At 61.8% G+C, this 57,671-nt stretch carries 46 protein-coding genes (1 of these 46 running past the window's edge); 9 read left to right on the top strand and 37 right to left on the bottom strand.

Annotated elements, in window-relative coordinates; all coding sequences use genetic code 11:
• Both AC57B6_RS08920 and AC57B6_RS08915 read right to left on the bottom strand, forming a co-directional pair.
• On the bottom strand, window positions 1-48 hold the 5' portion of the coding sequence (locus AC57B6_RS08920) for an MFS transporter (RefSeq protein WP_496421014.1). 1,233 nt of this gene lie to the left of the window's left edge; 48 of the gene's 1,281 nt are visible here — the first part of the coding sequence; it begins with the start codon at window positions 46-48; the stop codon falls past the left edge of the window.
• A 17-nt stretch (window positions 49-65) separates the two neighbouring features.
• Window positions 66-1,277, bottom strand: coding sequence for a serine hydrolase domain-containing protein (locus AC57B6_RS08915; RefSeq protein WP_496421002.1), 1,212 nt, complete (start codon window positions 1,275-1,277; stop codon window positions 66-68).
• A 110-nt stretch (window positions 1,278-1,387) separates the two neighbouring features.
• Between AC57B6_RS08915 and AC57B6_RS08910 the strand changes: the two genes are divergently transcribed.
• A complete protein-coding gene (locus AC57B6_RS08910; RefSeq protein ID WP_030102085.1) occupies window positions 1,388-2,284 on the top strand; it encodes a LysR family transcriptional regulator in 897 nt (298 codons plus the stop codon).
• 45 nt (window positions 2,285-2,329) lie between these two features.
• Here AC57B6_RS08910 and AC57B6_RS08905 read toward each other — a convergent pair whose 3' ends face one another.
• A complete protein-coding gene (locus AC57B6_RS08905; protein ID WP_106355331.1) occupies window positions 2,330-5,440 on the bottom strand; it encodes a sensor domain-containing protein in 3,111 nt (1,036 codons plus the stop codon).
• A 221-nt stretch (window positions 5,441-5,661) separates the two neighbouring features.
• Window positions 5,662-6,138, bottom strand: a complete 477-nt coding sequence (locus tag AC57B6_RS08900) for a nitrate reductase associated protein (protein WP_496421001.1) — start codon at window positions 6,136-6,138, stop codon at window positions 5,662-5,664.
• 158 nt (window positions 6,139-6,296) lie between these two features.
• Here AC57B6_RS08900 and fdhD point away from each other — a divergent pair, with 158 nt between their 5' ends.
• Window positions 6,297-7,136: a formate dehydrogenase accessory sulfurtransferase FdhD gene (gene fdhD, locus AC57B6_RS08895; RefSeq protein ID WP_106355330.1), complete on the top strand. Its 840-nt coding sequence runs from the start codon at window positions 6,297-6,299 to the stop codon at window positions 7,134-7,136.
• A gap of 48 nt (window positions 7,137-7,184) precedes the next feature.
• Here fdhD and AC57B6_RS08890 read toward each other — a convergent pair whose 3' ends face one another.
• The 19 genes from AC57B6_RS08890 to AC57B6_RS08800 all read right to left on the bottom strand — a co-directional run bounded on the left by AC57B6_RS08890 (window position 7,185) and on the right by AC57B6_RS08800 (window position 30,184).
• Window positions 7,185-7,955, bottom strand: coding sequence for an enoyl-CoA hydratase (locus AC57B6_RS08890; RefSeq protein WP_046566829.1), 771 nt, complete (start codon window positions 7,953-7,955; stop codon window positions 7,185-7,187).
• Between the two features lie 150 nt (window positions 7,956-8,105).
• Entirely contained in the window at window positions 8,106-9,305 is a 1,200-nt protein-coding gene (locus tag AC57B6_RS08885) for an acetyl-CoA C-acyltransferase (protein ID WP_496421000.1), read from the bottom strand.
• 184 nt (window positions 9,306-9,489) lie between these two features.
• Window positions 9,490-11,925, bottom strand: coding sequence for a 3-hydroxyacyl-CoA dehydrogenase/enoyl-CoA hydratase family protein (locus tag AC57B6_RS08880; protein ID WP_030102089.1), 2,436 nt, complete (start codon window positions 11,923-11,925; stop codon window positions 9,490-9,492).
• Window positions 11,926-12,048: 123 nt separating this feature from the next.
• On the bottom strand, window positions 12,049-13,836 hold the full coding sequence (locus AC57B6_RS08875; RefSeq protein WP_028198908.1) for an acyl-CoA dehydrogenase C-terminal domain-containing protein: 1,788 nt from the start codon (window positions 13,834-13,836) through the stop codon (window positions 12,049-12,051).
• Window positions 13,837-13,932: 96 nt separating this feature from the next.
• Window positions 13,933-14,532, bottom strand: a complete 600-nt coding sequence (locus AC57B6_RS08870; RefSeq protein WP_028198909.1) for a TetR/AcrR family transcriptional regulator — start codon at window positions 14,530-14,532, stop codon at window positions 13,933-13,935.
• 323 nt (window positions 14,533-14,855) lie between these two features.
• Entirely contained in the window at window positions 14,856-14,987 is a 132-nt protein-coding gene (locus tag AC57B6_RS08865) for a hypothetical protein (RefSeq protein WP_255246809.1), read from the bottom strand.
• 133 nt (window positions 14,988-15,120) lie between these two features.
• Window positions 15,121-16,380 (bottom strand): cardiolipin synthase ClsB, encoded by a 1,260-nt coding sequence (gene clsB, locus AC57B6_RS08860; RefSeq protein ID WP_028198910.1) that lies wholly within the window; start codon window positions 16,378-16,380, stop codon window positions 15,121-15,123.
• Window positions 16,377-16,877, bottom strand: coding sequence for a dihydroneopterin triphosphate diphosphatase (nudB, locus tag AC57B6_RS08855; protein WP_496421013.1), 501 nt, complete (start codon window positions 16,875-16,877; stop codon window positions 16,377-16,379). Before nudB ends, clsB begins: the two co-directional genes overlap by 4 nt.
• A gap of 192 nt (window positions 16,878-17,069) precedes the next feature.
• Window positions 17,070-18,869, bottom strand: coding sequence for an aspartate--tRNA ligase (aspS, locus tag AC57B6_RS08850; protein WP_028198912.1), 1,800 nt, complete (start codon window positions 18,867-18,869; stop codon window positions 17,070-17,072).
• Window positions 18,870-18,946: 77 nt separating this feature from the next.
• Window positions 18,947-19,600 carry a DUF502 domain-containing protein gene (locus tag AC57B6_RS08845; protein WP_028198913.1) on the bottom strand — a complete coding sequence of 218 codons (654 nt, stop codon included), beginning with the start codon at window positions 19,598-19,600 and terminating at the stop codon, window positions 18,947-18,949.
• A gap of 75 nt (window positions 19,601-19,675) precedes the next feature.
• The gene (locus AC57B6_RS08840) at window positions 19,676-20,080 is read right to left on the bottom strand and encodes an FmdB family zinc ribbon protein (protein ID WP_028198914.1); all 405 of its coding nucleotides are present in this window, start codon (window positions 20,078-20,080) and stop codon (window positions 19,676-19,678) included.
• 170 nt (window positions 20,081-20,250) lie between these two features.
• On the bottom strand, window positions 20,251-20,874 hold the full coding sequence (locus AC57B6_RS08835) for a methyltransferase domain-containing protein (protein WP_030102095.1): 624 nt from the start codon (window positions 20,872-20,874) through the stop codon (window positions 20,251-20,253).
• Window positions 20,875-20,903: 29 nt separating this feature from the next.
• Window positions 20,904-22,481 (bottom strand): ubiquinone biosynthesis regulatory protein kinase UbiB, encoded by a 1,578-nt coding sequence (ubiB, locus tag AC57B6_RS08830; RefSeq protein WP_028198916.1) that lies wholly within the window; start codon window positions 22,479-22,481, stop codon window positions 20,904-20,906.
• A gap of 15 nt (window positions 22,482-22,496) precedes the next feature.
• Window positions 22,497-23,141 carry a ubiquinone biosynthesis accessory factor UbiJ gene (locus AC57B6_RS08825; RefSeq protein ID WP_028198917.1) on the bottom strand — a complete coding sequence of 215 codons (645 nt, stop codon included), beginning with the start codon at window positions 23,139-23,141 and terminating at the stop codon, window positions 22,497-22,499.
• 153 nt (window positions 23,142-23,294) lie between these two features.
• On the bottom strand, window positions 23,295-24,287 hold the full coding sequence (locus AC57B6_RS08820) for a Tim44 domain-containing protein (RefSeq protein WP_046566847.1): 993 nt from the start codon (window positions 24,285-24,287) through the stop codon (window positions 23,295-23,297).
• A 38-nt stretch (window positions 24,288-24,325) separates the two neighbouring features.
• Window positions 24,326-25,057 (bottom strand): bifunctional demethylmenaquinone methyltransferase/2-methoxy-6-polyprenyl-1,4-benzoquinol methylase UbiE, encoded by a 732-nt coding sequence (gene ubiE, locus AC57B6_RS08815; protein ID WP_028198919.1) that lies wholly within the window; start codon window positions 25,055-25,057, stop codon window positions 24,326-24,328.
• A gap of 69 nt (window positions 25,058-25,126) precedes the next feature.
• Window positions 25,127-25,540, bottom strand: a complete 414-nt coding sequence (locus tag AC57B6_RS08810; protein WP_046566850.1) for a gamma-butyrobetaine hydroxylase family protein — start codon at window positions 25,538-25,540, stop codon at window positions 25,127-25,129.
• Window positions 25,541-25,626: 86 nt separating this feature from the next.
• Complete coding sequence (locus tag AC57B6_RS08805; RefSeq protein WP_028198921.1) at window positions 25,627-26,055, bottom strand: HIT family protein; 429 nt, start codon at window positions 26,053-26,055, stop codon at window positions 25,627-25,629.
• A 34-nt stretch (window positions 26,056-26,089) separates the two neighbouring features.
• Window positions 26,090-30,184 (bottom strand): DUF3683 domain-containing protein, encoded by a 4,095-nt coding sequence (locus tag AC57B6_RS08800; protein WP_496420999.1) that lies wholly within the window; start codon window positions 30,182-30,184, stop codon window positions 26,090-26,092.
• A gap of 513 nt (window positions 30,185-30,697) precedes the next feature.
• On the opposite strand from AC57B6_RS08800, the gene ilvA reads away from it, so the two are divergent.
• Genes ilvA through queF form a run of 3 tightly spaced genes read left to right on the top strand, consistent with a single transcriptional unit; the run spans window position 30,698 to window position 33,968 of the window.
• Window positions 30,698-32,221, top strand: coding sequence for a threonine ammonia-lyase, biosynthetic (gene ilvA, locus AC57B6_RS08795; protein WP_444515121.1), 1,524 nt, complete (start codon window positions 30,698-30,700; stop codon window positions 32,219-32,221).
• A gap of 23 nt (window positions 32,222-32,244) precedes the next feature.
• Complete coding sequence (locus tag AC57B6_RS08790) at window positions 32,245-33,147, top strand: 5'-nucleotidase (RefSeq protein ID WP_028198924.1); 903 nt, start codon at window positions 32,245-32,247, stop codon at window positions 33,145-33,147.
• Complete coding sequence (gene queF, locus AC57B6_RS08785) at window positions 33,144-33,968, top strand: NADPH-dependent 7-cyano-7-deazaguanine reductase QueF (RefSeq protein WP_144196311.1); 825 nt, start codon at window positions 33,144-33,146, stop codon at window positions 33,966-33,968. Before AC57B6_RS08790 ends, queF begins: the two co-directional genes overlap by 4 nt.
• 956 nt (window positions 33,969-34,924) lie before the next feature.
• Here the strand turns inward: queF and AC57B6_RS08780 are convergent.
• The 3 genes from AC57B6_RS08780 to AC57B6_RS08770 all read right to left on the bottom strand — a co-directional run bounded on the left by AC57B6_RS08780 (window position 34,925) and on the right by AC57B6_RS08770 (window position 37,762).
• On the bottom strand, window positions 34,925-35,311 hold the full coding sequence (locus AC57B6_RS08780; RefSeq protein ID WP_028200605.1) for a RidA family protein: 387 nt from the start codon (window positions 35,309-35,311) through the stop codon (window positions 34,925-34,927).
• 75 nt (window positions 35,312-35,386) lie between these two features.
• Entirely contained in the window at window positions 35,387-36,868 is a 1,482-nt protein-coding gene (locus AC57B6_RS08775; protein ID WP_028200604.1) for an N-acyl-D-amino-acid deacylase family protein, read from the bottom strand.
• A 3-nt stretch (window positions 36,869-36,871) separates the two neighbouring features.
• Window positions 36,872-37,762, bottom strand: a complete 891-nt coding sequence (locus AC57B6_RS08770) for a MurR/RpiR family transcriptional regulator (protein WP_028200603.1) — start codon at window positions 37,760-37,762, stop codon at window positions 36,872-36,874.
• A gap of 158 nt (window positions 37,763-37,920) precedes the next feature.
• On the opposite strand from AC57B6_RS08770, the gene AC57B6_RS08765 reads away from it, so the two are divergent.
• On the top strand, window positions 37,921-39,198 hold the full coding sequence (locus tag AC57B6_RS08765) for an amino acid deaminase (RefSeq protein WP_028200602.1): 1,278 nt from the start codon (window positions 37,921-37,923) through the stop codon (window positions 39,196-39,198).
• Between the two features lie 139 nt (window positions 39,199-39,337).
• Here the strand turns inward: AC57B6_RS08765 and AC57B6_RS08760 are convergent, their stop codons facing one another.
• Entirely contained in the window at window positions 39,338-39,844 is a 507-nt protein-coding gene (locus AC57B6_RS08760) for a MarR family winged helix-turn-helix transcriptional regulator (RefSeq protein ID WP_496420998.1), read from the bottom strand.
• 31 nt (window positions 39,845-39,875) lie between these two features.
• A complete protein-coding gene (locus AC57B6_RS08755) occupies window positions 39,876-41,471 on the bottom strand; it encodes an MDR family MFS transporter (RefSeq protein ID WP_496420997.1) in 1,596 nt (531 codons plus the stop codon).
• A 138-nt stretch (window positions 41,472-41,609) separates the two neighbouring features.
• Between AC57B6_RS08755 and AC57B6_RS08750 the strand changes: the two genes are divergently transcribed.
• The gene (locus tag AC57B6_RS08750) at window positions 41,610-42,452 is read left to right on the top strand and encodes an EcsC family protein (protein WP_496420996.1); all 843 of its coding nucleotides are present in this window, start codon (window positions 41,610-41,612) and stop codon (window positions 42,450-42,452) included.
• Here AC57B6_RS08750 and AC57B6_RS08745 read toward each other — a convergent pair.
• From AC57B6_RS08745 to AC57B6_RS08735, 3 genes are all read right to left on the bottom strand, one after another.
• Window positions 42,422-43,396, bottom strand: coding sequence for an alpha/beta hydrolase (locus AC57B6_RS08745; RefSeq protein WP_028200599.1), 975 nt, complete (start codon window positions 43,394-43,396; stop codon window positions 42,422-42,424). The two genes, AC57B6_RS08750 and AC57B6_RS08745, sit on opposite strands and share 31 nt — an antisense overlap.
• Before the next feature lie 121 nt (window positions 43,397-43,517).
• Window positions 43,518-43,952 carry a CHRD domain-containing protein gene (locus tag AC57B6_RS08740; RefSeq protein WP_406867902.1) on the bottom strand — a complete coding sequence of 145 codons (435 nt, stop codon included), beginning with the start codon at window positions 43,950-43,952 and terminating at the stop codon, window positions 43,518-43,520.
• Window positions 43,953-44,141: 189 nt separating this feature from the next.
• Window positions 44,142-45,269 (bottom strand): porin, encoded by a 1,128-nt coding sequence (locus AC57B6_RS08735; RefSeq protein WP_496420995.1) that lies wholly within the window; start codon window positions 45,267-45,269, stop codon window positions 44,142-44,144.
• A 317-nt stretch (window positions 45,270-45,586) separates the two neighbouring features.
• On the opposite strand from AC57B6_RS08735, the gene AC57B6_RS08730 reads away from it, so the two are divergent.
• On the top strand, window positions 45,587-46,708 hold the full coding sequence (locus AC57B6_RS08730) for a LysR family transcriptional regulator (protein WP_496420994.1): 1,122 nt from the start codon (window positions 45,587-45,589) through the stop codon (window positions 46,706-46,708).
• Window positions 46,709-46,929: 221 nt separating this feature from the next.
• On the opposite strand, the gene AC57B6_RS08725 is transcribed toward AC57B6_RS08730, so the two are convergent.
• From AC57B6_RS08725 to AC57B6_RS08700, 6 genes are all read right to left on the bottom strand, one after another.
• Window positions 46,930-50,778, bottom strand: a complete 3,849-nt coding sequence (locus AC57B6_RS08725; protein ID WP_496420993.1) for an ATP-binding protein — start codon at window positions 50,776-50,778, stop codon at window positions 46,930-46,932.
• A complete protein-coding gene (gene aqpZ / locus AC57B6_RS08720; protein ID WP_028200595.1) occupies window positions 50,775-51,521 on the bottom strand; it encodes an aquaporin Z in 747 nt (248 codons plus the stop codon). Before aqpZ ends, AC57B6_RS08725 begins: the two co-directional genes overlap by 4 nt.
• A gap of 243 nt (window positions 51,522-51,764) precedes the next feature.
• A complete protein-coding gene (locus AC57B6_RS08715) occupies window positions 51,765-52,409 on the bottom strand; it encodes a response regulator (RefSeq protein WP_025496142.1) in 645 nt (214 codons plus the stop codon).
• A gap of 111 nt (window positions 52,410-52,520) precedes the next feature.
• On the bottom strand, window positions 52,521-53,213 hold the full coding sequence (locus tag AC57B6_RS08710) for a response regulator (protein ID WP_028200594.1): 693 nt from the start codon (window positions 53,211-53,213) through the stop codon (window positions 52,521-52,523).
• Between the two features lie 156 nt (window positions 53,214-53,369).
• The gene (locus tag AC57B6_RS08705; RefSeq protein WP_496420992.1) at window positions 53,370-54,017 is read right to left on the bottom strand and encodes a response regulator; all 648 of its coding nucleotides are present in this window, start codon (window positions 54,015-54,017) and stop codon (window positions 53,370-53,372) included.
• Window positions 54,018-54,391: 374 nt separating this feature from the next.
• Window positions 54,392-55,708, bottom strand: a complete 1,317-nt coding sequence (locus AC57B6_RS08700; protein WP_496420991.1) for an MFS transporter — start codon at window positions 55,706-55,708, stop codon at window positions 54,392-54,394.
• Between the two features lie 98 nt (window positions 55,709-55,806).
• Between AC57B6_RS08700 and AC57B6_RS08695 the strand changes: the two genes are divergently transcribed.
• Window positions 55,807-56,700 carry a LysR family transcriptional regulator gene (locus tag AC57B6_RS08695; RefSeq protein WP_025496146.1) on the top strand — a complete coding sequence of 298 codons (894 nt, stop codon included), beginning with the start codon at window positions 55,807-55,809 and terminating at the stop codon, window positions 56,698-56,700.
• Window positions 56,701-57,671 lie beyond the last annotated feature (971 nt).

The raw sequence follows: 57,671 nt of genomic DNA, 5'->3' as shown, positions 1-57,671 counted from the left end.
ACGTGCCGATCGTGCTGATGGTCCCGGACGCGTCGCGGCGTCAGCCAGGTCCTGGTCGAATTCGCTCATGAGCGGCTCGCTCCCTGAACCTTGGCCGCGCTCACGCCGTACACCGCATCGCGCAGTTCGTTCACAAACGCCCCCGACATGCCTTCGTACAATGTGTTGGTCAACGCAACGACACTCAGACCGCGGCTACGGTCCACGAACCAGGAATGGCCATACGCGCCACCCCAGCGCCAGGTGCCGGGCGACTCCGGCGAATCGGCGGCGAGCGGATCGCGCAGCACCGAAAAACCCAGGCCGAAACCGTAGCCCGGCTGATCGGGCGGCCCCATCTCGCCCGTCTGATTGCGGCCCATTTCGTCGACGATCGCACGCGGCAGCAAAGCGCCGCCGCCGTCGCGCAGCGTGTCGAGCAAACGCAGCACGTCGTCGGCGCAACCCACCATGCCCGCGCCACCTGACGCAAACGCTTCGGGATCCAACGCGCGCGCCGGCTCGAAATCGATGCCGACCGCTCCTTCGAACGGTGTCGCGCGTTCCTTGTCGCGCATGCGGTGCGGTCGCGGCACATCGCTCACGTAGGGTGTCGCGAGACGCTGCGCGTCGAGCGTATAAAAGGCGGTGTCGTTCATCCCAAGCGGCGCGGTGACGAGATCACGCACCGCGTCGCCCAGCGGCAACTGCGTCACGCGTTCGATCAGCGCGCCCAGCACGTCGATCGACAGCGAATAGGCCCAAGCCGTCCCCGGCGCGAACAGCAACGGTACGCCGGCAATCCGGCGCAAGTTCTCAGCGAGCGTAATGCCGGCGCGATCCATCCCATCGGAAACACCTGCGCGGGCATACGGACCGTGCTCATCAGGTTCGAGAAAACGGTAGCCGAGGCCCGCCGTATGCGTCAGCAAATGCCGCACGGTGAGGTGCACGGCGCCGCCGTCCGCTCCACGCGGCGTGAACTCGGGCAGATAGCGCTCGACTGCGTCGTCGAGCCCCAGGCGCTGCTGACTGACCAGCACCATCGCGGCCGTCGAGACGATCGGCTTCGAAATCGACGCGAGCCGGAACAGCGTATCTTCGCGCATCGGCTGTTCATGCTCGCGGTCGGCGAGACCTGCGGCGCGGCGATACACCGGCTCGCCGCGCTCGGCGATCAGTACGACGCCGCCAACGAGGCGTTGCTCAGCCAGCGCTCTATCGATCACCGCATCGACCCGCAGCGAGAGTGGCGCGGCATCGCGAGCAGAGCGGGACAGCGCGGACAATTCAGTCATGACGGCTCCAATCAGAGGGATGCGGCCATCATACGAATCCGGCAAATGAAGAAAAACTGGGATAGAGTTCCTCAGTCTACGGACATTTATGTCCGGAATTGGAGGCAACGGTGGAAAGTCTGGGCGGGTTCCTGGTATTCGTGCAGGTGGCGGAGACACGCAGCTTCGTCGCAGCCGGGCGGCTACTCGGCGTGTCGGCGTCGGCAGTCGGCAAGCGCATCGCGCGCCTCGAAGAAAAGCTCGGCGTGCGGCTTTTTCATCGCAGCACGCGCAGCATCACGCTCACCACCGACGGCATGCAATTTCTCGAACGCAGCCGGCGCATCCTTGCCGAAATCGAAGCAGCGCAACTGGAAATATCGCAAAGCGCCGGCTCGCCGCGCGGCCGCTTGCGTGCGAGTCTGCCGCTGGTCGGTTCGCTGGTGTTGCCGATACTCGCCGATTTCATGCTGGCCTATCCGGAGATTGAACTGGATCTGGACTTCAGCGACCGCGTGGTCGATGTGATCGACGAAGGTTTCGACGTCGTGGTGCGTACCGGCGCGCTGGCGGATTCACGCCTCGCAGCGCGGCAAATCGGTTCATTCGGCGTCGTGCTGGTTGGCGCGCCGGCCTATTTTGCCCGGCACGGCACGCCGCAAAAACCCGCCGATCTCGCGAACCATATCTGTCTGCACTACCGCTACCCGAAGAACGGCAAGCTGGAGATCTGGCCGTTGCGACGCGAAGCCGGTGAGCGCGAGGTGACCTTGCCGATTTCGATGGTTTGCAACAACGTCGAAACGCGCGTGTGCTTCGCCATGCGCGGTTTGGGAATTGCGTGCATGCCGGATTTTTCGGTGCGGCAGGCGCTAAAAGACGGCCTGCTTTGCACGGTGCTCGACGACTACGTCGAGCGGGTGATCGATCTGAGTATCGTCTGGCCGGCCGGACGCAGCGTGCCGCCCCGCTTGCGGGTGTTCATCGATTTCATGGCCGCGCGGATTCTCGCGGACAACGTGCCCTAGCGCTACGCCGGCTACGCCGGAGCGCCGCGTAGCGTCGCCGCCCAGTTACACCGCCACCGGCTCTCGCGTGTCCCCACCCTGGAACAACGCGGAAATCGCATCTGTCGACAACGGCTTCGCAAAGTAAAAACCCTGCATCTCGTCGCACGCGCGCTCCCTCAGGAAATCGAGTTGCGCCGACGTCTCCACGCCTTCCGCGATCACCTGCAATTTCAGCGAATGGGCGAGCGCGATAATCGCCGAGGTGATCGTTTCGTCGTCGCCCGACACGCCGATATCCGACACGAACGAGCGGTCGATCTTCAAACGGTCCACCGGAAAGCGCTTCAGATAACTGAGACTCGAGTAGCCGGTGCCGAAGTCGTCGATCGCAAGGCCGATACCGAGCGCATGCAACTCGTTGAGCATCGACACCGCTTCCTCGGCATTGCGCATGATGGTGCTTTCGGTCAACTCGAGTTCGAGGTACTGCGGCTCGAGCCCCGTTTCGGCAAGCACCTGCATGACGAGCTTGGCGATATCGCGCTGCTGGAAAACGCGCGCCGACAGATTCACCGACACCCGCGCAGGCGGCAACCCTTCGTCCTGCCACGCCTTGTTCTGACGGCACGCCTCGCGCAACACCCACTCAGACAGCGGCCCGATCAAGCCGCTCTCCTCGGCGACCGGAATGAACAGCGACGGCAGCACCAAACCGACCTCCGGATCGTGCCAGCGCACCAGCGCCTCGGTGCCGACGATCTGCCCGCTTTCGATATCCACCTGCGGCTGGTAGTGCAGCAGGAATTCATTGTCGCGCAACGCACGGCGCAAACGCCGTTCGAGATTCAGGCGCGCGCCGGCGCTCGCATTCATCTCCGGCTGGTAAAACTGGAATGTGTTACGGCCCATGTCCTTCGCGCGATACATCGCGAGGTCGGCTTTTTTCATCAGCGTTTCCGCATCGTCGCCGTCCTGCGGGAAGAGGCTCGCGCCCATGCTGCAACCGACATACAACTCGGTGCCGTCGAGCCACACCGGTTCGGAAATCGACGCGCGCACCCGCTCCATCCACGCGATCAGCGACTGCTCGTCGACGGTATCGGTCATCACGATCACGAACTCGTCGCCGCCGTGCCGCGCGACCGTGTCGCTGGTTCGCGTGCAGCGCGCGAGCCGCTCGGCCACCACGCCCAGCAAACGGTCGCCGACGCTATGGCCGAGGCTGTCGTTGACGTTCTTGAAGCCGTCCAGATCGATGAACACGACCGCGACGCCCTTGTGATGCCGCTGCGCGACGATCAGCGCATGCTGCAGACGATCGCGCAGCAGGTTGCGATTCGGCAGCCGCGTGAGACTGTCGTAGTTGGCCTGGTATTCGAGCTGCTCCTGATAGCGGATCAGATCGGTCACGTCATTGATCACACCGATGTGATGGGTAATCACGCCCTCCGCGTTCGGCACCGGCGCGATGAACAACTGATTCCAGAATAGCGCGCCGTCCTTGCGATAGTTGCGCACCACGGCGCTCACCTCGCGGTTCGCGGCAAGTGCCTGACGGATCAACGCGACGCCTTCCTGGTCGCGGTCGTCGCGTTGCAGCACACGGCAATCGTGGCCGATCACTTCAGCGGGATCGTAGCCGGTGATACGCATGAACGCGGGGTTCACGTATTCGATCAGATTGCCCAACGGCGACGGCGCGGTGATCAGAATCGCGTTGACGCTGGCATCGAGCGCGCGGCTTTGCAGACGCAAGGCCAGGTCGGCGCGCTTGCGCTCGGTGATGTCCGTGTAGGAACCGAGCACGCCGATCACGCGACCGTCGCCGTCGGTGAACGGCAGCTTGCTAGTGACGGTGGTGCGATGCACGCCGTCGATCACCAGGTCGACCTCGAAATTCATTTTCGGCACGCCGGTGGTCACCACCTCCTTGTCGTGCTCGTTCAGCAGACTGGCAAAGGCGCGCCACGGCATGTCGTTGTCGCTTTTGCCGACCACCTGCTCCGGGTAAGAGAGCCCCGCGTCGCGCGCGAACGCCATGTTGCAGCCGAGATAGCGCGACTCCTTATCCTTCCAGAAAATCCGCTGCGGGATGTTGTCGATCACCGTCTCGAGCATCTGGTTCGAACGCTGCGCCTCGGCTTCGGCGTTGATCTGTTCGGTGACGTCGTCGGCCAGCACGAAGAAGGCGGCGCGGCCCATGAAATTGAGCGCGTGATACGAAATGTCGGCGCTGATCATCGATCCGTCCTTGCGGCGATGGTGCCAGACGCCCGCCATCGTGCGGCCGTGGTGCAGGACGTCGCTGCGTTGCAGGTGCGATTCGAGACGCGAGATCTCGCCGTTCGGCCGGATCGCGCGAATCGTCATGCCGAGAAATTCGCTTTCCGAGTAGCCGTATTGCTGAATCGTGGCCGCGTTCACGGCGAGAAAGCGCAGCGTCTCGCGGTCAAAAATGTACATCGGCACCGGATGATCGTCGAACAGTCCGCGAAAACGCTCGTCGTTGCGATTGAGCGCGCGGACCGTGCGCAGTTTCTCGCGCGCGCGGCTTTCGCGAGCGCCGAACGTGAAGATCAGAAGCGCGCTGCCGGCCAGCATCGTCACGATCAGCAGGAACATGGCGCGCTGGGTTTCGTTCGCGGACGCCGCGACCGACGCCTGCAACACGTCATTCTCCTGCTGGCGCAGCGCTGCCAGACTGGTTTCCACACGGCCGAGCCCGAGCCCGAGGTGGGTATAAGTCGACGCCGCCCACGCGCGCGACTCGTTCGGGGTGGCGTGAGCGCTCCTCAGCAGTGCATCGTCAATGTCGCGTTGCAGCGCGTGACTGTCCACACTCAGTTTGGCGAGCGTAGCGAGTAAGGCTGGTTCGCCAGCGAGCTCCTTGTGCAACTCGCGCTCCACGTTGGCCAGCGAACTCGCCATGGCGGCGGCCTCGGTGACGGGCGCGGCCTCACCCGATGCTTCGAAACGGCCGAGCGCGGCCAGTCCGCCGTCCAGCGCCGTATGGTAGGCGTCGAGATTCTGACGCACGTTCGCCGAACGCAGCATGCGCGCGTCAGCGTCGCGCTGGCCGCAAATCTGCGTGTAGGCGACGAAGGCGTTCGCGCCGACCGCCGCGGCGACGACCGCCAGATTGATCAGCAGCCGCTTCGATAAAAAAGGAGTCATGGGTTCCGAACGTCAATCGTTCTGAGGGCGGGAGCGCGGGGTCGCTTTCGATGCATCGGATCGCACCGGGTCGAGTCTTTTTACGCGCCAACCCATGGATAACGGCCGCGTTCGGAACAGGTTGAGGGGTGGGGGCGAAATAATTAGGGGATTTGGGTGGGGCGTTGGGCTGGAGGCGCCTGGCCGGTCAGGCCTGACCGGCCGCACCTAGCCGGCCGCACCTAGCCGGTCGCACCAAATTCCTTCATCGCTGGAACGAAGTCGTGGTTGCCTTCCGGTTTGCGCGACAATTTGGCGAGGACATAGCGCTTGAACGGCGCGAGTTTGGCCCACTGCGCGATACCCGGCACGGGCAGGCCGGCGAGTCCAGCCTGGTGTGCCACACCCTCCGGCACCGCGTCGGTGCGGCGCCAGGCGGGCGCCTCCTCGGGCGTGAACCACTCCGGCTCGACATTCGCGTGCGTGCGCAGCATTTCGAACAGTGCGTGGTCGAAATTCGGCTCGATTTCCGCGTCTTCGTCGACCGGAAACCGCGCCAGCAGCTTGCGGTCTTCGAGCGGCAGCAACTGCCACTGCGCGAGCGTGATGCGCAGCCCGAAGCGATCGAGATTGAAGCGCACCGACATCGGGATGTAGGTGAAATTCTCCGAAGACGCGACTTCGAAGTCGAACAGAAGCGGTGCCTCGTTGAGTCCCATGACAGTATTCCTCTTTGGTAACGGGCAACACGCAAGCCCAGCTTGAGGTATTTTAGAACCTTATTCGCGCGATAGCGGCATGGTCTGGCACCGCTTCGCGCTACTCGGCAAGGCTGCGAACCGCGCAACCGCGCGCGGCATGAAAGGAGTGAAATCGCTTGAACCAACTGGAAACCGCCGGGCAGCCCGGCGCCGTGGAGCGCGAGGTGCACCGGCATCGCGGCGCGGCGGTCGAAACCGTCACGGATCACGTCGGTCAGGAATGGCCGGTGGCGCTTGTCTTCAACGGCATCTCGCACGCGGTCATGATGTGCACGCCGTGCGATCTGGAAGCGTTCGCGGTCGGCTTTGCGATTTCGGAAGGGATCGTGGAGCGCGGCAGTGACATTCAGGACATCGAGGTCGAGTTGCACGACGACGACGAATTGCCGCATGCCGAAGTGCAATTGAAGGTCGTGCAGCAGGCGTTCGTCGCGCTGAAGGAAAAACGCCGTGCGCTCGCCGGGCGGACCGGCTGCGGCGTATGCGGGATCGAAAGCATCGATCTGCTGGATCTGAAGCCGGAGCGCGTGCCCGACACCGGCTTTCTGCAACGGCTTGCGCCGGATGCAATCGCCCGTGCGGCGCGCGAGTTGCCGGAACATCAGGCGCTGACGCGTCTGACCGGCGGCCTGCACGCCGCCGCATGGTGCGACGCCGCAGGCGCGATCCGCTACGCGTTCGAAGACGTCGGCCGTCATAACGCGCTCGACAAGCTGATCGGCCAGCTGGTACTTGATCGCGTGGATACCCGCGAAGGATTTGTGTTTCTGTCGAGCCGCGCCAGCTACGAGCTGGTGCGCAAGGCGGCGCGTGTCGACGTGCCGATGGTCGCGACGATTTCGGCGCCGTCGTCGCTGGCAATTGCGATTGCCCGCAAAGCGGGCGTACGGCTTGTCAGCTTCTGTCGGGAAACCAGCTACGTCGACTACGACACCTTGCAGCCGGCGCAAGCTTGAGCGCTTCAGGCGCCTGAAGTATCGTCAGGCGCCCTGAGCGCAGCCGGTTCAATCGAACTGCCGGAAGTCCGGCTTGCGTTTCTCGAAGAACGCCTTGAACGCCTCGCGCGCTTCCGGCGCGATCAGCATCTTGCCGAAGTGCACCGCCTCCTCGCTCATCTGCGTTTGCAGTTCATGCTGGCTCGCGTGCTTCATCAGACTCTTCGTCACCCGCAACGAAGAAGCCGGCAGCGCCGCCAGTTTGGCCGCCTGCGCGGCGGCGAACGCATCGACTTCAGCGGCGGGCAACACGCGATTCACGAAACCCATGCGGTGCGCTTCGACAGCATCGAAAGCTTCGCCGAGCAGCAGTTTTTCCGCTGCGGCCTGATACCCGGCCACGCGCTGCAACAGCAAACTCGACGCCGCTTCCGGGCAAAGCCCCAACTGCGTGAACGGCAGCGAAAAGCTCGCCGTATTCGCCGCGTACACGAGATCGCAGTGCAGCAGGAGCGTTGTGCCGATACCGACTGCCGGGCCCGCCACCGATGCCACCACCGGCTTCTCCGCCGAACTGATCGCGCGCAGGAACTGGAACACCGGGGCGTCTTCACCGCCTGGCGGCTTCTTCATGAAGTCTTCGAGATCGTTGCCGGCACTGAAAATGCCGGCGCTGCCGCGAATCAGAATCGCCCGGATCGAGGTATCGCCCTGCGCCTCGACCAGTGCATCGGCCATCGTCTGATACATCGCGGCCGTGATCGCGTTTTTCCTGTCGGGCCGGTTGAAGGCAATCGTCAGCACGCCGTCGGCGCGCTCGACCAGAATATCCATTGTCATCTCCTCGTACTCCTGGTTGCTGCTGAATGGAAAAAACGGCTCGCAAGCCGGGTAGGCCTGCGAACCGTTTCCGCGGTCCTTAAGGGGTCACTGCAGGGATCACTGCAGGGGTCACCGCAAGCATCACTGTCATGACCTGGACCGATACGCTTACAGACGTTCGATAATGCCCGCCGCACCCATGCCGGTACCGACGCACATCGTCACCATGCCGTACTTGAAGTTGCGGCGGCGCAGGCCGTGCACCACCGTCGACGCACGAATCGCGCCCGTTGCACCCAGCGGGTGGCCGAGTGCGATCGCGCCGCCAAGCGGGTTGATCTTCGACGGATCGAGACCGAGGTCCTGAATCACCGCCAGCGATTGCGCGGCGAATGCTTCGTTCAGTTCGATCCAGTCCATGTCGTCAATCTTCAGACCGGCAGCTTTCAGCGCGGCCGGAATCGCTTCCTTCGGACCGATACCCATGATTTCCGGCGGCACGCCACGCACGGCGAAACTGACGAAACGGGCGAGCGGCGTCAGGTTGAATTCCTTCAGCATCTTTTCCGACACGACGATCAACGCGCCCGCGCCGTCCGACGTCTGCGAACTGTTGCCCGCCGTCACCGAACCCTTGTTTGCGAACACCGCGCGCAGTTTCGCCAGACCTTCCAGCGACGTTTCGGCACGCGGACCTTCGTCGAGCGAGACTTCACGCGTCTTCACCTTCACTTCGCCGGTGGCGAGATCGGGGAAACGTTCGGTAATCGTGTACGCGGCGATTTCGTCGTTGAACTCGCCGGCCTGCTGCGCGGCGATGGCACGGCGATGCGACTCGACCGAGAACGCGTCTTGCGCTTCGCGGCTGATCTTCCAGCGCTCGGCGACCTTCTCCGCGGTCAGACCCATACCGTAGGCGATGCCAATGTCTTCGTTGCGATCGAAGATATGCGGCGACATCGACGGCTTGTTGCCCATCATCGGCACCATGCTCATCGATTCGCAGCCGCCCGCGATCATCGCGTCCGATTCGCCGACGCGGATGCGGTCCGCCGCCATGGCCAGCGCGGTCAGGCCCGACGCGCAGAAACGGTTCACCGTGACACCGCCCACCGTGTTCGGCAGGCCCGCCAGCAGCGCGCACATCCGCGCGACGTTGAGGCCTTGCTCGGCCTCGGGAATCGCGCAGCCGATGATGGCGTCTTCGATTACCTTGGTATCGAGGCCCGGCACTTGCGCCACAGCCGATTTGATCGCGTGCACCAGCAGTTCGTCCGGGCGCGTGTTCTTGAACATCCCGCGCGGCGCCTTGCCGATCGGCGTGCGGCTCGCGGCGACGATGTATGCGTCTTGCAATTGCTTTGTCATTTCAAGCTCCTATGTCGACCAGAGTTAGCGCTTTAGCGCTTACTCTGGTCCCATGCAGTCTTATCGCGGTCGGCGGGAGTTGGCGCTTTAGCTGTCGACCAGAGTTCGCACTTCAGTGCGTTACTCTGGTCCCACGCAAAGCACTTACTCCCGTCCCATGCAATTTATTGCGTTCGTTCGTCGCTTAGTTGCGCACCGGCTTGCCGGTTTGCAGCATGCCCATGATCCGTTCCTGCGTCTTTTGCGTGCCGAGCAGATCGACGAACGCTTGACGCTCGAGTTTGAGCAGCCATTCTTCGTCGACGAGGCTGCCGGCTTCCACGTCACCGCCGCACACTGCTTCCGCGATGCGGCTGGCGATCAGGAAATCGTGCTCGCTGATGAAACGGCCGTCGCGCATGTTGACGAGCGATGCCTTGATGGTCGCGATCGCCGAGCGGCCCGCCACCGGCACTTGCGTGACACGCAGCGGCGGACGATAGCCCGCGGCCGACAGCGCGCGCGCTTCCTTCTTCGCGATATCGAGCAGCTCGAACACGTTGAAGACGATCGTGTCGGACGGCTTCAGGTAGCCCATGGCGCGAGCGTCGAGCGCGGAGGCCGAAACCTTCGCCATCGCCGCGTTTTCGAACGACTTCTGCACGAACTTAAGCAGGTCGTTGGTTGCGCCGGCCGCGGTTGCGGCTTCCGCCGCGCGCAGTGCCGCTTCCTTCAGACCGCCGCCCGCCGGCACGAGACCCACGCCGACTTCGACCAGGCCCATATAGCTTTCGATGTGCGCCACACGCTTCGCGCTATGCAGCGCCAGTTCGCAGCCGCCGCCGAGCGCGATGCCCGACACCGCCGAGATGACCGGCACGCTCGCGTACTTCACGCGCAACATGCCCTGCTGGAATTTCTTCACGAACGGTTCGATGCCCTTCGCGCCGCCCATCATGAATGCGGGCATGGCTTCTTCGAGGTTCGCACCCGCGGAGAACGGGCCGCCCGGCGTGCCGAGTTTCAGCGACGTAGGCTGCCACACGACCAGGCCCTTGTAGTCCTTCTCGGCCAGTTCGATGGCTTGCGTCAGGCCGTCGATCACCGACGGTCCGATCGTGTTCATCTTGCTCTTGAACGACACGATCAGCACGTCGTTCTCGCCCGCGCGGTCGTCGACCCACGCACGCACGGCGTCGGTTTCGAACAGCGTCTTGCCGTACGTCTTCGGATCAGCCGACGTTTCGCCGACCAGCGGTGCGCGGAACACCTGTTTGTCGTAGACCGACAGCGAGGAACGCGGCACAAAGGTCTTCGAAGCCGGCGACCACGAACCTTCGTTCGTATGCACGCCGCCCTTCTCGGCAACCGGACCTTCCAGCACCCACGACGGCAGCGGCACGTTCGACAATGCCTTGCCCGCCGCGATGTCTTCCTGCACCCATTCGGCGACCTGCTTCCAGCCGGCCGTCTGCCAGCCTTCGAACGGGCCTTCGTTCCAGCCGAAGCCCCAACGGATTGCCAGGTCGACGTCACGCGCGTTGTCGGCGATCGATTCAAGATGCACGCCGATGTAGTGATACACGTCGCGGAAAATCGACCACAGGAATTGCGCCTGCGGATGCTCCGATTCGCGCAGCAGCTTTAGACGTTCTGCAGGCGGACGCTTCAGAATGCGGCCGACCAGTTCGTCGGCTTTCGCGCCGCCGTCGACGTACGAACCCGTCTTCGGGTCGAGCACCTTGATCGCCTTGCCTTCCTTCTTGTAGAAGCCGCCGCCGGTCTTCTGACCCAGCGCACCCTTCTTCACCAGTTCGGCCAGCACAGCCGGCGTTTCGTAGACCGGGAAGAACGGATCGTCCTTCAGCGTGTCCTGCATCGTCTTGATGACGTGCGCCATGGTGTCGAGACCGACCACGTCCGCGGTACGGAACGTTGCCGATTTCGCGCGGCCCAGACGCGAGCCCGTCAGGTCGTCCACTTCGTCAAAACGCAGGCCGAATTTCGCGGCTTCGGTAATGACGGCGAGGATCGAGAAAATACCGACGCGGTTAGCGATGAAGTTCGGCGTATCTTTTGCCCGCACGACACCCTTGCCGACCACGCTCGTCAGGAACGATTCGAGCTGGTCGAGGATTTCCGGACGCGTCGTGGCGGTCGGGATCAGTTCGACCAGGTGCATGTAGCGCGGCGGATTGAAGAAGTGCACGCCGCAGAAGCGTGCCTTCAGTTCATCCGCGAAACCGTTCGACAGTTCGGTGATCGACAGACCCGACGTGTTGGTCGCGAAAATCGCATTCGGTGCGATGTGCGGCGAAACCTTCTTGTACAGATCGTGCTTCCAGTCCATGCGTTCGGCGATCGCTTCGATCACGAGGTCGCACTCGGCGAGCTTCTCGATGTCGTCGTCGTAATTCGCGGGCTGGATGTATTGCGCGTCGTCCTTCACGCCGAAAGGCGCGGGCGACAGCTTCTTCAGATTCTCGATCGCCTTCAGCGCGATCGCGTTCTTCGGGCCTTCCTGCGCGGGAAGGTCGAACAGCAGCACGGGCACCTTGGCGTTGATCAGGTGCGCTGCGATCTGCGCGCCCATCACGCCGGCGCCGAGCACGGCTACCTTGCGAATGTTCAGATTGCTCACGTCGTTCCTCCGGGGAGTTATGCGGTGTCGCGAATGTGTCTCTTACATTTCGCGATGTATGACTTGCGGCGGTGGCAAACGCCGCGCCTTATGAAGGCGCGGCGTTTGCCTCGAAGGTGCGCTTTAGAACAGCGACTCTTCGACGTCCATCATCGGCTTCGAACCGGCGCGCGCCTGACGAATCGTCATTGCCGTTTCGGGCAGCAGCTTCGCGAAGTAGAAGCGCGCGGTAGCCAGCTTCGCCTTGTAGAACGGATCGCCGGATGCTTCGTTGTCCAGCGCGATACGCGCCATGCGTGCCCAGAAGTACGAGAACACGAGATGGCCGACGGTGCGCAGATACGGCACGGCGGCGGCGCCGACTTCGTCCGGGTTCTGCATGGCTTTCATGCCGATTTCCATCGTCAGCTTCTGCACCTTTTCGCCGATGTCGGCGAGCGGGTTGATGAACTCCTGCATTTCCGGCTTCACGCCTTCGGCTTCGACGAAATCCGACACCAGCTTGCCGAACTTCTTCATCTTCGCGCCCATGTCGCCGAGAATCTTGCGGCCGAGCAGGTCGAGCGCCTGAATCGCGTTGGTGCCTTCGTAGATCATGTTGATACGCGCATCGCGCACGTATTGCTCCATGCCCCACTCGGCGATGAAACCGTGGCCGCCGTAGATCTGCATCGCGTGATTGGTGCTCTCGAACGCGTTGTCCGAGAGGAAGGCCTTCAGGATCGGCGTGAGCAGCGCAACCAGATCCGCAGCCTCTTTACGCACCGATTCGTCGGCGTGCGACAGTTCCTTGTCGATGTGCAGCGCGGACCAGTACGAGAACGCACGCGCGCCTTCAGCGTAGGCCTTCTGTGTGAGCAGCATGCGGCGCACGTCCGGGTGCACGATGATCGGGTCGGCGGCTTTTTCCGGTGCTTTCGGACCGGTCAGCGAGCGCATTTGCAGACGCTCTTTCGCGTAGGTGAGCGAGTTCTGATAACCGATTTCCGTCAGACCCAGGCTCTGCATGCCAACGCCCAGACGCGCGGCATTCATCATCACGAACATCGCGTTCAAGCCCTTGTTCGGCTCACCGACCAGCCAGCCCTTCGCGTTATCGAGATTGATCACGCAGGTCGCGTTGCCGTGAATGCCCATCTTGTGTTCGATGGAGCCGCACTTCACGCCGTTGCGCTCGCCCGGTTCGCCGGCTTCGTTCGGGATGAACTTCGGCACGATGAAAAGAGAAATGCCCTTGGTGCCCTTGGGCGCATCCGGCAGACGTGCCAGCACCAGGTGAACGATATTCTCCGCGAGATCGTGTTCGCCGCTGGAGATGAAAATCTTCGTGCCGCTGATCGCGTACGAGCCGTCGCTGTTCGGTTCGGCTTTCGTGCGCAGGATACCGAGGTCGGTGCCGCAATGCGGCTCGGTCAGACACATCGTGCCCGTCCAGACGCCCGCAACCAGCTTCGGCAGATAGCGTTGCTGCAGTTCCGGCGTGCCGTGCGCATGCAGACATTCGTACGCGCCGTGCGACAGACCCGGGTACATCGTCCACGCCTGATTCGCTGAATTCAGCATTTCATACAGTGCGTTATTGACGAATGCGGGCAGGCCCTGGCCACCGTATTCCGGATCGCATCCGAGTGCCGGCCAGCCGGCTTCCACATATTGCTTGTAGGCTTCCTTGAAGCCCTTCGGCGTGGTCACGACGCCGTCGCCGACGTACGTGCAGCCTTCCTGGTCGCCGCTGTGATTGAGCGGGAACAGCACTTCGGAGCAGAACTTGCCGGCCTCTTCGAGCACGGCGTTGATCGTGTCCGCGTCGAGATCCGCGTGCTTCGGCATCTGCTTGATCTCGGCTTCGACGTTAAGCAGCTCGTGCAACACGAATTGCATGTCGCGCAGCGGCGCGGCGTACTGTCCCATGACTCTCTCCAAAGTTTGACAAGGAGCCAGGCTGTTAGCTCATCCGAGGAAACGGACTTTCAACGCCGCTGAATCTGTTCAAGTTCGACGGCCTTGCTAACGGCTTTCGCTCTGATACGAAACAATCAATTTTTCCAGCGCGGCCCACGTGAGAGGCACTGCATCCGGCAAGTGCAGGAAGCGCGCGTCGTGATGCAGGCCGAGCGTGAAGCTGTACAGTTCGAACAGCATCAGCTGCGGATCGGTATCGGCGCGCAGATGCCCTTCTTCCATCGCCTGCGAAATGGCACGAGTGAGCGCCGCACGCCAGATCGTCACGCTCGACACCAGTTGCTCGCGCACCGGGTTATCCCCACGGTCGTCATACTCGACCGCGCCGCTGATGTAGATGCACCCAGTAGTGACTTCCTGAATGCGCTTCTCAATCCAGCGCGAGATCATCGCGCGCAAGCGCGGCAAGCCACGAGGCTCGCGCAAGCTCGGGAAAAACACCTCGTCTTCAAAACGACGGTGGTATTCGCGCACGACTTCGACCTGCAGATCCTCGCGCGACCCGAAATGCGCGAACACACCGCTTTTGCTCATCTGCATGCGCTCGGCCAGCAGCCCAATCGTCAGACCTTCCAGTCCGTCGCGGCTTGCCAGATCAAGTGCTGCTTCGAGAATCGCGACTCGTGTTTGTTCGCCTTTTCGCATAGCTTTTTTACCGTTCTAATGTGACCGAAAGAAAATCGAACGGCCGTACTATTATTGAGTGCTGCCGTCCGCGAAACAAGGACTTTATTAGAAACCGGTTTCTAACCTGGTTTCAATTCTGCGGCATCCGTCAATCAGACGAAGGAGATTTTTTAGAGGCGTTTGCCTTCTTTTTTTGCCTTGCCTTGCGCAAGGACGACATGATGCAGCAAGCGGGGGGACGTCGGGAAGAGTTTGAGAACGGTTTGACGGCCGTATGCGGCCGCCAGGTGCCGCGTAGCGGCGATGCGTGGAGATGAACCGAACCCTCATCATCTACTGAATCATCGGGCCTGTCGCACGACCTCCTCCTGCAAGGCGGTGACGACACGTGCCAGCACGTCGTCCCACTTACCGCGCTCGGACTGCGTGAAGAGACGCAAGCCGGGATACCAGGGACTCTTTGTCCCGTTCATCCAGCGCCAGCAGCCGGGAGTCTGCAGCGGGGTCAAAGATTCGAGTGAGGGAGCGTCATCGGGTCAGGGGACTGGAGAATCGGCCGGCGAGTGAAGCTTTTCGCGCAATAGCCTAAGCAAACGCCTGGAATGACTAATCGTAACCACCCACCGTCAACAGCTTCATCGCCGCCCGATAAGCCGTGTAGGCCAGCCAGTTGAGCAGCCGCTCACCGGCCGGACGGGCCTCGTAGTGCGCCTCGTCGATCCGGCGTGACTCCTTGAACGCAGCGAGGATCGCTTCGCGTAGCTTGTCGATTGCCGGATCGTTCACCAGCACCACGTTGGCTTCGTTGTTGAGCATCAGGCTCAACGCGTCGAGGTTCGACGAACCGACCGTCCCCCAGTTCGAATCCACTACCGCGACCTTGCCGTGCAGCATGGTTTTCTCGTACTCGGCGATCTGCACGCCGGCCTTGAGCAGCGCGCGGTACAGGAACGGCACGGCGTAATCGAGCGCCTTGAACTCCTTGCGCCCGATGATGAGCTTTACATCGACGCCGCGCCGCGCCGCGAACACCAGCGCACGCCGCAGCTTGCGGCCCGGCATGAAGTACGGGTTGGCGAGCAGCACTTCACTGCGGGCCTGGCCGATCGCAGTCAGATACGCCTTTTCGATGGCGCGGCGGTTGATCAGGTTGTCGCGCGCGACGAAGGCCACACAAGGTTGACCGCCGGCCCAGAGCGCCTCGTTGCGATTGCGGCGCCGGCGACGCAGCGTGCCGAGCGACGCCACGGTCTTCGGTCCGAGATCGGGCTGCAGAGATTCCAGAGGCCGATGCCCGAGGCGAATCCGCCGCCATTGCACCTCGAACGCCTCGCGGATATCGGCGACCACGGGCCCTTGCAGTTCCACCGCGAAATCCCAGCGCCGGTAAGGCAGCCTCTCGCCGTTGTTCTCGTAATCGTCGACGATATTGATGCCGCCGCAGTAGCCGAACTGATCGTCCACCACCGCGATCTTGCGATGCGTGCGCGAAAAGCCGAAGCGGCCGAACAGATGCGGGTTATAGATGCGGTGGTCGATGCCGGCGAGCGGCCATTGGTTGAACATCGGCAAGCGCGCGGTGCCGATGCCGTCGGTAATCACCCGCACCTTCACGCCGCGCGAGGCCGCACGCAGCAAAGCCGCGCTGACGGCCTCACCCGCGCTGTCGTCACAGAAGATATAGGTTTCCAGAACCACGTCGCGCTGCGCCGCATCGATACGCTCGATCAGCGCGGCGAAAAACTCGTCGCCGGAACGTAGCAGCTTGACCTCGTTACCGCTGGTGAAGCGATAGCGCTGCCAATAGCGGCGGCCGAGCAGCGATTGCCGAAGGCGGGCAAAACGGCGCGCGCCGCCGACGCTCACCGGGCACGCTCCTCGAGCTGGCCATTCAGGCGCCCCGCAAGCCGCTTCGGCAATTGCAGGATCGCGTCGGCATTCGACGACGAGAAGCAGCGCGAGGCCGCCTCTTCATAAGGCAGCCACAGAAACGCCGTGTGCTCGCGAGGGGCGAGCGTTACCTCCAGTTGCTCCGGCACTTCCAGGCTGAACCAATGCTCGGTGTTATGGATCACGCCTTCGGCGTAGCGATGCCGGAACTGCGGGTAAATCTCGTATTCGATCGAGTACTGCCAGTCGAACAGCGCGCTCGTCGGCACCAGCTTGCTGCCGACCACGATGCCGGTTTCCTCGGCCACTTCGCGGGCCGCGGTCTCCATGAAGGGTTCGTCGATCTGGTCTTTTGAACCGGTCACCGATTGCCAGAAATCCGCGTGATCGGCGCGCCGGATCAACAGCACGTCGAGCGCAGGCGTATGGATGACAACGAGTACGGATTGCGGGATCTTCGGCGGTTTCGGCATGGCGTAAAAACTGGGCGCAAAACTGGCGCGGTACATGTCGGTGGTCGGTTCGGCTGGCGGTCCGGTGATCGGTCGGGACCGGTTGCTTCGACTGTAACGCAAAAAACGAAAAAGGCGCATCACGCGCCTTTTTCGTTTGCTTCTCCGTGTACCTCATGCGGCCACATTCAGGCCGCTTCGGTTTGCTCCGGCTTAGACCTTCGGTTCGGGCTGACGCAGACGGATGTGCAACTCGCGCAACTGGCGCTCGTCCACTTCGCTCGGCGCCTGCGTGAGCAGACACTGCGCGCGTTGCGTCTTCGGGAACGCGATCACGTCGCGAATCGAATCGGCGCCGGCCATCATCGTGATGATGCGGTCCAGACCGAAGGCGATACCGCCGTGCGGCGGCGCGCCGTATTGCAGCGCGTCGAGCAGGAAGCCGAACTTGGCTTGCGCTTCTTCCGCACCGATCTTCAGCGCGCGGAACACCTTGCTCTGCACTTCTTCACGGTGGATACGCACCGAACCGCCGCCGATTTCCCAGCCGTTCAACACCATGTCGTAAGCCTTGGCGAGACAGCGCGCCGGATCCGTTTCCAGATACTCGAGGTGCTCGTCTTTCGGGCTCGTGAACGGGTGATGCGCGGCGACGTAACGGTTGTCTTCCTCGTCGTACTCGAACATCGGGAAGTCGATCACCCACAGCGGCTTCCAGCCGGATTCGACCAGACCGTTGGCCTTGCCGAATTCCGAATGACCGATCTTCAGACGCAGTGCGCCCAAGCTGTCGTTCACCACTTTCGCGCGATCCGCCGCGAAGAAGATGATGTCGCCGTCTTGCGCGCCGGTGCGCTCGATGATCGCCTTGACCGCTTCGTCGTGCAGGTTCTTGACGATCGGGCTTTGCAGACCGTCACGGCCCTTTGCCACTTCGTTGACCTTGATCCACGCGAGGCCCTTCGCACCGTAGATGCGCACGAATTCGGTGTAGCTGTCGATGTCGCCACGCGAGAGTTCGCCGCCCTTCGGCACGCGAATCGCCGCGACGCGGCCGTCTTTCGTGTTGGCCGGCGTGCTGAACACCTTGAAGTCGACGTCTTTGACCGCATCCGTCAAGTCGGTGAATTCGAGCTTCACGCGCAGGTCCGGCTTGTCCGAACCGAAACGGCGCATGGCTTCCGAGTACTCCATGACCGGGAATTTCTCGTCCAGTTCGACGCCGATCGTTTCCTTGAAAACGTGACGAATCATCGCTTCGAACAGATCGCGAATTTCCTGTTCCGACAGGAACGAGGTTTCACAGTCGATCTGCGTGAATTCCGGCTGGCGGTCGGCACGCAGGTCTTCGTCGCGGAAGCACTTGACGATCTGGTAGTAGCGATCGAAGTTCGCCACCATCAGCAACTGCTTGAACAGTTGCGGCGACTGCGGCAGCGCGAAGAACTGGCCCGGGTTGGTGCGCGACGGCACGAGGTAGTCGCGCGCGCCTTCCGGCGTGCTCTTGGTGAGCATCGGCGTTTCGATGTCGATAAAACCCAGCGAGTCAAGGTATTTGCGCACTTCGATCGCGACGCGGTAACGCAGACGCAGGTTGTGCTGCATCTGCGGACGGCGCAGGTCGAGCACACGGTGCGTGAGGCGCGTGGTTTCCGACAGGTTGTCGTCGTCGAGCTGGAACGGCGGCGTGATCGACGGGTTCAGCACGATCAGCTCGTGGCACAGCACTTCGATCTTGCCGCTCTTGAGCGAAGCGTTCGTGGTGCCTTCCGGACGAGCACGGACCACGCCCTTGATCTGCAGGCAGAACTCGTTGCGCACGCCTTCGGCCGTCTTGAACATTTCCGCGCGATCCGGATCGCAGACGACCTGGACCAGGCCTTCGCGGTCGCGCAGGTCGATGAAGATGACGCCGCCATGGTCGCGGCGGCGGCTTACCCAGCCGCACAGCGAGACAGATTGGCCCAGCAGTTCTTCGGTCACCAGACCGCAGTATTCAGATCTCATCGACATGATGTTTGTCTTTCGTTTTGCATTAGTTGAACGGGCGCGCAGCAATCAAACACGGTTTGAAGCGCTACGCACCGGCATTACAGCGGAGGCTCGACTGTCGTGCGGCGCACCGGCGCCGGTGGCGCGGACGGCGCCACCACGCCCATCGAGACGATGTACTTGAGCGCGGCGTCGACTGTCATGTCGAGTTCGATCACTTCGCTTCTGGGCACCATCAGGAAGAAGCCGGACGTTGGGTTCGGCGTAGTCGGCACATACACGCTGACGTGATCTTCTTTCAGGTGGTTGAGCACGTCGCCGCCCGGAATACCGGTCAGAAACGCGATCGTATAGGAGCCGCGGCGCGGATACTCGATCAGGAGCGCCTTGCGAAACGCATTGCCGCTGCTCGACAACAAAGTGTCCGACACCTGCTTCACGCTGGTGTAGATCGGGCCGACCACCGGAATGTGTGCGACCACGACTTCCCACCACTTCACGAGCTTCTGGCCGATGAAGTTTTGGGTCAACAGGCCGACGACAAAGATGAATGCCAGCGTCAGCACCGCGCCGAGACCCGGCAAACGGAAGCCGAACAGGCGCTCCGGTTGCCATGCGCTCGGCAGCAACAGCAGCGTCTGGTCCATCGTGCCGATGATCAGGCCGAGCACCCACAGTGTGATAGCCAGAGGCACCAGCACCAGCAGGCCAGTCAGGAACACCGATTTGAGCGTCGTTTTTTTCGTCGTCATGTGTACCGCCAGAAAGCCGCGCAAGCCGGTATCCGGCGCGCGGCGTGTGCGCCGCCCGCGAGGGCGGCAGACCTACTAGGCGCTGCCGGAACCGCTCGAACTCGTCGATGCGGCGGATGCGGCAGCAGGTGCAGCAGGCGTTGCGGCTGCGCCCGATGAAGCGGCGGCGGCCGTGCCGTTGGCCGAAGCCGTGTCGGATTTCGCGGCGCCGTCACTGCCGGCTGCGGCGTTTTCGCCCGAATTCGCATTCGAGCCGCCATTCGCGTCGGGCTTGGCCGGCGCGCTCGCGCCGCCGTTACCACCGCGGAAATCGGTTACATACCAGCCGGAGCCCTTCAACTGGAAACCGGCTGCGGTCACCTGCTTGCGGAACGTGTCTTTTCCGCACTCGGGGCACTGCGTCAACTGGGGGTCGCTCATCTTCTGAAGCACGTCCTTCCCGAAGCCGCATGACTCGCAACGATAAGCGTAGATCGGCATGAACTTTTCCCTACTGAAATCTTGTAAACGCTTGCAAAGCCTTGAATTATAGCCGCATATGGCTAGTCCCCCATGAATTTCAGGGACGAACGCCGGACGCAGCCGCCGCCGACCTAAATGGGGGTGGCCGCCATCGAATCAAGTGCGCCTCGAATACGGTGACGCCGCGTTCAGCCACGGCGGCGCCAGGTCATCCAGCGCTCGCGGCCGGCAAACACGGCAATCGACTCGCTCACAGCCTCATCTTCGATCAGATCGAAATGCGGCGTGAGCAACGCATCGAGCTCGGCACGTTCGATGCCGAACGGCGGCCCTTTCGGCGTCGCACCCATGAAATAGAAACCTGCCAGCAACGCGCCCCCCGGCAACAATTCCGCCATCCGTTGCGCGTAGTCTGCTCGGCGCGCCAACGGCAACGCGCAAAGGAAGGCGCGCTCATAGATCCATGCCGGCGTGAACGGCGGCTTGTACGTGAAAAAGTCGGCCTGCTCGACCAATTGCGCATGCTGCGCGCCCATTTGCTCGCGCGCCGCAGCCACGGCGGCAGGCGAGAAATCGATCGCTCGGACCGGATTGCCGCGCTCGGCCAGCCAGAGCGCCTCGTACGCACTGCCACAGCCGGGAATCAGCACGGCGGCGCCGCTATGCCGGCTAGCGAATGACTGGAACGCCGGCGGCACGCCGGCCTGATCCCACGGCATGAACTGGCGCTCGAAGCGTTCGTCCCAGAACTCGGGCGAGTTGGGATCGCGGCTCGCGAAATCGGGTGCGGAGGGCTGGGTGGGATCGCTCATGGGAGGCCTCGTCAGGTTCTGGATCGGAATTACGCGCCGTAGGCGAAGGCCAGAAACACCCGCGCCGCCACTGCGCCGACGCCGACCGCCACGCCGAACAGCAGCAGCCCTTGCAGCAACCGGTTGGTGCGCTTCTGCTCCAGCAGTATCTGGCGAATCATCTCGTCGTTGGCGCCCCGCGTGTTGTCGTGACGCTCGGCCAGCGCGTGATGAATCAGGCGCGGCAACTGCGGCAGCGTCTTGCTCCACTGCGGCGCCTCGATCTTCAGCCGCTCGTACCAGCCGCGCAGACCGATCTGCTCGTTCATCCAACGTTCGAGATAGGGCTTGGCCGTCTTCCACAAGTCCAGTTCAGGGTCGAGCGAGCGGCCGAGCCCTTCCACGTTCAACATGGTTTTTTGCAGCAGCACCAGTTGCGGCTGGATTTCCACATTGAAGCGGCGCGAGGTCGAGAACAGGCGCATCAACACCTGGCCGAGCGAAATATCCTTCAACGCGCGATCGAAATAGGGCTCGCAAACCGCGCGAATCGCACTTTCCAGCTCTTCGACCCGGGTAGTAGGCGGCACCCAGCCGGACTCCAGATGCAGCGTGGCCACGCGGTGGTAGTCACGCTTGAAGAAGGCGAGGAAATTCTGCGCGAGATAGTTTTTGTCGAAGTCCGACAGCGCGCCGATGATGCCGAAGTCGAGCGCAATATAGCGGCCGAAGTGCGCCGGATCGAGGCTCACCTGAATGTTGCCCGGATGCATGTCGGCGTGGAAGAAGCCGTCGCGGAACACCTGGGTGAAGAAAATTTCGACGCCTTCGCGCGCCAGTTTCGGAATATCGACGCCCGCGGCGCGCAGCGTCTCCACCTGGCTGATCGGCACGCCGACCATGCGTTCCATCACCAGCACCGTGGGCGTGCAGAATTCCCAGTACATCTCCGGGACCAGCAGCAGATCGAGGCCGGCAAAGTTGCGGCGCAACTGGCTGCCGTTCGCAGCTTCGCGCATCAGATCGAGTTCGTCATGCAGGTACTTGTCGAATTCGGCCACCACCTCGCGCGGCTTGAGGCGCTTGCCATCGGCCCACAGGCGCTCGGCCCATACCGCGATGTCGCGCAGCAAGGCCAGATCGGAGTCGATCACCGGCAGCATGTTCGGCCGCAGCACCTTCACGGCGACCGCCTTGCCGGCATGCTGCCCCGCTTTCACCTTCGCGAAGTGAACCTGCGCGATCGACGCACTCGCCACCGGCACCCGCTCGAAATCGTCGAATAGCACGTCGACCGGCGCGCCGAGCGACTTCTCGACCAGCCCGATCGCCACCGCCGAATCGAACGGCGGGACCTGATCCTGCAGCTTGGCCAGTTCATTAGCGATATCGACCGGAAGCAGATCGCGCCGCGTGGACAGCACCTGGCCGAACTTGACGAAGATTGGCCCGAGGCTTTCGAGCGCGAGCCGCAAACGCACGCCCGGCGGCGCGTCGAACTTGCGGCCGATGGTAGTGATACGCAGCAATAGACGTACACGCCGGTCGTTGACGCGGCTGAGCATCATCTCATCGAGACCGAATCGGATGACCGTGAAGAAAATCTTGAGGAAACGCAGAAAACGCATAGTTATGCCCAGTGACTAGCGCGTGCCGCGCGACGTGGCGGCGCCGCCCGGCGCATTGGCGCCGTGGGCTTCGACCTTCTGTTCGAGACGCTCGATGCGCTTTTCCACTCGCGCCAAAGCATCGCGGGCGCGGGCCAGTTCGGCGTTGAATTCTTCCAGTGCGACGCGCCGTACCAGTTGCGGATTTTCGTCGAGAAGATATTCGGCGGCGGTGTCGAGCAGGTTGCGCCCGGTGCGCCGCGCGTGTTCGCCAACCGTACGCACGACCGACGCGACCCGCCATGCCGGACCGTCGCCGATCAGTTTCGCCAGATCCTCTTCCGGCTCCCAGCGCAGATGCTCGGCGAGCCTGGCAATCACAGTCGCGAATTCAGCGTCGCCTTCGATCTTCACGTGCTTCATCACCGCTGCCTGGCCGCCTTGCAGGAAGGCCGGCAGCGCATCAGGCGGCACCGAAATGGTGACGTCGAACTGTTGCGTATCGGTTTCGCCGATCGCGCCCAGATAGCCGTCCGGTTGCACCAGCAGCATCAGCGTAACCGGCGGACAGGACAGTCTGGCGGTCTTGCCCGCGTATGGGGCGAGGCGCTCTCGAGCCCACGATTCGCGGGCGAGCAGGTGATTGACGGCAGCAGCGAAGGGCTTGGCGGCGAGGGTCATTGAGAGTGGCAAGAAAAAACCCGCGCGGGCGAGGTGCCCGCGCGGGTTCCTATTGTAACGTCCGTTCGCTTCGCGGCCTGCTATGCCGAACGGCCAATGCTGTGAGCGAAGTCAGGGCTCGCGGCGCTGCCCCGGCTCTGTTTCGCGGCAACTTCAGTGCTGCACCACTTGCTGAATACCGGCCAGCAGCCAGCCTTCACCGGGGCGGTTCGACTTCGTCAGGTTCCACACTTCGACGAACGGCTCAGCCGCCGCACCCGCCGATTCACGGATCAGGCCGGAGAAGCGCACGCTGGCGAAGTACTCGGTCGCACGTTCTTCAACGCCCAGCAATTCCGCATTCAGTTGCACCACGTCCGTCTGATTGGACTCGGCGCCGCGCGACGACAGATCGACCTTGACCTCGGCGAACATTTCCGGGGTGGTGAATTCGCGGATGTCTTCCGTGTTGCCGACGTCCCACGCGGCTTGCAGACGTACGAAGTACACCTTGGCGTTGCGCAGGAACGCTTCCGAATCAAAGCCTGCCGGTACGACCGGGGCGGTGTTGATGGACGGCGTGCTCAGCGGATTGCCTTGCGGTTCGAGGTAGGAGCCCGTGGGCGGAGCGGTATAACGCGGTTCCTGCGCATAGCCGGTACCACCCGCATTCAACGACGGCGAGCCGCCGGCGTAGGCCGGCTGAGCCGTGTCGCGTTTGCGGCCCATGAAGCGGCGGACCAGCCAGATGCCGATCATCGCGAGCACCGCGATCACAATGATGTTGGCCATGGCGCCGGCGAATGCGCCGCCGAGACCGAAGTGCGACAACAGCGCCGCGATACCGAGACCAGCCGCAAGACCGGCGATCGGCCCGAGCCAGCGCGAGCGGTTGGGCGCCGCGGCAGGCGTCGGCGCAGGAGCCGGCGCCGGCTGCGCGCGCTGCTGCATCGCCTGATTGCTTTGGGAAGGTTGCGATGGGGTCGACTGCTGCTGAACCGTGTTCGACTGACGGCCAATACTACGGCCACCGCCCATGCGGCGAGCTTCCGCATCGAGCGAGGCGAGAGAGCCGGCCATGATCAGACCGACCATCGCGATCAGTCCGATTCTTCTCACCAACGACCGCTTAACCTTACGGGGAGATAACACACCTGAATCGGACATTTTCGTACTTTCCTTTAAAAATCGATGGGTTAGAGACCCTAGTATTTGGTCCCCACATGTAAAGCTACCACGCCAGCTGACAAATTGTAATATTTGACGCCGTCCAGGCCCGCTTGTTCCATCATTGTTTTTAAAGTTTCCTGGTCCGGATGCATCCGGATCGATTCCGCCAGGTAGCGGTAGCTCTCGGCGTCCTTCGCAAAGCGCTCGCCGAGCCACGGCAACACCTTGAACGAATAGACGTCGTAGACCTTTTTAAGCGGATCCCATACTTTCGAGAACTCCAGCACCAGCAGACGGCCTGCCGGTTTCAACACGCGGCGCATCTCGGCTAACGCCACGTCCTTATGAGTCATGTTACGCAAGCCGAAGGCCACCGTCACCACATCGAAGTAATTGTCGGGAAAGGGGATTTTTTCGGCGTCGCAAAGCAGTGCCGGCGTAATCACACCCTTGTCCAGCAGCCGGTCGCGGCCCACGCGCAGCATCGATTCGTTGATGTCGGTGTGCCAGACTTCGCCGGTTTCGCCCGCCTGTTTTGCGAACGCCTTCGACAGATCGCCCGTGCCGCCAGCGATGTCGAGCACCTTGAAGCCCGGCCGGACGTTGGCCTGGGCGATCGTGAACATCTTCCACGCCCGGTGCAACCCGCCCGACATCAGGTCGTTCATCAAGTCGTAGTTTGAGGCGACCGAGTGGAACACGCCCGCCACCTTCTGCGCTTTTTCCTGTTCGTCGACCGATTGAAAGCCGAAGTGGGTTTTGCTCATCGCGCTCGTCCTTTCGCGTATTCTGAAATATGTTGCGCCGCATCAGTGCGGCGATCAGGGCGAATCGTATCAGTGACAGTGCCCGTGCGCAGCACCGGCGGGGGTCATTGGCGCATCGCGGTCAACGCCGGCCGCTGCCAGTTTGGCGAGATATTCGCGCCAGAGTTCATCCTGACGGACGGCCATGTCGTGCAGCAGGTCCCAGGAATAGATGCCGGTGGAGTGCCCGTCGGAGAAAGTCGGCTGTATCGCATAGTTGCCGACGCCTTCGATCATCTTGATCGTGACCTCGCGCTTGCCGGTTTGCAGCGTCTCCTGGCCGGGCCCGTGGCCCATCACTTCCGCCGATGGCGAATACACGCGCAGTAACTCGAACGGCAGGCGATAGGTTTCGCCATTTGCGTATTGCAGTTCGAGCACGCGCGATCTGGAATGCACGACCACGCCGGTCGGCACGGGAGTATTGGGAGTCAGTCCACTCATGTTGACCTCATATAGAAAACGCCAGGCCGTCCCGAGTTTCCGAACCCCTCGGCACATCTGGCGCGCAACGCCAGACTCAGGGACGTTCAGCCAAAAACCTGTTCGATTTCCTGCCGCACCGCTTCGCGCAGCAGGGTAGCTTGCGCGCGGCGCGACGACAGCATGGCTTCGGACACCGTACGTTGGCGCGGCGCCCAGATCGGCAGGGGGAAGTGAGCGTCGTTCGAAAAACGCGGAATCACGTGCCAATGCACGTGCGGCACCTGGTTGCCAAGGCTCGCCAAGTTGACCTTCACAGGCTGAAGAATGCGCCGCATCGCCCGCTCGACCGCATAAACGGCCTGCATGACGCGATCCCGGTCGGTTGCGGCGAGATCGGAAAACTCGGCGACGTGCGTATTCCAGATCACCCGGCAAAAGCCCGGGTAATCGTGTTCGTCGGCGAGGACGACACGCAGCGTGTCGTCCTGCCACAGCACGTCACCGCCATCTTCACGGCAAAAAACGCATTCCATCGTCGTCCTCAGGCAAAAATCGTCAGTCGTGCCATTAAACCAGCACGCGCTCGATTCCGCCATTGTTCGCCCGCTGGACATAGTCCGACATCCAGTCTTCACCGAGCACGTGACGTGCCATCTCGACGACGATGTAGTCCGCCTCGGTGCCGGCGTCTTCGTTGTAGCGCGACAGCCCTTGCAGGCAGGACGGGCAGCTCGTCAGGATCTTGACGTCGGTGGCGCCGTTCGGTTGCGGGCCGCTACCGGCCTTGAGCACCGAGCCCTCCGGCGCCCCCGCCGCGCCGGCCGACGCATTCGCCGCATTGATCCCGTTCGCGCCGGCTTCGGCGACCAACGGAATACCGCGCAATTTCGCCGCGCCCTTACGCATTTCCTCTTCCTTGCGGAAGCGGACTTGCGTCGAAATGTCCGGGCGCGTCACCGCGAGTGTGCCGGATTCGCCACAGCAGCGATCGTTCTTCTCGATCTTGTAGCCGTCCTTCTCCGAACCCATCAACGAATTGACGAGCTTGACCGGGTCCATCGTCTTGATCGGCGAGTGGCACGGGTCGTGATACATGTAGCGCACGCCGTTTACGCCCTCGAGCTTGATGCCCTTCTCCAGCAGAAACTCGTGGATATCGATGATCCGGCAGCCCGGGAAGATCTTCTCGAATTCGTAGCCGGCCAACTGGTCGTAACACGTGCCGCACGACACCACCACCGTCTTGATGTCGAGGTAGTTCAGCGTATTGGCGACGCGGTGGAACAGCACACGGTTATCCGTGACGATCTGTTCGGCCTTGTCGAACTGGCCCGAGCCGCGCTGCGGATAACCGCAGCACAGGTAGCCCGGCGGCAGCACGGTTTGCACGCCCGCTTCCCACAGCATGGCTTGCGTGGCCAGACCGACTTGCGAGAACAGCCGCTCCGAGCCGCAGCCCGGGAAGTAGAACACCGCTTCCGTATCGGCCGTGGTCGTCTTCGGGTTGCGGATGATCGGGACGATCTTGTTGTCCTCGATATCCAACAACGCGCGGGCGGTTTTCTTCGGCAGGTTGCCCGGCATCTTCTTGTTCATGAAGTGGATCACCTGTTGCGTGACCGGCGGCTTGCCGACGGTAGCCGGCGGGTGCGCTGCCTGCTTCTTCGCGAACTTCTTGAGCACATCGTTGCCGAGACGCTGCGCCTTGTAGCCGATCCCCATCATCGCCGTGCGCGCGAGGTTGATGGTCTGCGGGTTGGTGGCGTTCAGGAAGAACATGCCGGCCGCGTTGCCCGGATTGAATTTCTTCTTGCCCATCTTGCGCAGCAGGTTGCGCATGTTCATCGTCACGTCGCCGAAATCGATCTTCACCGGGCACGGCGTCACGCACTTGTGACAGACGGTGCAGTGATCGGCGACGTCGTTGAACTCGTCCCAGTGCTTGATCGACACGCCGCGGCGGGTCTGCTCTTCGTACAGGAACGCCTCGACCAGCAAGGAAGTGGCGAGAATCTTGTTGCGCGGGCTGTACAGCAGGTTCGCACGCGGCACGTGGGTCGCGCACACCGGCTTGCACTTGCCGCAACGCAAACAGTCCTTGATCGACTCGGAAATCGCGCCGATGTCGGACTGCTGCATGATCAGCGATTCATAGCCCATCAGGCCGAAGCTCGGCGTGTAGGCGTTGCGCAGGTCAGCGCCTTCGAGCAGCTTGCCCGCGTTGAAGCGGCCGTGCGGATCGACGCGCTGCTTGTAGGCACGGAATTCGCCGATTTCTTCTTCGGTCAGGAATTCGAGCTTGGTAATGCCGATGCCGTGCTCGCCGGAGATCACGCCGTCGAGCGAACGCGCCAGCTTCATGATGCGCGCGACCGCCGTGTGGGCGTCCTGCAGCATCTCGTAGTTGTCGGAGTTGACCGGCAGGTTCGTATGGACGTTGCCGTCGCCCGCATGCATGTGCAGCGCGACGAACACGCGGCCACGCAGCACCGTCTTGTGGATCGCCTGGGCTTCTTCGAGAATCGGCTTGAATTCGCCGCCGTTGAAGATCTGGCGCAACTCGGCGCGGATTTCCTGCTTCCAGGAGACGCGAATCGTGCGGTCCTGGGTGATATGAAAGACGGTCGCGTCAGGCTGCGCGTCCGCGCGGTCGGCAAACTTCTCCGCCAGCCCTTCGTAGCCGAGGCCGACCAGATAGTGCTGCGCCTCGCGCAAAGACAGGTCGAGCTTGTCGCGCAGGAATTCCCAGCGCGTGCGCACCTTCTTCAGCAGATCGAGCGCCTGCTGCACGCGATCTTCGAGCAGCTCCGCGCTCGGAATCTCGTTGGCGTCGTCGCTCTTGCCGAGCGGCAGCTTGCCGCCCTTGAAGAACGTTTCCAACGCGTCGACCAGTTGCAGCTTGTTCTTGATCGACAGTTCGATATTGATGCGCTCGATGCCGTCGGTGTACTCGCCCATCCGGTCGAGCGGGATCACCACGTCTTCGTTGATCTTGAACGCGTTGGTGTGCTTGGCAATCGCCGCGGTCCGGCTGCGGTCGAGCCAGAAGCGCTTGCGCGCTTCGGCGTTGACGGCGACGAAACCTTCGCCGCTCTTGCCGTTGGCCATGCGCACGACTTCCGAGGTGGCTTGTGCAACCGCGTCCGCGTCGTCGCCGACGATGTCGCCGATCAGCACCATCTTCGGAAACGCGTTGCGCTTGCTCTTGGTCGCGTAGCCGACCGCGCGCAGATAGCGCTCGTCCAGATGCTCGAGGCCGGCGAGAATCGCGCCGCCCTGCTTCGACGTTTCGAACAGATAATCCTTGATCTCGACAATGCTCGGAATCGCTTCGCGGGCCTGACCGAAGAATTCGAGGCAGACCGTGCGCGTATGCGCCGGCATCTTGTGCAGCACCCAGCGCGCCGACGTGATCAGGCCGTCGCAGCCTTCTTTCTGCACCCCCGGCAGACCCGCCAGGAATTTGTCGGTCACGTCCTTGCCGAGGCCTTCCTTGCGGAACACGCGGCCCTTGATGTCGAGCGCTTGCGTGCGCAGCAGCTTTTCTCCCGGCGCGTGGCTGCCGTCAAACCACTTCAGCTCGAAGCGCGCGACTTCGATGTCGTGAATCTTGCCGAGGTTGTGATCCAGACGCGTGACTTCCAGCCAGTTCCCTTCCGGGTCGACCATGCGCCACCAGGCGAGGTTGTCGAGCGCCGTGCCCCACAGCACCGCTTTCTTGCCGCCTGCGTTCATCGCGACGTTGCCGCCGACGCAGGACGCATCCAGCGAGGTCGGATCCACCGCGAACACATAGCCGGCCTGTTCCGCGGCTTCGGTCACGCGGCGCGTCACGACACCGGCGCCGGAGAAAATCGTCGGCACCTTGCGGTCGACGCCCGGCAGTTCGGTCAGCTCGACCGCGCCAAGCTGTTCGAGCTTTTCCGTATTGATGACAGCGGAAAACGGCGTGAGCGGCACCGCGCCGCCCGTGTAACCCGTGCCGCCGCCACGCGGAATCACGGTCAACCCCAATTCGAAACACGCCTTGATCATGCCGGCGATTTCGGCCTCGGTATCCGGAGTCAGTACGACAAACGGGTATTCCACACGCCAGTCGGTTGCGTCGGTCACGTGCGAGACACGGGACAGGCCGTCGAACTTGATGTTGTCTTTTTCCGTGACGCGACCCAGCACCTTGTTCGCGCGACGGCGCAGATCGAAGGTTTTCTGGAATTCGCTCTCGAAATCGTCGACGGCACGACGTGCCGCCGCCACCAGCGTCTCAACGCGAGCCGCCCGATCAATCCCTGCTTCGTCGCCATGGGCGACCAGATCGGCGCGACGGCGCTTTTCGATCTCGGTCAGACGATGGTGCAGCGCCTCGATCAGCAGCGCCCGGCGCTTCGGATTGTCGAGCAGGTCGTCCTGCAGGTAAGGATTGCGGCGCACGACCCAGATGTCGCCGAGCACTTCGTACAGCATGCGTGCCGAGCGGCCGGTGCGGCGTTCAGCGCGCAGTTCGGCCAGAGCCGCCCAGGCATCGTCGCCTAGCAGGCGGATAACGATTTCGCGGTCGGAGAACGACGTGTAGTTATAGGGAATTTCGCGCAGACGCGCTTCGGGATCGGCGGCCACCGCTGCGGCGGCCCCGTGCGGATCGAAAACTTGAGGTGCGTTCATGTTCGGACGACTCGGTGGGTCAACCAGGCGCGCTCACGGGTGAGGCGTCGGCGGACGGTGCGCGTGGGGCGCAATGCTGGAAATCTTCTAGGGGAGCGAAGCGCAACCGACGGCTTACCCACATCGGTCGCTTCACGGCGCTCAGAGACAGCTACACGATCGTGCCTGACGGACGTGACGCTCCGCCGCGGGGCAAGACTCACGCGGGACGGGCATCAAATGGGCGATCCGAGGCTGCCAGTGCATCTTCCGATCCTTATTCCAAAATGGAATTCTACCTTATGATTCCGCCGCGCGTTGACGCCCGAAATCGGAGTGGTGGCGGGGTTTTAGGGGGTTTTGGGTAGAACGGCGCCCATCGATGCCTATGACGAATTCTCCGACCGAACGGTCGGGCGGCCACTTGCCGGCGGCGCTCAGGCGCGCGCCGAGGGTTCGGCGACGGCCAGAGCGCCCACCGTTGGCGCTATCATTGACCCTTTCCCGTCTCACAAAGCGCACCGCGCCACCCGCATGGCTTCCCACGACTACCTGAAGAAAATCCTGACCGCGCGCGTCTACGACGTGGCCCGCGAGACCGAACTCGAACGCGCGCCGAATCTGTCGGCGCGCCTGTCCAATCCGGTTTATCTGAAGCGCGAGGACAACCAGCCGGTGTTCTCCTTCAAGGTGCGCGGCGCCTACAACAAGATGGCGCATATCCCGGCGGACGCGCTCGAGCGCGGCGTGATTACCGCGTCGGCGGGCAATCATGCGCAGGGCGTCGCGCTGTCGGCGGCGCGCATGGGCGTGAAGGCGATCATCGTGGTGCCGGTGACCACCCCGCAGGTGAAGGTCGACGCCGTGCGTGCGCATGGCGGGGCAACGGTCGAAGTCGTGCAGTTCGGCGAGTCCTATAGTGACGCGTACGGCCACGCGGTAAAGCTGCAGGAAGAACGCGGCCTGACCTTCGTTCACCCGTTCGACGATCCGTATGTGATCGCCGGCCAGGGCACGGTCGCGATGGAGATTCTCAGCCAGCATCAGGGCCCGATCCACGCGATCTTCGTGCCGATCGGCGGCGGCGGACTCGCGGCAGGCGTCGCGGCATACGTGAAATCGGTGCGCCCGGAGATCAGGGTGATCGGCGTGCAGACCGACGACTCGTGCGCGATGGCCGCCTCGCTGAAAGCTGGGGAACGGGTCACATTGAACGAAGTCGGGCTGTTCTCGGACGGCACGGCCGTCAAGCTGGTGGGCGACGAAACCTTCCGCCTGTGCCGCGATTATCTCGACGACGTGCTGCTCGTGAATACCGATGCGCTGTGCGCCGCGATCAAGGACGTGTTCCAGGACACCCGCAGCGTGCTGGAGCCGGCCGGCGCGCTGGCCGTGGCGGGCGCCAAACAGTATGCCGAGCGCGAGGGCCTTGAAAACCAGACGCTGATCGCGATCACGTCGGGCGCGAACATGAACTTCGACCGCATGCGTTTCGTGGCCGAGCGCGCCGAAGTCGGCGAGGCGCGCGAGGCGGTGTTCGCGGTGACGATTCCCGAAGAGCGCGGCAGCTTCCGCCGCTTCTGCGAGCTGGTGGGCACCCGCAGCGTCACCGAGTTCAATTACCGGATTGCGGATGCCAACTCCGCCCATATCTTTGTCGGCGTACAGATCCGCAACCGCAGCGAGTCGGCGCAGATCGCCGGCGCGTTCGAAGCGCATGGTTTTGCCACCGTCGATCTGACCTTCGACGAACTGTCCAAGCAGCACATCCGCTACATGGTCGGCGGCCGCTCGCCGCTTGCGCATGACGAACGCCTGTTCCGCTTCGAATTTCCGGAGCGGCCGGGCGCGCTGATGAAGTTCCTGTCGTCGATGGCGCCGAACTGGAATATCAGCCTGTTCCACTATCGTAATCAGGGCGCGGACTACAGTTCGATCCTGGTCGGCATCCAGGTGCCGGAAAGCGAGAACCGCGAGTTCGACCGCTTTCTCGCGACACTGGGTTATCCGTACTGGGAAGAAACGCAGAACCCCGTGTACCGCTTGTTCCTCGCATGATCTTTTTGGATTGAAACGCGCAGATGGCTCTTTCGCTCGTCGACAAACTGGTGGTGGCAATCTCGTCGCGCGCGCTGTTCGACTTCGAGGAAGAGAACCGCGTGTACGAGGCGGGCGACCTGCGAGCGTATGAGGCCTTGCAGCGCGAACGGCTGGCCGTGCCTGCCAAACCGGGCGTCGCGTTCCCGCTGATCCGCAAGCTGCTGGCCTTGAATGCCGGTGGCCATCGGGTCGAAGTCGTGATCCTGTCGCGCAGCGATCCGATCAGCGGCTTGCGCGCGTTTCATTCGTGCCGGGAATATGGACTCGCGATCGAGCGTGGCGTGTTTACACGTGGGCGCGCGCCGTTCGGCTATCTGAAGCCGTTGAACGCCGCGCTGTTTTTGTCCGCGAATCAGGATGACGTACGCGACGCATTGGCCGCCGGATTTCCGGCTGCGCGCGTCTTGCCCGAATCGGCGAGAATGGCGAGTACGTATCCGGACGAGATCCGGATTGCCTTTGACGGCGACGCCGTGCTGTTTTCCGACGAAGCCGAGCGCGTGTTCCAGAAGGATGGCCTGCGCGCGTTCGTCGGCCATGAGATTCACAACAAAGATTTGCCGCTGGCCGATGGCCCTTTGAAGCCGTTGCTCGAAGCGCTGCACCGGCTGCAAAAACTCGCGGACGAAGCCGCGCCGATGCATATTCGTACGGCATTGGTGACGGCGCGCTCGGCGCCGGCGCATGAGCGCGCGATCCGCACATTGATGGCGTGGAACATCGAAATCGACGAAGCGATGTTCCTTGGCGGCCTCGACAAAAGCGCGTTTTTGCGTGAATTCGAGCCGGACTTTTTCTTCGACGACCAAATTGGCCATTGCGAATCGGCCCGCGTCGTGACGGCGACGGGGCACGTGCTGAGTGGCATCGTGAATGCATCATGACACCTGAACAGTCACCGCTGGGTAAGGCTTCCACTTACACCGAACAATACGACGCCTCTTTGCTTTTTCCGATTGCCAGGAAGAACGCGCGTGAGGCGATTGGGATAGGCGCGCAGTTGCCGTTTTTCGGCACGGATATCTGGAATGCTTACGAGCTGTCCTGGCTGAATGCGCGCGGCAAGCCGCAGATTGCTGTGGCGACTTTCTTTGTGCCGGCTGATTCGCCGAATATTGTCGAGTCGAAGTCGTTCAAGCTTTATCTTGGGTCATTTGCGCAGACGGCGTTCGAGTCGATGGACGTAGTGCGTGACACGATCAAGCGGGATGTGTCCGCTTCTTGCGGCGCGACGGTTTCTGTCCATTTGGCCGCGCCGTATGAGTTTGGCAAGTTGCAGATGGAAGAGTTTGAAGGCTTGTCGCTGGATCGGCTCGATCTGGATACGGATGTTTATCAGCCGGATGCTTCGTTGCTGAAGGCTGCGCTTGATGAAGCGCCGGTTGAGGAGACCTTGTTCTCTAACTTGCTGAAGTCGAATTGTCCGGTGACCGGGCAGCCTGACTGGGGTAGCGTGCAGATTCATTATGTCGGGCCGCAGATTGATCATGCGGGTTTGCTGCGGTACATCATCTCCTATCGGAATCACACCGGGTTTCATGAGCAGTGTGTCGAGAGGATTTTTATCGATGTTCTGAAGGCCTGCCGGCCGGTGAAGCTGGCTGTCTATGCGCGGTATACGCGGCGCGGGGGGCTCGATATTAATCCGTTCCGGACGAATTACAATTTGCCGATGCCGGATAATATGCGGTTGGCGCGGCAGTAAAAGTGTGATTTTTTGCCTTGTCGGCGGTTTTCTTGTTGATCTGGATCTTTGGCCTTTCCTTGTTTTCTTAGTGGTCTATTGGCGTTGCCCCTGTGCGGGGCGGCACCTACTTTTCTTTGCCTGCCGCAAAGAAAAGTAGGCAAAAGAAAGCGGCTCACACCGCTAATTTTTAAGCGGGTCCCCCGCACAGTAGCGGTAGTGGTGCATCTGGAATCTGTCGCCTCGCACATTCCGCTTTAGTGACAAGGCAGTCATACCTCCGGCGGCGCTGCGCGCGCCGATACCCGGCTTATAAAACCGGCCGCCGGATTTTCGCTTTCGCGGTTTGGTTCGTTCCCAGCTCGCCGTTGCGTCGCTGCCACCGGGCTGCGATTTCATTCTCCCGTTAGTCCCCGTTCCCCGATTCGCCGTTGCCTCGCTGTTCGCTCGATGCCGTTTCGCTCTCGCGCGTTTGCCCCCGTTTCCTGACTCGCCGTTGCCTCGCTGCTGCGAGCACAACCGCGGCAACGATCGCGATTGCACCGCGAATGCGACGCACCGACATCTTCTTTGAACTGGGTGTCGCCGATCATGGCGGGAGCGCCGTGCCGAGGCGAAGCCGAAGGCTCCCGCTACGCGAAGCGAAGCCGCTGGTTTCCCAGGCAGACCCGTCCGCGACGCACGCAGTGCGGAGTGGGAGCTGATGAGCGCCTTGTCGCTAACGCGGAGTGCGCGGGAACACAGATTCCAGATGCACCACTACCGTGGCTGCGCGGGGGACCCGCTTATGAGCTTGCGGTGTGAAGCCGCTTTCTTTGCTTACTTTCTTTGCGGCGGCAAAGAAAGTAAGTGCCGCCCCGCACAGGGGCAACGCCAATAAACCACTAGCAAATCAAGGAAAGGCCAAAGATCCAGATCAACAAGAAAACCGCCGACCAGGCAAAAACCTCACCCCCCGCCCACGGCAAACAAAAAAATCAAGCCGAAGGCTTCTTATAAGCAACGCAATCAACCTCAACCCGACAATCAATCACCATAGAAGAAACCACACAAGCCCGAGCCGGCGGATTCTCGCCGAAGTACTCCCGAAACACCTTGTTGAAAGAAGCAAAGTCCCGCGGATCGTCGAGCCACACGCCACAACGGACGACATGTTCCGCCCCATACCCCGCTTCCTTCAGAATGGCGAACACATTCTGAATCGCCTTGTGCGATTGCTCAACGATCCCGCCATTGATCACCTCACCGTTTTCCATCGGCGTCTGCCCGGAAACGAACAACCAGCCGTCCGCCTCAACAGCCCGAGCAAACGGCATATGTTGACCACCGGTACCCTTGCCACCTTCAACGCCATATCGCTTCATCATCCAACTCCTTTAAAAGTCCGGCGCGCATCCAGCAAAACCACCACACGCGCCACAATCGCTCGATCGAAAAAATCAAAACGCGCCGTGCGCATCACCCTTCGACGCCGCACCGCGCGCCACAAAATGCCCTGCCCGTTCGCCAGTCACCGCGCCATCGCGGTAAGTCAACACGCCATTCACCCACACCGCGTCGATACCATCAGCGGCCTGCTGCGGGTTCTCGAACGTCGCCACGTCGCGAACCCTGGCGGGATCAAACAACACCAGATCCGCGTGATAACCGATATGCACCTCGCCGCGCTGCGCGAGACCAAACCGGTGCGCCGACAAGCTGGTCATCTTGCGCACCGCCTCTTCGAGCGGCAGCAGCTTCGCATCGCGCGCGTAGTGGCCGAGCACGCGCGGAAACGCGCCCCACAAACGCGGATGCGGCAACGGATCGTTCGGCAAACCATCTGAGCCGACCATCGTCGCGGGATGCGACAGAATCCGCCGCACATCGTCCTCGGACATGTTGTGATAAACCGCGCCCGCAGGCTGCAAACGCTTGCCCGCCTCCTGTTGCGTGACGCCCCACTCGGCGGCTATCTCCTTCACCAGCTTGCCCGCCATCTCGGGATGCGGCTCCGACCACGTAATCGTAATGTCGATGTCGCCCGTCACCTGCTTCAGATCGAGCGTCGACGAACTGCGGTTGTACGGATAGCAGTCGCAACCGATCGGCTGCAAGCGGCGCGCGCCTTCCAGCGACTTCAGCACCTCTTCGCTACGCCCCCAGTTGGACGGCCCCGCGCACTTCAGATGCGAAATCACCACCGGCACATGCGCGTGACGGCCCACCCGGTACGCTTCGTCCATCGCGTCGAGAATCGCGTCGAACTCAGTGCGCATGTGCGTCGTGTAAAGCGCACCGGCGGCGGCGAGCGGCTCGGCCAGCGCCATCACCTCTTCGGTCGGCGCGGAGAAGGCGGAGCCGTACGCGAGGCCCGAACTCAGGCCCAACGCACCGTTTGCCAGCGCCTCTTCGAGCTGCGCGCGCATGCCTTCGATTTCCTGCCCTGTCGCCGCCCGGTCCAGGCGGTCCATCTGGTTGCTGCGCAACGCCGTGTGCCCAATCAGCGCACCGACATTCACCGCGGGACGCGCCGCGTTCACCGCTTCGACATACGCAGCGAACGTCGGGTACTGAAACGCGTCACGCTCGCCGAGCAGGTTCATCGGATCGGGCGGATCGCCCTTCAACGAAACCGGCGACGCGCTGATCCCGCAGTTGCCGACGATCACCGTCGTCACGCCCTGGGTGATCTTCGGCAGCATTTGCGGCGAGCGGATCACGTGCGTGTCGTCATGCGTATGAACGTCGATGAAGCCCGGCGCCAGCGCACGGCCATTGGCCTCGATCACCTCTTCAGCAAGCCAGTTCGACAGATTGCCGATCGCGGCAATGCGGCCATCACGGATCGCGACGTCGCGTTCGACCGGCGGTGCGCCCGTGCCGTCGTACAGTTGCGCGCCGACGATCAGCGTATCGGCGGCTTCGGGGTGCGAATGCATGGATCAGTCTCCTAATGGTTGTCGATCGCCACCGCCACGGTGCGTATCGAGCGCGTGCTTCATGCGGCGCAGCAATTCGCGGCTCTCGTCACCCTGACTGACGGCGAGTTCGGTAACGAGAACGTCGAGCGCCATCATCATCGCGTAACGTGACGACGACGGCTTGTAAATGAAATCGGTTTCAAAAGCGACGATCGGGATCACCCAATCGGCCAGCCTCGCCAACGGCGAAGCCGGCGCGGTCAGCGCAATCACGCTGGCTCCATAGCTGCGCGCGATCTTGCAGTTCTCGACCATCTCGGGCACACGCCCGGTGGTGGACAGCGCGATCACCACGCACTCGCGCGACACGGTGCTCGCCACCATCCGCTGCAACAAGCCGTCCTGATAGGTCGCGACCGGGCGGCCGAGCCGCACGAGCCTGAAGCGCATTTCGTCAGCCAACGCGGTCGACCCACCGCCCATGCCGAATACATAGATCATGCGCGCGGCGCGCAAGGCGGCTGCCGCTTCGGCTAAAGGCGCCTGACGAAGAAGTTGATGGTTATGGGCCAGCGCGGTTTGCAGTTCGTCGAAAACGCGAGTGGCGATGGGCTCCGGGGCATCGGTAGGGCCGCCCGCTTGCAGGAAGCGCTGGCCGACCGCCGCAGCCTGCGCGAGCCGCAACTTCAACTCCCGCACGTCGCGGCAACCCACCGCCTTCGCAAAACGGGTCACGGTCGCGACGCTCACCTCGGCCTGCTGAGCCAGCGCGCCGATACTGGCACGCGACGCGCCGGTCAGATCGTCGAGAATCAGCGCGGCAACCTTCCGTTCGGCCGAACGCAGTTCCGGCGCGCATTCGGCAATGCGCGCGACGATATCGAAGGCCAGCGGCTCGGCGGTTGAGTTCATCAAGGGTGTTTGACGGGGATCGCGGGCGTCCCGTGAAGCCTTACAAACAGCCTCCGGGAAACCGTGGTACTAAATAACATTCGTTCACGCATCGTACTTTCGGTAACATAGTAAAGTCAACTTTGATTCAATTTAACCGGACGATGGAGCAGGGACACATGAAAGTTACAAACTATCAGGGCGCAACAATTGATCCTTATAGCAAGGGCTTGGGCATGGTCCCGGGCACCAGCATCCAGCTCATGGATGCGGCGCGCCTCGAGTGGAACCTGCTGAACGAAGACGTGAGCCTGCCCGCCGCTGTGCTATACGCGGATCGCGTGGAACACAATCTGAAGTGGATGCAGGCGTTCGTCGCCGAATATGGCGTCAAGCTCGCGCCGCACGGCAAAACCACCATGGCGCCGCAACTGTTTCGCCGTCAACTCGAAACCGGCGCATGGGGCATCACGCTCGCCACCGCGCACCAGGTGCGCGCGGCGTATCACGGCGGCGTGTCGCGGATCCTGATGGCGAACCAGCTGGTTGGCCGCCGCAACATGATGATGGTCGCCGAGTTGCTGAGCGATCCCGATTTCGAGTTTTTCTGTCTTGTCGATTCGGTCGAAGGTGTCGAACAACTGGGCGAGTTTTTCACCTCGGTGCGCAAGCCGTTGCAGGTATTGCTCGAACTCGGCGTACCGGGCGGCCGCACCGGCGTACGCGACGAAGCGCAGCGCAACGCGGTGCTCGAAGCGATCGCACGCTATCCGGATGTGCTGAAGCTGGCAGGCGTCGAATTGTATGAAGGCGTGCTGAAGGAAGAACACGAAGTGCGCGAGTTCCTGCAAAGCGCTGTCGCCGTTACGCGCGCACTGGTCGAGGAAGGACGTTTTGCCCGTACACCGGCCGTTTTGTCAGGCGCCGGTTCGGCCTGGTACGACGTGGTCGCGGAAGAATTCGTGAAAGCCTCGGAGACCGGCAAGGTCGAAGTCGTGCTGCGGCCCGGCTGCTATCTGACGCATGACGTCGGGGTCTACCGCAAGGCGCAAACCGACATCTTCGCGCGTAATCCGGTCGCGAAGAAAATGGGCGAAGGCCTGTTGCCGGCGTTGCAACTGTGGGCCTACGTGCAGTCGATTCCGGAACCGGATCGCGCGATCGTCGGTCTCGGCAAGCGCGATTCCGCTTTCGACGCGGGCATGCCCGAACCGGCGCGCCACTACCGTCCGGGCACCGAGGCGCCGCGCGATATCGCGGCGAGCGAAGGTTGGGAGATTTTCGGCTTGATGGATCAGCACGCGTATCTGCGGATTCCCGCCGGCGCCGATCTGAAGGTGGGCGACATGATCGCGTTCGACATCTCGCATCCGTGCCTGACGTTCGACAAGTGGCGTCAGGTGCTGGTGCTCGATCCGTCGTACCGCGTCACGGAAGTGATCGAAACGTTCTTCTGATTCGCTTCTGATGAAAACGGCGCGTCACGGTGAAGTGGCGCGCCGTTTCCGATGCTGATGACGTTCACGGCTTCGATGCAGGCCATGTCATGCATGGCAAACGCGGCGCTTGATCGGCGCCACTTTCATCTGCGATGCCCTAGCGCGTCGAGCCGGTGTTAGTCACGTCCAACGCTTGCGGAACGGAAACCGACTCTGCGTTTGCAGCGTTAGCCGTCGCCGCCACCTCACCGATCCGCTCTTCCAGCATCTTCAAGGCTCCTGAGAGCGCGCTGAGCGCCTCATCCGGCAATGCCGTCATCGTGTCATGCAAAAAAGCGTTGCGGCGCGGCAGGCTGGCTTTGGTTATTGCCTGCCCAGTTTCTGTCAAACGCACATTGGTCACGCGGTTATCGCGCGTATCCATGCTGCGCGCAATCCAGCCTAAGCCCTCGAGCGTTTTCAACTGCCGCGTGAGCGCGCCCGGATCGACGCGCAAGCGTTCAACCAGCCGCTTCTGCGACGACTCGCCGGCTTGCTCGTGCAGTGCGAGCAGAATGCGCCAGCGCGGCAAGGGCTGGCCAACCTGGGCCTCGAACGCCGACATGAATGCCCGATAAGTGCGCCCGAATTGCTGCATAACGGCGACGCGGTCCTGTTCTTCCATGATCTGTCAGTAAAACGGTAAGGCTAAAAAATCAATCCGCGTGAATCACCGGCTCGAGCTTGCGCTGGAGCTTGATTGGCGGCACGCGGCGGCTTTGCCACACGGACACTACGGCAATGATCGCCGCCATCGCGAGCCCCAGATGAATCGCCGCGACGAGCGACTCACGCGCGCTCTCCAGCAACATCGCACCGTTGTGACCCGCATGCTGCAGTTGGCCGAGCAAGGTGGTTTGCGCGTCGCGATTGATCAGGATTTGCGGATCGCCGAGGTCGGTGAACCATTGCGACGCGTGATCGTTCTCCAGCGCGCTGCGCACGCCGCTGGCGTACATATGGCTAACCAGGGTGCCGGTCAGCGCCGTGCCGATCATCCCGCCGATCATCCGTAGCGACTGCAGCAGCGCCGTGGCAATGCCAAGATGCTCACGGCCGGCCGTCTGCTGCGCGAAGATCGTTAGATTCGGCATCACGAAGCCGAGACCAAGGCCGCCTAGCACCATGAACGACATCAGCAGCCATTGAGGCATGGAACGCGTCGCGACGACCACGCCGAGGCACGCTAGCGCCACCAGCGCGAAGCCGATATACAGCATCAGATTCGGATTGCGCACACGCGAGACGATACGGCCGTTGGCAATACTGCCGATCGTAATGAACACGACGAGCGGCGTAATAACGAGCCCCGCCTCTTTCGGCGACATCCCGAAGCCGCCCTGGAACAGCAACGGCGCGTAGAACAGCAACGAGAACATCGTGAAGCCGCCAAGCACGGCCAGCGTAAAAAGCGCGGACAAACTGGGATTGCGAAACATATCCACGGGCAGAATCGCCGTCGGGCAGCGTTTTTCCCACTGCCACAAGCCGTATGCCGAGGCGACGCTCAATACGAGCAACGCGCAGACGCTCAACGTGACGCCATGCTTCGGCAAGAACTCAACGAACAGTTGCAGCGAGCCGAGCGCCACCGCGATCAGCAGCGCGCCAGGCCAATCAAGCCGCATCTTGCCCTCGTGCTCGATGTGCCGCAGATGCGGCAGGAAACGACAGACGAAAAATAGGGACAGCAGTCCGACCGGCAGATTCACATAGAACACCGAGCGCCACCCGTAGTACTGCGTGAGGAAACCGCCGAGCGACGGACCCACCGCGTTCGCAATGCCGAACGCCGAACTCATCAGCACCTGCCAGCGCAGACGCACGACCGAGTCGGGGAACAGATCAGGAATGCAGGCAAAGGCGGTGCCGACCAGCATGCCGCCGCCGATGCCCTGCAAGCCGCGCGCGAGCACGAGGAACAGCATGTTGTTGGCGGCGCCGCACAGCACCGATGCCGCCGTGAATACGACGATCGATGCGATCACGAATGGCTTGCGCCCATAGTAATCGCCGAGGCGGCCGAAAATCGGCACGGTGATCACCGAGGTCAGGAGATATAACGTGGCGACCCACGCATAGAGCTCGAAACCCTTCAATTCCGCGACGATGGTGGGCAACGCGGTGCCGACCACGGTCTGATCCAGCGCGACCAGCATCGAAACGAAGGAAACGCCGAGCATCGCTAGCAGCGACTCACGAAACGGTAAGACTTGCCCACTCGAGTGGTGGGCCGCGGTATGGACAGCCATTTTTGATAGTGCAACAGTTGACTCGTCAAACAATCGGGAATCATACCACGGGGCGATGCTCTAAGCTGAACGCGCCGGCGCGGTTTACCGTAGCGGCAATCGACTGAAGAATGGAAACACATGACGCCAGGGAGGCACATGGAGCAGAGTTCGCTCGCAGCACATTCATTATCGGACGACGATCTGAGCGCGCTGCGACGCGCGAAACACGAGTTGGAGAGCCCCGCGCTGGCGATGAAACTGGCCAGCATCGTCGGAGCGCCGCTCGAAAAGCTGCTCTCGCGCATACCGGCTTTTGCCAACGAAAAGGTCACCGATGCGACAGAACTGGCACTGCGCAAGTGCCTCTCGATCGCACTGCGCACCTTGGGGCGGCAAGCGGGCGCTTCGCCGTTGATCGTGCCCGACAAGCCGAGCAATCTGCTGCACAAGTTCGCCGTGGCCACCACGGGCGCGGCCGGAGGCGCGTTCGGTCTGTTCGCGCTGCCGGTCGAGTTGCCTGTCACGACCACGCTCATGTTCCGCTCGATCTGCGACATCGCGCGCAGCGAGGGCGAGGATCTGGCGTCGATCGACACGCAGTTGCAATGCCTCACCGTGCTCGGTATGGGCGGCACCTCGAAAGCCGATGACGACGCCGACTTCGGCTACTTCATCATGCGCGGCGCGCTCGCGCAGGCGGTGTCGAAGGCGTCATCAGAAATCGCGACGAAAGGCTTCACCGCGCATGGCTCCGCCGCCTTGCTGCGCCTGCTCAATACGATTGCCGCGCGATTGTCGGTGCAGGTGAGCGAGCAGATCGCCGCCAAATCGATTCCGGCGATCGGCGCAGTGCTCGGCGCGATGGTCAATACCGTGTTCATCGACCACTTCCAGCAAGTCGCGCACGGCCACTTCACCGTGCGGCGGCTGGAGCGGCAATACGGCCAGCAGGCAGTGGAGAGCGCCTATCAGGCGATCGACGTCACGCTGGACGGTTGAGCGGCTGTGCCACGCCCGCCCGTTGTACTCGTCACGCGGCGCACAAATGCCGCGGCGCGGTCGAGTGCGCGGCCTCCTTCCGGGATGAACGGCGTGAACAACGGCCAGACATGCGGCATTTTCTTCCACACTTCGAATTCGCAGTCGACGCCTGCGGCGCGTGCGTTATCGGCGACGCGTTGCGAGTCATCCAGCAAGACCTCCGTGCTGCCCGCCATGATGAAGAGCGGCGGCAAGCCGCGCAGGTCGGCATAAACCGGCGAAGCGTACGGATGCGTAGCCGGGGCGTCACCGAGATAGACCTGCGCGGCGCGAGCGATCGCGGGGCCGCTGAACATCGGATCGAGACCGTCATTGTTGCGGATCGAGGCGCCGGCGGCGGCCAGATCGGTCCATGGGGAGAACAGCAAGCCTCCAGCAGGCAGCGGGTCACCGGCATCGCGCAAGGCAACAAGCGTGGCCAGCGCGAGGCCGCCGCCCGCGGAGTCACCTGAAATCACGATCGACTCGGGCGGCGTGCCGTCGGCCACCAACCGCCGGTAAGCCGCGGTCGCATCATCGAGCGCAGCCGGGAAACGATGCTCCGGCGCAAGCCGGTAATCGAGCGAAAAGACCGGCGCGTTGGCACGCGTCGCCAGACCAAACACCAGCGAGCGATGCGTACGCGGCGAGCAGAAGTAATAGCCACCGCCGTGGCAATACAGCACGGTCGGATGGGTAGGGGCGCTCGAAACGCCGTCGACGCGTTCGATCCACTCACCCTGCAGCGGCCAATCCTTCGCCTCCTGCAACTCCCGCAGACGCCAGCCAGCGGGTACTTTCGGCGACCAGACGCGCTTGGCGGTCAACGCGCGTGCCTTCTCGACATTGATGTCCGGTTTGAGGGTTTGCGGCCGGAACTGTCTGCGCAGATACCAGCACGCGAGTGCACTTTGCCAACTCATCGGGACACGCTCCTTCGCTAGTGTCCCGCCATGGTACGTGCGTTCGCCGATGCGTCGGTGGACGGCGGCTTCTAATCCTGAACAAGCGCGCGCCACCGCGCCGACCGGATGTTTCTCCTATCTAGTTCGCCGGCAAGATCTGCCCGCGAATTTCACCCATCGGGTTCTGCGCGGTATGGACATTGAAGTACCACTGGCCCGCCATCAAATCCGTCACCTGCTGCTCGGAGAGCGCCGCCGATCCCTTGATCGGACTTGCCAGCGCTTCTTTCCCGATCGGCACCTGGACCTTGGCGTTCTGCCCGACCGGCGCGGGGCCATGGAAATGTGCGGCGGTTGCCGGACCGCTCAGCCCCTCGTAGGTCACAGTCCATTGCAGGGTTTTGGTCGACGTATCGAACGTGGCGTTCAACAGACCGTGCCCGTGGCTCACTCGCGGCGGCACTTCGCTCGACGGCTCGAGGTCCGCTTTCAACGCCACCGTATCCGCGAAGGCGACACCCGACGCCAACGCCCACAACACCACAGCCAGATTCAGCTTTCGAAGTGCAATCATCGTCTTCTCCGGACTTGATGCACCGCCGCCCCGAAAACCCGGATGCGCACGGAGCCACCAAATACTAGTGCAAATCCGTCGAACATGTTTGTATCTGGGGACACCCGACGCGACGACGATGCGCAATCGCATCTGCCAATAAGAAAAAAGCACCGCGAACGGTGCTTTCTCTTCCTGCAGCAAGGCGTTTTAGAAGCGGTGACGAATACCCGTCGTCACCAGGCCCTGGCTCCTGCCCGACGACGGCGCATCGGTACCGAACACTTGCGATCCAATCTTGTTGCCCTTCGCGCCAACCTGCGCAACGCCTTCAAGGTACAGGTCGGTACGACGCGACAGCGCATAGTCAGCCTGCAGGCCGATCTGGTTCCAGTGGCTAGAACCGTTGGACACGCCCGGCGTATTCTGCAACGCCTGCATGTAGGTGTACGCCGCACCGAACGACAACGCCGGCGTCAGGTTGTAATGCGCGTTGACTTCGTAATTGCTATAACGCACCGACGCGTCATTGGCGACAAAGTTAAAGCGGCTTTGCGTGTACACGAGGCCAACCGAAGCCGGGCCGAATGTGTAGCTACCGCCGGCGCCCCACGTACGCTGCCGCTGACGCTCGCCCGCCACGCCGATGTTCGGCTCGCCGTCCTGGACCGCACCGTTCGCGTTGCCGCCGAGACCTTGAACCTGGCGATAACCGGCAGCCAGCTTCAGGCCGCCGTTCGAATAACCCATAGCCGCACTGTAGGCGCGATCATTCGCGAAAGCGCCGGCCTGGTTGGAAAAGCCATACAGACCGCTGAAGGAGAAACCGTCATAGTTCGCGCTCTGGTACTTCACCGAGTTGTTGATGCGCATCGATGCGTTGGCGTTGTCGTTGTCGCCGAGATGGGCGAGATACACACCGCCCCAACTGCCGGTTGCGGTCAACGGCCCGACATAGTCGACCATCGAGTCGTACTGGCGACCCAAGGTCAGCGTGCCATAGTTGCTCGAAACGCCGACAAAGGCCTGGCGGCCGAAGCTGCGGTTACCTTGCCCCGTTGTGCCATTGGCAACGTTAAAACCGTTTTCCAACGTGAAAATCGCCGCGTAACCCCCGCCGAGATCTTCACGACCACGCATGCCCCAACGGCTGCCCGACGCATTGCCGCTCGTCACGCCGAACGACGCGGCGTGCTTCGGCGTATTGCCGGGAGAAACTTCGTTTTGCACATATGTGAAGCCAGCATCGACGACACCGTACAGCGTCACGCTGCTCTGCGCATGGGCGGCGCTAGCGAACGTCGCGGAAACCGCCGCAAGGATCAGAATCTTTTTCATGATGTTCCAGATAACGTGTGATTATTGAGTCCTCGACTCGGTTTATTTGCACAGCACGATTGCAGGCTCGGGGCGGCTTCATCCAGAGCGATCACTGCAGACCGGCTTGATTTGCAGAGCGGAGTTTAGGTGTCGAACTTTCAGAGACGCCACGCGCGTTCGCACAAAATATTTTTTTACTTATTCGAAAGATCGACATCGCAATATTGGCGAGCCTTGAGCCACAAGGCCGTCGATTTATCTCGTTTAATATTTAGCGATGCTTATCTAATTAAAACGTTGCGACTCTGCGACATCGTGCGTTCGGAAGTCTCATCATGGCTATTCGGCCGGTTCTTTTACCAGGCAGTTTGTTTGGCGATTACGATGCCCATCTGTTACAGCCAGCATTAGCACTTCGCGTCACGGAGCACCGCCGCAAACGGCACGGTTTCTCTCCGCGCTCAACCGAACACCAGCAGTTCCAGGCGCCCAGGCGCTCCCCGACCAAGTCCACTATCACGATGAACCAACTGCAGGCCATGCGCGTCTTTCTGAAAGTCGCCGAAAGCGGCTCTTTCGGACGCGCGGCTGCGAGTCTGGACATCTCCAATGCAGTGGTGACGCGCTATGTCGCGCTTCTCGAAACGCACCTCGATACGCGGCTTGTCAACCGGACCACGCGCAGCCTGTCGCTGACCGAAGCCGGGCTCGCCTATGCCGAAGGCTGCCGGCAGCTTCTCGATCAGCTGGATGCCATAGAGTCCCGCGTTTCTCAAAGTGCGACCGATCAATCCGGTACGCTGAAACTCGTGGCCGTCGCGTCATTCTCGCTATTTGCGTTGACGCCGCTACTGCAGCGTTATCGCCAGCAGTGCCCACGGGTCAAACTGGCGGTCACGCTGCTGCACCGGCCGGTCGATCTGGTTGAAGAGGGTTTTGACGTCGGCATCGTGGTGCCGGGACAGGTCAGCGGTGGCACGTTGATCAAGCGCGCTTTGTTCAAGGTCCGTTCGGTGGCGGTTGCATCGCCCGCCTACCTCGCCGCGTCGGGCAAGCCATCCACCCCGGCGCAACTTGTTGCGCACCCTTTTCTGGCGCCGTCATCCAGGATTCATAGCGCAGAATGGTGTTTCGTCGGCGCCGACGGAAAAGAAGTCACCGTCAAGATGAAAGCCAGCTATGCGGTGAACAACGCGGTGATGTTGCGCCAGGCGGCGCTCGCCGATATGGGCATTACGATTCTGCCGGAAAACCACGTCTCGGCGGATCTGACGAACGGTACGCTCGTGCAGGTGCTGCCCGATTACCGAATCAAAGATGCTGACAAGGAAGTTTCGCTGGTGTATCCCGGACGTCGGCATGTATCCGCTACGACGCGCTCGTTTGTGGATTTCACCGTCGACTATTTTCGGAGTAGAGCCGGCGCGAACCTTTCATCGATATTTACGAACAGTTAATTGCGCATTTTGTAGTGAATCTTTTGCGCTGTCCCGATTATGCTTCCGGTTGCGAGAAGTGACTCCTTCATCGAGGGATGTCTCCAAATCTTTAACGCGGCTTCGGCCGCGTTTTTTTTCGCCTGGACGGATCGTCGTCTGGTTTAGCGCTTAACACGCCAATCCGGTCGCTCAAACGGGGCAACAAGGCCTCATAGTGCCGCAGCGTGAGGCGACCAACGTCATGCGAGCAGTGCAGCCTGCTCCTCGATCCCATCCAGCATGGCATGGCATTTGCGGACCAACTCCAGTCCCTCGCTGCGCAAGCGTTCCGGTGTCTTGATGGTGATGTCCCGACGATAGTCTTCCAACGCGCCAAGCAGCGGCGGATACCGCAGCACGCTCGCCGCCCCCGCCACGCGATGATGCCACTCGCGCAGACGCTCGACTTCGACGTGCTCAAGTAACGGTAACAGCGCCTGCACGTCTTCGCGTACTGAAGAAACGAACGAATCGAGCAATGCCTTGACCGTCGATTCACTCCCCCACAGCTGCGTCATGTGACTGAGATCGACTGGAACGAATGGCTCGGAGGCGCTATGCGTAGCCGCGCCGGAAATTTGCACCACGCCGACGGTTTCAGCCGGTGCGGCTTGCCACGCGCTATCCGTGCCAAACCACCGGCTTAGGTAGTCGCGCAGCGTGGCAAGCCGCGTCGGCTTGACGAGGCAGTCATCCATGCCCGCGTCACGGCATAACTTCAGGTCTTCAGGCGCGGTATTCGCCGTAATTCCCAGGATCGGCAGACGGCGTGCGCCGCCGCGCTCCTGCTCCCGAATACGCCGCGCCAGTTCGTAACCGGACAGGTTTGGCATGTGGCAATCCGTGATCAGACATCCATAGCTGGTTTGTTCCAGTGCGGCCAATGCCTCGGCGCCGTCATTCGTCACATCGCAGGCAAATCCGAGCAATGCCAATTGATGACGGATCAATTCCTGATTGACCGGATGGTCTTCGGCAACCAGGATCAACCGTCCGCCGGCAATGGCCCGTTCGCGGTCCGGCGGTACCGTGGTGCCTTCACCCGTGCTCGACTTGACCCCAGATCGCGACGCCACCGGCGGCAAGCCAGTCATCGCCGCCGCGCATGCCGCGCCGAGACCGCGCCACGAAATCGGGTTGATACTGACGCGCACGTTGTTCTCAAAAATACGGTAGCCCGTCGGCTTTGGCTTTTCTGTCAGACGAATGATCCGCAAATTGGAGTCGACCTTCGCCGGCAGCATCACATCTTCGCTCGCGAAAATCATATCCACTCCGCCCAGTGCAGCCGGATCACGCTGTTCGACCGCACGCGGCGACACTTGCCGCAACTCGAGTCCGAGGGCCTGGCCAAAATTCATCAGCGCCTGCGCGACTCGCGCGTCGCCCGTCGCTACAACGCCACGCTTGCCGCGCAGGCCGCTCAGGGAGTAGTGCTGCGATTCCACAGGCATGGTTAGACGTACTGTCATACGTGTACCGACCCCAGGTTCGCTACGCAATTCGAGCGTGCCGTTCATCAGGTCGATCAGCTTTCGGCAGATCGTCAGGCCAAGACCCGTACCGCCGAAGCGGCGAGTGGTAGACGTCTCCGCCTGCACGAACGGCACGAAAAGCCGGGCCTGGACCTCTGGCGCAATGCCGATGCCCGTATCCTCGACGGTCATCTCAAGCGTCTGGGCGTTGCCGGTCTGATCGACCATCGCAACCTGCACGTCGACCTCGCCCTGCGGCGTAAACTTGATGGCGTTGCCGAGCAGATTGAACAGAATCTGCCGCAATCGCACGCTGTCGCCACGTAACGTAGCCGCAACCTCAGGTGCGATATCCACGCGTACTTTCAATCCCTTCTCGTGCGCGCGGCCCGCAAGCAATCCAACCGCGTTGTCGACCAGCTCGCGCATGTCGATCGGTTCGGCTTCGATCGTCAACCGTCCCGCTTCGATTTTCGAATAGTCGAGCAAGTCGTCCAGGATCTGCAGCAGCGCGCCAGCCGACTCATGGATCATGCTCAGCATTTCCCCTTGATCCGCATCGAGTGGCGTGCGTTCCAGCACCTCGACGAGACCGAGCACGCCGTTCATTGGCGTACGGATTTCGTGACTCATCATCGCGACAAAGTCGTCTTTTGCGCGCGAAGCCGCTTCGGCCACGTCGCGCGCCCGCGCAAGTTCCTCAGAGCGCGCGTGCTCGACGCTCGCATCAACCCAGTAGCCGCTCCACACAACGCTGTCATCCTTCTCGCGGCGTGGCACCAGCTCCGCGCGCGCCCATCTGAGCTCGTCATCGACTTTGAAGCGAAATTCCATATTCACCGGCGTCGCGCAACGCGCGGATCGTTCCAGCTCGGCCAGCACGAAATGCCGATCTTCCTCACACACACGTCCGAAATCGATCTCTTCGTAACTCATCGACGACGCGCCGTTGCCACCCAGCAGATGTCGCGTGTCGCCGCCGATATACGGAAACGAATAGGTACCGTCCGCGGTGCGGCGCAGTTGAAATACGACGGCCGGCAATGAGTGAGTTACGTCAAACAGGCGCCGTTCGGTTTCGCGGGCGAGCATTTCAGCACGCCGGATATCGGTAATGTCGACCATCGTGCCCAGCACGCAACTCGGCCTGCCGTCGCTGTTGCGACAGATCCGTGTCCAGAACAGACCGTGCCGCAGATCTCCGGCTCCGCGCTCGAACTGGAGTTCCGCCTGGGCGATCTCACCACCTGTCAGCATCTTGCGCGTGAGTTCATCCAGAACGTGACTGTTGGCTTCGCCCCAAGTCTGGACATCCACGGCCGTGCGCCCGATTACTGCTTCACGGCTTAGGCCACACGCCTCTTCATATGCCCGGTTGATTGCGATATAGCGCCCCTCCAGATCCTTGGCAACAAGCGGATAAGGAACCATCTCCATCATGGTTTCCTGGAAATTCAGTTGTAGCTCAAGCTCGCGTTCGGTCTGTTTGCGCAGCCTGACTTCACGCTTCAACAGCAAATAGGCGCGCAACGTAACCAGCAGTACGAGGCCGATGCCGATTAACAACGGCAGAAGGCGCACCGCGGTCACGCTCCACACGCCCTGCTCGCCCGCGCTGCCGGTCACCGGCTGTTGCCGGGTGCGCCGCTTCTCTTGCGGTGTCGGAACGAGCGGGCGCGCAGTAAGCGTCGCTTGCGGGTCGAAATTGCCGGATAGCCAGCGTGCGCGGATCGCCGCATCATCGGCCGGATTCATCGCCGCGAGCGCACGGTCGAGTTGGTCACGCAACGCCACGTGGTTACGTGGCACAGCAAAGCGTAAGTCAGCAAGTCTGTTGCGCTCCTCGAAAGCAACTTGCAGCCCGCGAAATTCTTCGGCGCTCAGCGCGTACTGAATGGACGGTGTGAAGCCAAAATAGGCGTCGGCGCCGCCTTGCGCGACCGCCTGCAACGCGGCGTGTGTAGTGGTGAAAATCTCGACATGGGCGCGTGGGAAGCGTTCGCGCAACGAGCGTTCCAGCGCAAATCCTTTCTCGACCGCGAGGCGCGCACCCGCAAGCTGAGCGGCGTTCACATACATGGCGCCGTTGCGACGGACCACGACCGATGCAGACGCCTGAAAGTACGGCGCAGTAAAGCTGAAACAACGTTCCCGTTCGAGTGTGCGAGCGAGACTCATGACCAGATCGACGTCGCCTGCGCAGGCGGCGGCCAGCAGTTGTGGCATGTCAGTGAACGTTTTCGGCTGAATCACGACATTCGGCCCAATCAGCATGCGCAGATAGTCGGCGCTCAAGCCAGTTGGCTCACCGTCCTGAAGCCCGTCAAAGGGCAACCAACCACTAGCCAGAACGCCAATGCTCAAGGTGGCAGGAACCGCGCCGCCCGCTGAAGGATACGGTCCACCCGTGGCCGGCTGGGCTGCCGCCGGCTGCGTCTGCATGCCAACAAACACCAACGCTGCAAGCAGGCACCGCGATACACGCCCCAGCATCCGCCTCATCACGACACCGAGCACGACACCACGCAGTAGTTTCGTGAAAGGCATCATGAAATGACATGTGGCGGCGCTCACGCGACCTCGCCCTGGCCAAGAGCGAACGAGGCCGCGTACCGTCGGGACTTGCAGCACAGAAATGAAAACAACGCACCTGCGGCAACGCCACCCAGCAAAGGCGCCGCCCAGAACAGCCAGAGCTGGTCAAGCGCCCAGTTGCCGACGAACAGGGCCTGACTGGTTGAGCGAGCAGGATTGATGGAGCCATTGGTAACCGGAATCGATACCATGTACACGATCGTCAGACACGCACCGATGACGAGCGGCGCGATCTGCCTCGACCTTCGCCGACTGGCCAACATCAGGCTCGCCATGACGAACGCGAACGACAGAACAAGCTCGATGACGAGCGCGGAATGTAGTTGATAGTCGGCAGGAGAATGATCGCCAAAACCGTTCGCTGCGAATTCGCTCGCGGCCAGGTCAAAACCCGGACGGCCGCTCGCTACATAAGCGAGCAGTCCTGCAGCTGCAGTGGCTCCGAGAATCTGGGCGGCGATATAGGGCAGCAAGTCCCGAACCGGGAATCGTTGTGCGACCGTAAAACCGATCGTGACCGCAGGATTGAAATGCGCGCCGGAGAGGGTGCCGAACGCATAGCTCGCAGTGACCAGCGCGAGGCCGAACGCGAGCGACATCTCAAGCACACTGTAGCCTTGCTGGGGCGCGCCAGTGTTCAATACGACGCTGCCGCAGCCGATGAACACCACCCACGCCGTTCCACTCCCCTCGACCAATAATCGCTTGCCTAGCGCTACCATTCCGCCCCCAGTCTTTGTGCAAATGGCAGACGGTGCAGCACTCCAGCCGTTGAACATCTGCCTGAATTTTCCAGGCCCGGCAGCGCACAGCATCGCGAAATAACAGCTTTCGTCATGCGAGTGTTGGAAGTCGAGCCACAGTCAACTCAGAACTATGAAACGGTAACGTCGCGCAACCAATCAGAAGACTCCTAAAGTCGTAAGGAGCATTGACTGTCCAAGGATAGTTCTCTCACGCGGCTGTCAGGTTAAGCCTATCTGTCGCGCGTAGTCGATGAGGTCGTTTTCTGTCTCGAGACCGAGCTTGCGCATCGCGCTACGCTTCTGCGTGCTGATGGTCTTACCGCTACGTTGCAGACGTACCGCAATCTCATGGACTGTCAGACCCTGCACATATAGCTGGAAGACCTCCCATTCGCGTGCACTTAGCACGCCAGCGCGCGGCTGCGGCGGCGCATCGGATGTGTCTATCGCGATGCGTGCCTGATCAGACAGATAAACGCCGCCGGCGACGGCTGCCTCGATAGCTTCGATCAACGACCTGGCGGTGTCGCGTTTGTCGATGATTCCGGCCACGCCCAGGTGCAACAAACCGGAAAGCATGTGCGCATGACAAATCATCGTCAGGATAACGACGCTGGGGTGCGGGCGAGCCCGGAACAGGCGGCGCAGGAAAGATACGACGTTGCTGGCTCCGTCGATGCCCGGCATGCCGATATCCGACACCACGACGTCGCACGCATGGGTGTCGAGCAATTCGGCCAGCATCTGGGTATCAACCGCCTCGCCGACTATCTCTATGTGAGGGACCGATTGCAACAGGCGCATCACGCCAACACGAACGCAATCGTGATCGTCGGCCACGATGACGCGGATTTTTTGTGTCATTTTTTGTTGTGTTATCGACTGGCACTCCCTGCACGCGACGTGCCTCCCCGGGATATGCCAAGTGCATCTTCTGTTCGCCACGCCACCGGACCGGCGTGACGTCCCATCGGCTTAACGCCGGTTTTTCAGGCAGTCTTCAGAGACCACGCCGTGCTCGACGGCGAAGCGGAACAGTTCCGCGTCACTGTGCAAACCGAGCTTGCGCATCGCGGTACATTTCTGTGCGCTGATTGTCTTGACACTGCGCTCAAGGCGGCCGGCAATCTCCGTCACACCAAACCCGGAAGCGTATTGCGTGAACACCTCAAGCTCACGACGCGACAACATTTGCCGGACAAAATCGAGGCGTTGCGCGACCGTCGCGTCGGCAATCAACGATCGCACCGCAGGTCCGAGGTAGCACTCATGAGCCAGCGCGGTGACGATTGCCACATGAATCAGATCGAGCCGGTCGCGTTTGCTGATCAACGCGTCGACACCGAGCGCGATGACCTTCTTCAAGGCGGCCGCTTCGGTTTCCATCGTCAGCACGACAAGTGCAACCCCCGGAAAGCGGACCTTGAACTGCCTGACGGTTTCCAGCGCACTGTCGCAGAAACCGCATGGCATATAGAGATCCATCAGAACGAGGTCACACGGAATACGATCGGCTTCTGCGAAAAGTTCTGTTGCGTCGGCAGCACGGCCGACGATCTGCATGTCCGGATAGCCCGTCATCAGATTCTCGATTGCCAATAGAACCAGTGGGTGATCGTCTGCGATGATGGTTCGAACAGGCGTGCTTGAGTCAGCGTTTTCGTTCATTGTCTTTTTCTCCCCCGTACCTTGATTTCCTGTCGCTCTCTCCGGAGCAACTGGCCCTGTCGCGATCATTCAACATATTTCGGAGGATAAAAATAAGAGCGCTCCGAAATAGTTCAATCAAATCGCATGAATAATTAATTAGCTATGCGATTTAACTCACATAACGCCATGCGCACGAATATAGGCAAAAAGACCGGGGTCGTTGGTGACGCCGAGTTTAGTCATTGCTTCGCGTTTTTGACGGCTAACCGTTCGGCTATGGCATCCGAGCGCTACCGCGATCTCAGGAATCGATAAACCACGCACGAACATTCGTATCACCTCTGCCTGCTTGCGCGACAAAGGCAAAACCGGTGGCGGGTCGCATGCTTCGTCGCCCGGCTTGGCGAGCGCTTCGACGACGGAGCGGCCGACGTACACCTCCCCCTTGCCGCTTGCTTCGATCGCTTGCCAAAGCTCGTCGGTCGTTTCCATCTTACTGAGCGTACTGATCACACCATCTGACACGATAGCGCGCAGAATCTCGGTGTTCGTCAGAGCTGTCATCACGACGATGCGCAATAATGGCCATGCACATCGGATTCGCCTGACAAGTTCAAGACCGTCGTCGACCGCGCCAGAGACCTCCGGCATCGTCAAGTCGGTGACTAGCACGTCGCAAGGCGTGCTCTGCAACAGTTTGATCAACGAACCAGGCGTAACCGCCTCACCGACAATAGTGACACCGGCGTGCATTTCCAGTGCAGTCCGCACGCCAAGCAAAACGAACGGGTGGTCGTCCGCCAGAATGACTCGAAGATTCACGATTATTTCTCCCGATTGTTGTAGGTGTATTCGGCGAACATGCAAGGAAAATCCCACTCGCTTCGCACTTGCCTGATGGCCGCCCAAGCTGGAATGGCGAGTCAAGGGCGGCCATAAAACCACTGCCGCATTGGGGAGAAAATCGGAACGTTCTGAAACCGGCAGACGATTTGATAGTCCATTGCGGCACTATCAAAGTAGGAATACATAATTATGCGAAGCGAATATGCGACAGTTTTCTCTCGCAGTTTTTCTCCGCTGTTTATTTCCGACCAGAAAGCAATACAGCGACGGGAGCGCATCCCGTCGCTCCCGTCGCATGAACAACAACAAATGGGGCCGGCAGCTTCATGCCGTCGGCCGAGCTTGCCTCATCAGGTGGCATCGCAAGCACGCGCTCCTGCCAGCTTGCTTACGCGAGCCGCGCGCGGAAACACCGGCAGCGCGAGCAATGCGCACATGCTGGCTATCGCCCACACCATCGGCCACGAGCCCACCGACAACAACAGCGGAATCGCGAGCGGTGTCAGGAACAGCGTGAGAAAAACACACGTGTTGCCGATCGCGAGCGCGGTACCTGCGCGGCTCGTCCCCGCGAGCGTTGCGAGCTCAGTGAATGCCACGCCATGCCATGCGGACGCGCTTATACCACCCAGCACGATCATCAACGCGAACACCGCGGTCATCGCCGCGTGGTGCATGCCGGCGAGTCCCGTCAACAGCGCAAGCGAGGCGAACAACACCGCAGTCAGCACACTGCAGGCGCGCATGTAGGCACGTCGATTACCGCGGCGATCGGTCCACGCTCCACTCCAGACCCGTGCAATCGCGGCGCCCAGTTGCACCGCAGCCATCGTTATGCTGATCGCCAGCACGCCCGCGCGGCTGAAGTCGTGAAGGAAGACGGTCCCAAACGTCACGACAGCAAGCTGCGGCACGCATAGTGCACCCGCGCCGAGCGCCACTCGCCATATGCTCACGTCACGGAGCGGCGAAACCTTCGCGGGCGCGGCACTCGCAATCGCCGCGTTGCGAGCCGTATCCGCGCTATTGCCTGTGGCATGCGAAGGCTCATGCAGCCAGCACCAGGCAAACACCGCGGTAATCGCGCACGCAAGGGCCAGCACCGTGTACGCGCTGGCAAAGCCGAATCTCGAGGCGAGCACCGGCAAGATCAGCGCGCCCAGACCACCGCCGGCTGGCACCGCGGTCTGCCGGATGCTCATCGCGAGGCCGCGCTCGCCGTCGCGAAACCAGGCCATCACCGCGCGGCCACTTGAACCGTTAACACTACCGCCGAGCAGGCCAACCAGCAGCAGGCCGAGCGCGAGTGTCGCCATGTTCGGCACATGCGCGCCCGACGGCACCACGAACAACGCCAGCCCGGCCAGCGCCGCGGCAGTCGAAAGAAGTCCGAGCAACAACACGCGGCGGTCGCCCCAACGGTCGGTCAGAAGTCCCCATGGCAGCTCGCTGACCGCGATGCCCAGACCGAGCATACCCAGCACCAGCCCGAGCCCTTCGTTGCCGAGGTGATAATCCGAACGCAAGAAGACCGCTGTGGTCGGGATCCCTGAGAAAGCTGCCGAAAAACTCGCGTTCGCCGCAAAACCGACACCCAGCACCTTCCACCGATGACTCGCCGCACGCTCGCCTCGCACCTTCACGGCCGCAACTGAATCGCTTCTCATGACAACCTCCGCAATGGATGAATTGGGCGTATCCTACGGCTAGGCCAACCATCGGAAAAGCCGGAAATTCAGATGACTTCCATCGGATATACCGAATCATGAGTCAGCGCGGATTTGATCTGACACAGTTGCGCACTTTTGTCGCCGTTGCCGAATCGGGCAGCATCTCGGCGGCTGCGGAGCGCGTGTTCCTGTCGCAATCGTCGGTGAGCGAACAGTTGAAGAAGCTTGAGGAGCGCGCCGGCCAGCCACTCTTTGTGCGCAGCAAGCAAGGGGTGTCCGCCACGTCGGCTGGCAGCCGTCTGCTCGATCACGCGCAACGCATCATCGCAATGAGCGAAGCGGCGTTCGAAGACCTGCAAGGCCGCTCGCTTGACGGTGAGCTGCGTATCGCGATCACGGACTACTACCGTCCGCTCGACATCGCTCGCATTCTCAAGCTGTTTTCGGAACAGCATCCGCGCCTGAAACTGCACGTCACCGTGCTGCCTAGCGCTGTGATCGACAGCAGTGCGGGCGACGATGCGTCGTACGACATCGGCCTCTCGTTGCGGCTCGTCACCGGGAGCGCGCGCGCCACCGGCCGGCGAGCAGGCGTTGGTGTGCAAAGCACCGTGGTGCGGCGCGAAAAACTGCTATGGGTCTGTGCGGCCGATGCCAGTCCGCGGCCGGGCACGCCTTATCCGCTGGTTTTACTGCCGTCGAGTTGCCAGTTGCAGCGTTTCGTTGTGAAGCTCCTCGACGAACACAAGGTGCCGTATCTGGTGTCGCATTCGGCCTCCGGGGTGGCAGGGTTGCAACTGGCGTTGAGGGCTGGGTTGGGTATTTCCTGCCTGAACGAATCGTCGATTGGGGGAGGGGTAGTGGCCTGCCCGGCGAGTGTCGGGTTGCCTGCGCTGCCTGTTGTGGAGTTTCATTTGTTGCCGGGGCGAGTCGGCGAAAGTGAGCGCGTTAGTAATGCGCGCATGGCGTTGATGCGGTTGTTTAGTTGACGCCTTGGGCGTCGGGGTTTGGTGGTTTTTTGGCTGTTCGGCGGTTTTGGTTTTTTTTGGATGTTGCCTTGCTGGGAGCTGTTTAGTTGTTGGTCTTTTGGCCTTTCCTTGATTTGTTAGTGGTCTATTGGCGTTGCCCCTGTGCGGGGCGGCACCTACTTTTCTTTGCCTGCCGCAAAGAAAAGTAGGCAAAAGAAAGCGGCTCACACCGCTAATTCTTAAGCGGGTCCCCCGCGCAGTAGCGGTAGTGGTGCATCTGGAATCTGTCGCCTCGCACATTCCGCTTTAGTGACAAGGCATTCATACCTCCGGCGGCGCTGCGCGCGCCGATACCCAGTTTATAAAACCGGCCGCCGGATTTTCGCTTTCGCGGTTTGGTCCGTTCCCTGACTCGTCGTTGCGTCGCTGCCGCCGGGCTGCGATTTCATTCTCCCGTTAGTCCCCGTTCCCCGATTCGCCGTTGCCTCGCTGTTCGCTCGATGCCGTTTCGCTCTCGCGTTTGTCCCCGTTTCCTGACTTGCCGTTGCTTCGCTGCTGCAAGCACAACCGCGGCAGCGATCGCGATTGCACCGCAAATGCGACGCACCGACATCTTCTTTGAACTGGGTGTCGCCGATCATGGCGGGAGCGCCGCGCCGAGGCGAAGCTGAAGGCTCCCGCTACGCGAAGCGAGGCCGCTGGTTTCCCTGGCAGACCCGTCCGCGACGCACGCAGTGCGGAGTGGGAGCTGATGAGCGCCTTGTCGCTAACGCGGAGTGCGCGGGAACACAGATTCCAGATGCACCACTACCGTGGCTGCGCGGGGGGACCCGCTTATGAGCTTGCGGTGTGAAGCCGCTTTCTTTGCTTACTTGTATATTGGTCCCAGTGTCCGGAAACTGATCCTTTCCGTTCACCGGAAGCGGTAGCCCGTTTTGCTTACCGGGGCTCACAGCCCGAAAGAAAGCTGGTGGCGCCGCTTCCACTTACCG

The sequence above is a fragment of the Paraburkholderia sp. BGA-UO-ETr-F12 genome (genome assembly GCF_059567945.1).
Note: the sequence above shows the minus strand (reverse complement) of the source record. Positions and strands in the feature narration are given on the sequence as shown.

Bases quoted from the DNA above. Each gene is read 5' to 3' on its own strand.
- AC57B6_RS08915 (WP_496421002.1), bottom strand. From the start codon at position 1,277: ATGACTGAATTGTCCGCGCTGTCCCGCTCTGCTCGCGATGCCGCGCCA.
- AC57B6_RS08905 (WP_106355331.1), bottom strand. From the start codon at position 5,440: ATGACTCCTTTTTTATCGAAGCGGCTGCTGATCAATCTGGCGGTCGTC.
- AC57B6_RS08900 (WP_496421001.1), bottom strand. From the start codon at position 6,138: ATGGGACTCAACGAGGCACCGCTTCTGTTCGACTTCGAAGTCGCGTCT.
- AC57B6_RS08890 (WP_046566829.1), bottom strand. From the start codon at position 7,955: ATGACAATGGATATTCTGGTCGAGCGCGCCGACGGCGTGCTGACGATT.
- AC57B6_RS08885 (WP_496421000.1), bottom strand. From the start codon at position 9,305: ATGACAAAGCAATTGCAAGACGCATACATCGTCGCCGCGAGCCGCACG.
- AC57B6_RS08875 (WP_028198908.1), bottom strand. From the start codon at position 13,836: ATGGGACAGTACGCCGCGCCGCTGCGCGACATGCAATTCGTGTTGCAC.
- AC57B6_RS08870 (WP_028198909.1), bottom strand. From the start codon at position 14,532: ATGCGAAAAGGCGAACAAACACGAGTCGCGATTCTCGAAGCAGCACTT.
- AC57B6_RS08865 (WP_255246809.1), bottom strand. From the start codon at position 14,987: ATGAACGGGACAAAGAGTCCCTGGTATCCCGGCTTGCGTCTCTTCACG.
- nudB (WP_496421013.1), bottom strand. From the start codon at position 16,877: ATGCCGAAACCGCCGAAGATCCCGCAATCCGTACTCGTTGTCATCCAT.
- aspS (WP_028198912.1), bottom strand. From the start codon at position 18,869: ATGTCGATGAGATCTGAATACTGCGGTCTGGTGACCGAAGAACTGCTG.
- AC57B6_RS08845 (WP_028198913.1), bottom strand. From the start codon at position 19,600: ATGACGACGAAAAAAACGACGCTCAAATCGGTGTTCCTGACTGGCCTG.
- AC57B6_RS08840 (WP_028198914.1), bottom strand. From the start codon at position 20,080: ATGCCGATCTACGCTTATCGTTGCGAGTCATGCGGCTTCGGGAAGGAC.
- AC57B6_RS08835 (WP_030102095.1), bottom strand. From the start codon at position 20,874: ATGAGCGATCCCACCCAGCCCTCCGCACCCGATTTCGCGAGCCGCGAT.
- ubiB (WP_028198916.1), bottom strand. From the start codon at position 22,481: ATGCGTTTTCTGCGTTTCCTCAAGATTTTCTTCACGGTCATCCGATTC.
- AC57B6_RS08825 (WP_028198917.1), bottom strand. From the start codon at position 23,141: ATGACCCTCGCCGCCAAGCCCTTCGCTGCTGCCGTCAATCACCTGCTC.
- AC57B6_RS08820 (WP_046566847.1), bottom strand. From the start codon at position 24,287: ATGTCCGATTCAGGTGTGTTATCTCCCCGTAAGGTTAAGCGGTCGTTG.
- ubiE (WP_028198919.1), bottom strand. From the start codon at position 25,057: ATGAGCAAAACCCACTTCGGCTTTCAATCGGTCGACGAACAGGAAAAA.
- AC57B6_RS08810 (WP_046566850.1), bottom strand. From the start codon at position 25,540: ATGAGTGGACTGACTCCCAATACTCCCGTGCCGACCGGCGTGGTCGTG.
- AC57B6_RS08805 (WP_028198921.1), bottom strand. From the start codon at position 26,055: ATGGAATGCGTTTTTTGCCGTGAAGATGGCGGTGACGTGCTGTGGCAG.
- AC57B6_RS08800 (WP_496420999.1), bottom strand. From the start codon at position 30,184: ATGAACGCACCTCAAGTTTTCGATCCGCACGGGGCCGCCGCAGCGGTG.
- ilvA (WP_444515121.1), top strand. From the start codon at position 30,698: ATGGCTTCCCACGACTACCTGAAGAAAATCCTGACCGCGCGCGTCTAC.
- AC57B6_RS08790 (WP_028198924.1), top strand. From the start codon at position 32,245: ATGGCTCTTTCGCTCGTCGACAAACTGGTGGTGGCAATCTCGTCGCGC.
- queF (WP_144196311.1), top strand. From the start codon at position 33,144: ATGACACCTGAACAGTCACCGCTGGGTAAGGCTTCCACTTACACCGAA.
- AC57B6_RS08780 (WP_028200605.1), bottom strand. From the start codon at position 35,311: ATGAAGCGATATGGCGTTGAAGGTGGCAAGGGTACCGGTGGTCAACAT.
- AC57B6_RS08775 (WP_028200604.1), bottom strand. From the start codon at position 36,868: ATGCATTCGCACCCCGAAGCCGCCGATACGCTGATCGTCGGCGCGCAA.
- AC57B6_RS08770 (WP_028200603.1), bottom strand. From the start codon at position 37,762: ATGAACTCAACCGCCGAGCCGCTGGCCTTCGATATCGTCGCGCGCATT.
- AC57B6_RS08765 (WP_028200602.1), top strand. From the start codon at position 37,921: ATGAAAGTTACAAACTATCAGGGCGCAACAATTGATCCTTATAGCAAG.
- AC57B6_RS08760 (WP_496420998.1), bottom strand. From the start codon at position 39,844: ATGGAAGAACAGGACCGCGTCGCCGTTATGCAGCAATTCGGGCGCACT.
- AC57B6_RS08755 (WP_496420997.1), bottom strand. From the start codon at position 41,471: ATGGCTGTCCATACCGCGGCCCACCACTCGAGTGGGCAAGTCTTACCG.
- AC57B6_RS08750 (WP_496420996.1), top strand. From the start codon at position 41,610: ATGGAGCAGAGTTCGCTCGCAGCACATTCATTATCGGACGACGATCTG.
- AC57B6_RS08745 (WP_028200599.1), bottom strand. From the start codon at position 43,396: ATGAGTTGGCAAAGTGCACTCGCGTGCTGGTATCTGCGCAGACAGTTC.
- AC57B6_RS08740 (WP_406867902.1), bottom strand. From the start codon at position 43,952: ATGATTGCACTTCGAAAGCTGAATCTGGCTGTGGTGTTGTGGGCGTTG.
- AC57B6_RS08735 (WP_496420995.1), bottom strand. From the start codon at position 45,269: ATGAAAAAGATTCTGATCCTTGCGGCGGTTTCCGCGACGTTCGCTAGC.
- AC57B6_RS08730 (WP_496420994.1), top strand. From the start codon at position 45,587: ATGGCTATTCGGCCGGTTCTTTTACCAGGCAGTTTGTTTGGCGATTAC.
- aqpZ (WP_028200595.1), bottom strand. From the start codon at position 51,521: ATGGTAGCGCTAGGCAAGCGATTATTGGTCGAGGGGAGTGGAACGGCG.
- AC57B6_RS08715 (WP_025496142.1), bottom strand. From the start codon at position 52,409: ATGACACAAAAAATCCGCGTCATCGTGGCCGACGATCACGATTGCGTT.
- AC57B6_RS08710 (WP_028200594.1), bottom strand. From the start codon at position 53,213: ATGAACGAAAACGCTGACTCAAGCACGCCTGTTCGAACCATCATCGCA.
- AC57B6_RS08700 (WP_496420991.1), bottom strand. From the start codon at position 55,708: ATGAGAAGCGATTCAGTTGCGGCCGTGAAGGTGCGAGGCGAGCGTGCG.
- AC57B6_RS08695 (WP_025496146.1), top strand. From the start codon at position 55,807: ATGAGTCAGCGCGGATTTGATCTGACACAGTTGCGCACTTTTGTCGCC.